Origin of the sequence: Hansschlegelia quercus (assembly GCF_004310425.1) — a bacterium.
Classification (GTDB): Bacteria; Pseudomonadota; Alphaproteobacteria; order Rhizobiales; family Methylopilaceae; genus Methylopila; species Methylopila quercus.
Genome location: NZ_SIUB01000008.1, coordinates 1 through 55,266, shown reverse-complemented (window position 1 = coordinate 55,266; position 55,266 = coordinate 1). Strand labels below are relative to the sequence as shown.

54 protein-coding genes and 1 pseudogene (1 of these 55 only partly in view) are annotated in these 55,266 nt (G+C 67.4%); 17 read left to right on the top strand and 38 right to left on the bottom strand.

The features are described 5' to 3' along the window. Positions 1 to 667, bottom strand: the 5' end (the start) of a protein-coding gene (gene argH, locus EYR15_RS14550; protein ID WP_131004296.1) for an argininosuccinate lyase. 737 nt of this gene lie to the left of the window's left edge; only the first 667 of its 1,404 coding nucleotides appear in the window; its start codon is at positions 665 to 667; its stop codon lies beyond the left edge, outside the window. Positions 668 to 722: 55 nt separating this feature from the next. Between argH and tlpA the strand changes: the two genes are divergently transcribed. Next, entirely contained in the window at positions 723 to 1,364 is a 642-nt protein-coding gene (gene tlpA / locus EYR15_RS14545) for a thiol:disulfide interchange protein TlpA (protein ID WP_131004295.1), read from the top strand. Positions 1,365 to 1,504: 140 nt separating this feature from the next. Here tlpA and EYR15_RS14540 read toward each other — a convergent pair whose 3' ends face one another. The 6 genes from EYR15_RS14540 to EYR15_RS14515 all read right to left on the bottom strand — a co-directional run bounded on the left by EYR15_RS14540 (position 1,505) and on the right by EYR15_RS14515 (position 6,991). Beyond that, on the bottom strand, positions 1,505 to 2,812 hold the full coding sequence (locus EYR15_RS14540; protein WP_131004294.1) for a L,D-transpeptidase family protein: 1,308 nt from the start codon (positions 2,810 to 2,812) through the stop codon (positions 1,505 to 1,507). Positions 2,813 to 2,922: 110 nt separating this feature from the next. After that, entirely contained in the window at positions 2,923 to 3,366 is a 444-nt protein-coding gene (locus EYR15_RS14535) for a hypothetical protein (RefSeq protein WP_131004293.1), read from the bottom strand. A gap of 46 nt (positions 3,367 to 3,412) precedes the next feature. After that, on the bottom strand, positions 3,413 to 4,630 hold the full coding sequence (gene rlmN, locus EYR15_RS14530; protein WP_131004292.1) for a dual-specificity RNA methyltransferase RlmN: 1,218 nt from the start codon (positions 4,628 to 4,630) through the stop codon (positions 3,413 to 3,415). Positions 4,631 to 4,726: 96 nt separating this feature from the next. Continuing rightward, on the bottom strand, positions 4,727 to 5,371 hold the full coding sequence (locus tag EYR15_RS14525) for a TetR/AcrR family transcriptional regulator (protein WP_131004291.1): 645 nt from the start codon (positions 5,369 to 5,371) through the stop codon (positions 4,727 to 4,729). Between the two features lie 230 nt (positions 5,372 to 5,601). Further along, positions 5,602 to 6,774, bottom strand: coding sequence for an FAD-dependent monooxygenase (locus tag EYR15_RS14520; protein ID WP_131004290.1), 1,173 nt, complete (start codon positions 6,772 to 6,774; stop codon positions 5,602 to 5,604). A gap of 34 nt (positions 6,775 to 6,808) precedes the next feature. Next, a complete protein-coding gene (locus EYR15_RS14515; protein WP_131004289.1) occupies positions 6,809 to 6,991 on the bottom strand; it encodes a hypothetical protein in 183 nt (60 codons plus the stop codon). Positions 6,992 to 7,102: 111 nt separating this feature from the next. Here EYR15_RS14515 and tesB point away from each other — a divergent pair, with 111 nt between their 5' ends. From tesB to EYR15_RS14495, 4 genes are all read left to right on the top strand, one after another. After that, positions 7,103 to 7,960: an acyl-CoA thioesterase II gene (gene tesB, locus EYR15_RS14510; RefSeq protein WP_131004288.1), complete on the top strand. Its 858-nt coding sequence runs from the start codon at positions 7,103 to 7,105 to the stop codon at positions 7,958 to 7,960. Between the two features lie 299 nt (positions 7,961 to 8,259). Further along, the gene (locus tag EYR15_RS14505; RefSeq protein ID WP_131004287.1) at positions 8,260 to 8,598 is read left to right on the top strand and encodes a P-II family nitrogen regulator; all 339 of its coding nucleotides are present in this window, start codon (positions 8,260 to 8,262) and stop codon (positions 8,596 to 8,598) included. Between the two features lie 52 nt (positions 8,599 to 8,650). Continuing rightward, a complete protein-coding gene (locus EYR15_RS14500; protein WP_165455512.1) occupies positions 8,651 to 10,120 on the top strand; it encodes an ammonium transporter in 1,470 nt (489 codons plus the stop codon). 291 nt (positions 10,121 to 10,411) lie between these two features. Then, complete coding sequence (locus EYR15_RS14495; protein ID WP_131004286.1) at positions 10,412 to 12,997, top strand: DNA translocase FtsK; 2,586 nt, start codon at positions 10,412 to 10,414, stop codon at positions 12,995 to 12,997. Between the two features lie 3 nt (positions 12,998 to 13,000). On the opposite strand, the gene EYR15_RS14490 is transcribed toward EYR15_RS14495, so the two are convergent. Further along, complete coding sequence (locus tag EYR15_RS14490) at positions 13,001 to 13,780, bottom strand: AAA family ATPase (RefSeq protein WP_131004285.1); 780 nt, start codon at positions 13,778 to 13,780, stop codon at positions 13,001 to 13,003. Between the two features lie 57 nt (positions 13,781 to 13,837). Here EYR15_RS14490 and EYR15_RS14485 point away from each other — a divergent pair. After that, positions 13,838 to 13,993 (top strand): annotated as a pseudogene (locus tag EYR15_RS14485) (DNA translocase FtsK); the annotation flags it as partial. A 135-nt stretch (positions 13,994 to 14,128) separates the two neighbouring features. Here the strand turns inward: EYR15_RS14485 and EYR15_RS14480 are convergent. Then, a complete protein-coding gene (locus tag EYR15_RS14480) occupies positions 14,129 to 15,343 on the bottom strand; it encodes a hypothetical protein (RefSeq protein ID WP_131004284.1) in 1,215 nt (404 codons plus the stop codon). A gap of 1,033 nt (positions 15,344 to 16,376) precedes the next feature. On the opposite strand from EYR15_RS14480, the gene EYR15_RS14475 reads away from it, so the two are divergent. The 3 genes from EYR15_RS14475 (at position 16,377) to EYR15_RS14465 (ending at position 19,135) form a co-directional block, all read left to right on the top strand. Beyond that, on the top strand, positions 16,377 to 17,093 hold the full coding sequence (locus EYR15_RS14475; RefSeq protein ID WP_131004283.1) for a LolA family protein: 717 nt from the start codon (positions 16,377 to 16,379) through the stop codon (positions 17,091 to 17,093). A 324-nt stretch (positions 17,094 to 17,417) separates the two neighbouring features. After that, positions 17,418 to 18,221, top strand: coding sequence for an exodeoxyribonuclease III (locus tag EYR15_RS14470; protein ID WP_131004282.1), 804 nt, complete (start codon positions 17,418 to 17,420; stop codon positions 18,219 to 18,221). Next, positions 18,218 to 19,135, top strand: a complete 918-nt coding sequence (locus EYR15_RS14465) for a polyprenyl synthetase family protein (RefSeq protein ID WP_131004281.1) — start codon at positions 18,218 to 18,220, stop codon at positions 19,133 to 19,135. Before EYR15_RS14470 ends, EYR15_RS14465 begins: the two co-directional genes overlap by 4 nt. A gap of 28 nt (positions 19,136 to 19,163) precedes the next feature. Here EYR15_RS14465 and phaR read toward each other — a convergent pair whose 3' ends face one another. Next, entirely contained in the window at positions 19,164 to 19,754 is a 591-nt protein-coding gene (phaR, locus tag EYR15_RS14460) for a polyhydroxyalkanoate synthesis repressor PhaR (protein ID WP_131004280.1), read from the bottom strand. A gap of 179 nt (positions 19,755 to 19,933) precedes the next feature. Between phaR and EYR15_RS14455 the strand changes: the two genes are divergently transcribed. The 4 genes from EYR15_RS14455 (at position 19,934) to yddG (ending at position 23,560) form a co-directional block, all read left to right on the top strand. Continuing rightward, on the top strand, positions 19,934 to 20,479 hold the full coding sequence (locus EYR15_RS14455) for a hypothetical protein (RefSeq protein WP_131004279.1): 546 nt from the start codon (positions 19,934 to 19,936) through the stop codon (positions 20,477 to 20,479). 150 nt (positions 20,480 to 20,629) lie between these two features. Next, positions 20,630 to 21,811 (top strand): acetyl-CoA C-acetyltransferase, encoded by a 1,182-nt coding sequence (locus EYR15_RS14450; protein WP_131004278.1) that lies wholly within the window; start codon positions 20,630 to 20,632, stop codon positions 21,809 to 21,811. Between the two features lie 95 nt (positions 21,812 to 21,906). After that, complete coding sequence (phbB, locus tag EYR15_RS14445) at positions 21,907 to 22,629, top strand: acetoacetyl-CoA reductase (protein WP_131004277.1); 723 nt, start codon at positions 21,907 to 21,909, stop codon at positions 22,627 to 22,629. 43 nt (positions 22,630 to 22,672) lie between these two features. After that, the gene (gene yddG / locus EYR15_RS14440) at positions 22,673 to 23,560 is read left to right on the top strand and encodes an aromatic amino acid exporter YddG (protein WP_131004276.1); all 888 of its coding nucleotides are present in this window, start codon (positions 22,673 to 22,675) and stop codon (positions 23,558 to 23,560) included. On the opposite strand, the gene EYR15_RS14435 is transcribed toward yddG, so the two are convergent. From EYR15_RS14435 to EYR15_RS14415, 5 genes are all read right to left on the bottom strand, one after another. Next, positions 23,549 to 24,007, bottom strand: a complete 459-nt coding sequence (locus EYR15_RS14435; protein WP_131004275.1) for a cupin domain-containing protein — start codon at positions 24,005 to 24,007, stop codon at positions 23,549 to 23,551. The genes yddG and EYR15_RS14435 overlap by 12 nt on opposite strands. After that, positions 24,004 to 24,771 carry a hydroxyacylglutathione hydrolase gene (gene gloB, locus EYR15_RS14430; protein WP_131004274.1) on the bottom strand — a complete coding sequence of 256 codons (768 nt, stop codon included), beginning with the start codon at positions 24,769 to 24,771 and terminating at the stop codon, positions 24,004 to 24,006. The genes EYR15_RS14435 and gloB overlap by 4 nt, the downstream gene beginning before the upstream one ends. An 82-nt stretch (positions 24,772 to 24,853) precedes the next feature. Then, entirely contained in the window at positions 24,854 to 25,186 is a 333-nt protein-coding gene (locus EYR15_RS14425) for a hypothetical protein (protein ID WP_131004273.1), read from the bottom strand. Positions 25,187 to 25,200: 14 nt separating this feature from the next. Next, on the bottom strand, positions 25,201 to 26,097 hold the full coding sequence (gene argB / locus EYR15_RS14420) for an acetylglutamate kinase (protein ID WP_131004272.1): 897 nt from the start codon (positions 26,095 to 26,097) through the stop codon (positions 25,201 to 25,203). A 39-nt stretch (positions 26,098 to 26,136) separates the two neighbouring features. Beyond that, positions 26,137 to 28,257, bottom strand: a complete 2,121-nt coding sequence (locus EYR15_RS14415; RefSeq protein WP_245498336.1) for a putative bifunctional diguanylate cyclase/phosphodiesterase — start codon at positions 28,255 to 28,257, stop codon at positions 26,137 to 26,139. A 164-nt stretch (positions 28,258 to 28,421) separates the two neighbouring features. Here EYR15_RS14415 and galE point away from each other — a divergent pair, with 164 nt between their 5' ends. Continuing rightward, positions 28,422 to 29,432 (top strand): UDP-glucose 4-epimerase GalE, encoded by a 1,011-nt coding sequence (gene galE / locus EYR15_RS14410; protein ID WP_131004271.1) that lies wholly within the window; start codon positions 28,422 to 28,424, stop codon positions 29,430 to 29,432. 21 nt (positions 29,433 to 29,453) lie between these two features. On the opposite strand, the gene EYR15_RS17015 is transcribed toward galE, so the two are convergent. Together EYR15_RS17015 and EYR15_RS14405 are read right to left on the bottom strand one after the other, a co-directional pair. Then, entirely contained in the window at positions 29,454 to 29,618 is a 165-nt protein-coding gene (locus tag EYR15_RS17015) for a Thivi_2564 family membrane protein (protein WP_165455511.1), read from the bottom strand. A 129-nt stretch (positions 29,619 to 29,747) separates the two neighbouring features. Then, complete coding sequence (locus EYR15_RS14405) at positions 29,748 to 30,296, bottom strand: DUF2244 domain-containing protein (protein ID WP_131004270.1); 549 nt, start codon at positions 30,294 to 30,296, stop codon at positions 29,748 to 29,750. A gap of 21 nt (positions 30,297 to 30,317) precedes the next feature. Between EYR15_RS14405 and nth the strand changes: the two genes are divergently transcribed. Further along, a complete protein-coding gene (gene nth / locus EYR15_RS14400) occupies positions 30,318 to 31,064 on the top strand; it encodes an endonuclease III (protein ID WP_131004269.1) in 747 nt (248 codons plus the stop codon). Here nth and EYR15_RS14395 read toward each other — a convergent pair. The 7 genes from EYR15_RS14395 to EYR15_RS14365 form a co-directional block, all read right to left on the bottom strand. Further along, positions 31,053 to 31,346, bottom strand: coding sequence for a hypothetical protein (locus EYR15_RS14395; protein WP_131004268.1), 294 nt, complete (start codon positions 31,344 to 31,346; stop codon positions 31,053 to 31,055). The genes nth and EYR15_RS14395 overlap by 12 nt on opposite strands. A gap of 106 nt (positions 31,347 to 31,452) precedes the next feature. Further along, positions 31,453 to 32,367, bottom strand: a complete 915-nt coding sequence (locus tag EYR15_RS14390) for a YsnF/AvaK domain-containing protein (RefSeq protein ID WP_131004267.1) — start codon at positions 32,365 to 32,367, stop codon at positions 31,453 to 31,455. Continuing rightward, a complete protein-coding gene (locus tag EYR15_RS14385; protein ID WP_245498335.1) occupies positions 32,364 to 32,828 on the bottom strand; it encodes a YsnF/AvaK domain-containing protein in 465 nt (154 codons plus the stop codon). The genes EYR15_RS14390 and EYR15_RS14385 overlap by 4 nt, the downstream gene beginning before the upstream one ends. A gap of 201 nt (positions 32,829 to 33,029) precedes the next feature. After that, a complete protein-coding gene (locus EYR15_RS14380; RefSeq protein ID WP_131004266.1) occupies positions 33,030 to 34,316 on the bottom strand; it encodes an MFS transporter in 1,287 nt (428 codons plus the stop codon). Positions 34,317 to 34,416: 100 nt separating this feature from the next. Beyond that, positions 34,417 to 35,376: a CorA family divalent cation transporter gene (locus EYR15_RS14375; RefSeq protein WP_131004265.1), complete on the bottom strand. Its 960-nt coding sequence runs from the start codon at positions 35,374 to 35,376 to the stop codon at positions 34,417 to 34,419. Positions 35,377 to 35,410: 34 nt separating this feature from the next. Continuing rightward, positions 35,411 to 37,015, bottom strand: a complete 1,605-nt coding sequence (locus tag EYR15_RS14370) for an inorganic phosphate transporter (protein ID WP_131004264.1) — start codon at positions 37,013 to 37,015, stop codon at positions 35,411 to 35,413. Between the two features lie 97 nt (positions 37,016 to 37,112). Further along, positions 37,113 to 37,802 (bottom strand): fumarylacetoacetate hydrolase family protein, encoded by a 690-nt coding sequence (locus tag EYR15_RS14365; protein ID WP_131004263.1) that lies wholly within the window; start codon positions 37,800 to 37,802, stop codon positions 37,113 to 37,115. A gap of 111 nt (positions 37,803 to 37,913) precedes the next feature. On the opposite strand from EYR15_RS14365, the gene EYR15_RS14360 reads away from it, so the two are divergent. Continuing rightward, a complete protein-coding gene (locus EYR15_RS14360; RefSeq protein ID WP_131004262.1) occupies positions 37,914 to 38,651 on the top strand; it encodes an SRPBCC family protein in 738 nt (245 codons plus the stop codon). Between the two features lie 33 nt (positions 38,652 to 38,684). On the opposite strand, the gene EYR15_RS14355 is transcribed toward EYR15_RS14360, so the two are convergent. The 6 genes from EYR15_RS14355 to dnaN form a co-directional block, all read right to left on the bottom strand. After that, complete coding sequence (locus tag EYR15_RS14355) at positions 38,685 to 39,386, bottom strand: glycosyltransferase (protein ID WP_131004261.1); 702 nt, start codon at positions 39,384 to 39,386, stop codon at positions 38,685 to 38,687. A 202-nt stretch (positions 39,387 to 39,588) separates the two neighbouring features. Next, on the bottom strand, positions 39,589 to 40,689 hold the full coding sequence (locus EYR15_RS14350; protein WP_131004260.1) for a BMP family ABC transporter substrate-binding protein: 1,101 nt from the start codon (positions 40,687 to 40,689) through the stop codon (positions 39,589 to 39,591). Positions 40,690 to 40,782: 93 nt separating this feature from the next. Continuing rightward, the gene (locus EYR15_RS14345; RefSeq protein WP_131004259.1) at positions 40,783 to 40,983 is read right to left on the bottom strand and encodes a hypothetical protein; all 201 of its coding nucleotides are present in this window, start codon (positions 40,981 to 40,983) and stop codon (positions 40,783 to 40,785) included. Positions 40,984 to 41,061: 78 nt separating this feature from the next. After that, positions 41,062 to 43,491 (bottom strand): DNA topoisomerase (ATP-hydrolyzing) subunit B, encoded by a 2,430-nt coding sequence (gyrB, locus tag EYR15_RS14340; RefSeq protein ID WP_131004258.1) that lies wholly within the window; start codon positions 43,489 to 43,491, stop codon positions 41,062 to 41,064. A gap of 269 nt (positions 43,492 to 43,760) precedes the next feature. Continuing rightward, positions 43,761 to 44,900 carry a DNA replication/repair protein RecF gene (gene recF, locus EYR15_RS14335; RefSeq protein WP_131004257.1) on the bottom strand — a complete coding sequence of 380 codons (1,140 nt, stop codon included), beginning with the start codon at positions 44,898 to 44,900 and terminating at the stop codon, positions 43,761 to 43,763. Positions 44,901 to 45,064: 164 nt separating this feature from the next. Then, the gene (gene dnaN, locus EYR15_RS14330; protein ID WP_131004256.1) at positions 45,065 to 46,183 is read right to left on the bottom strand and encodes a DNA polymerase III subunit beta; all 1,119 of its coding nucleotides are present in this window, start codon (positions 46,181 to 46,183) and stop codon (positions 45,065 to 45,067) included. A 240-nt stretch (positions 46,184 to 46,423) separates the two neighbouring features. Between dnaN and EYR15_RS14325 the strand changes: the two genes are divergently transcribed. Further along, positions 46,424 to 47,215: a mechanosensitive ion channel family protein gene (locus EYR15_RS14325; protein WP_131004255.1), complete on the top strand. Its 792-nt coding sequence runs from the start codon at positions 46,424 to 46,426 to the stop codon at positions 47,213 to 47,215. Between the two features lie 12 nt (positions 47,216 to 47,227). Here the strand turns inward: EYR15_RS14325 and dnaA are convergent, their stop codons facing one another. The 8 genes from dnaA to phaZ all read right to left on the bottom strand — a co-directional run bounded on the left by dnaA (position 47,228) and on the right by phaZ (position 54,821). Next, complete coding sequence (gene dnaA / locus EYR15_RS14320; RefSeq protein WP_131004254.1) at positions 47,228 to 48,694, bottom strand: chromosomal replication initiator protein DnaA; 1,467 nt, start codon at positions 48,692 to 48,694, stop codon at positions 47,228 to 47,230. A gap of 51 nt (positions 48,695 to 48,745) precedes the next feature. Then, positions 48,746 to 49,189, bottom strand: coding sequence for a rhodanese-like domain-containing protein (locus tag EYR15_RS14315; RefSeq protein ID WP_131004253.1), 444 nt, complete (start codon positions 49,187 to 49,189; stop codon positions 48,746 to 48,748). 240 nt (positions 49,190 to 49,429) lie between these two features. Next, complete coding sequence (locus EYR15_RS14310; protein ID WP_131004252.1) at positions 49,430 to 49,729, bottom strand: hypothetical protein; 300 nt, start codon at positions 49,727 to 49,729, stop codon at positions 49,430 to 49,432. A 149-nt stretch (positions 49,730 to 49,878) separates the two neighbouring features. Further along, on the bottom strand, positions 49,879 to 50,148 hold the full coding sequence (rpsT, locus tag EYR15_RS14305) for a 30S ribosomal protein S20 (protein WP_131004251.1): 270 nt from the start codon (positions 50,146 to 50,148) through the stop codon (positions 49,879 to 49,881). Between the two features lie 126 nt (positions 50,149 to 50,274). Next, positions 50,275 to 51,597 carry an ActS/PrrB/RegB family redox-sensitive histidine kinase gene (locus EYR15_RS14300; protein WP_131004359.1) on the bottom strand — a complete coding sequence of 441 codons (1,323 nt, stop codon included), beginning with the start codon at positions 51,595 to 51,597 and terminating at the stop codon, positions 50,275 to 50,277. 104 nt (positions 51,598 to 51,701) lie between these two features. Further along, positions 51,702 to 52,445 (bottom strand): metallophosphoesterase, encoded by a 744-nt coding sequence (locus tag EYR15_RS14295; RefSeq protein WP_131004250.1) that lies wholly within the window; start codon positions 52,443 to 52,445, stop codon positions 51,702 to 51,704. Positions 52,446 to 52,500: 55 nt separating this feature from the next. After that, positions 52,501 to 52,902, bottom strand: a complete 402-nt coding sequence (locus EYR15_RS14290; RefSeq protein WP_131004249.1) for an EF-hand domain-containing protein — start codon at positions 52,900 to 52,902, stop codon at positions 52,501 to 52,503. Between the two features lie 203 nt (positions 52,903 to 53,105). Continuing rightward, positions 53,106 to 54,821, bottom strand: a complete 1,716-nt coding sequence (phaZ, locus tag EYR15_RS14285; RefSeq protein ID WP_131004248.1) for a polyhydroxyalkanoate depolymerase — start codon at positions 54,819 to 54,821, stop codon at positions 53,106 to 53,108. Positions 54,822 to 55,266: the final 445 nt, after the last annotated feature.

Sequence of the window (55,266 nt, the reverse complement as noted above, 5' to 3'; positions counted from 1 at the left end):
TCGGCCGGTCGAAGCCGAGCGCCTTTGCGGTCATCTCACGGTCGATCGGGAAGGAGGTGCCGGCAAGCGCGGCGGCGCCGAGCGGGCATTCGTTGAGGCGCTTTCGCGCATCCGCCAGCCGGCCGCGGTCGCGGCCGACCATCTCGACATAGGCCATCAGATGGTGGCCGAACGTCACGGGCTGCGCGCTCTGCAGATGGGTGAAGCCGGGCATGACGGAGCCCGCATGCGCATGCGCCTTCTCGACCAGCGCCTGCTGCAGCTTGAGAAGTGAGACCCCCAGCGCGTCCACCGCGTCGCGCACGAACAGGCGGAAGTCTGTCGCGACCTGATCGTTGCGCGAGCGCGCGGTGTGCAGGCGCCCGGCCGCCGGCCCGACGATCTCCGCGAGCCGGCTTTCCACGTTCATGTGGATGTCCTCGAGCGCGCGCGAAAAGGTGAACTTGCCGCTCTCGATCTCGCGCAGAACCTGGTCGAGACCCTTGGTGATCTTGGCGGCGTCCTCCTGCGAGACGATCCCGGTGGCGGCCAGCATCGCCACATGCGCCTTGGAGCCCGCAATGTCCTGGGCGTAGAAGCGGCGATCGAAATCGATCGAGGCGTTGATCGCTTCGAGGACGGCGTCGGGCTTGTCCGTGAAGCGCCCGCCCCACATCGCGTTGCTCATTGTCGAAACGTCCGCGTTTCCGCCGGCTCGCGCCGGGCCTTACGAGGTTGAAGTCATGCCAGAACCGGTTCGCTCGCGACGATCGATCGTCCGCGCCGCCCTGATCGCGGCCGTGATCACGCTGGCCCTGAGCGCGCTCGCCCTATACGGGATCGGCGGCGGCGACAAGACCGCCGGCTGCGCCGCAGGTCCGGAGACGCTGAAGGCGATCTCGGCGGCGGCCGTCGGTGAAGTCGCCGGGATCGTCGCGCCAGCTGCGCCGCGGGCGGTTCCCGCGCTTGCGTTCAAGGATGGCGAGGGGCGGGACGTCAGCCTTGAGCAGTTCCGCGGCAAGGTCGTGCTGCTGAACCTGTGGGCCACATGGTGCGCGCCCTGCCGCAAGGAGATGCCGGCGCTCGACCGGCTGGAGGCTGCGAAGGGCGGGGCGGATTTCGCGGTGATCCCGGTCTCGCTCGACCTCGGCTCGGTCGACAAGCCGCGCGCCTTCCTCAAGGAAATCGGCGCGGAGCGCTTGCCGCTTTATGTCGACACGTCCGGCAAGTCGCTGCAGGCGCTGAAATCCGTCGGGCGCGGGACGGGCCTGCCCACGACGCTGATCCTCGACAAAGCGGGCTGCGAGATCGCCTATCTGCCGGGCCCCGCGGAATGGGCGAGCGAAGAGGCGATGAAGCTGGTGGACGCCGCGCTGGGGAAGTGATGGGTGCGCGCTTCGAGACGCGATCCTAGCGGATCGCTCCTCAGCATGAGGATTGTCTGAGTAAGCCCCAACGGTCCTCATGCTGAGGAGCCCGCTTCAGCGGGCGTCTCGAAGCACGCAGACCGTCAAAGTGGGACACCTCAGCGCTCCGCGCGGCGCTCGCTCGCGAGCGGGATGCGGTTCGGAACTTCGATCGGCGCGCGCTGCAGCGGCGGCGCAGCGACCGGCGGCGCTTCGGCCACCGGGTCCGACGGCGCAGGTGTCTCCGCGACCGGCGCATCCTCGGCCGGGGCCGACGGAGGCTCCTGGAAGTCCACAGGCACGCCGGGCTGCACCAATCCTGCGAGTTCCCGCGCGTCCCAGTTGGTCAGGCGGACGCAGCCATGGCTGTTGGTCTTGTCGATTTTCGAGGGCTCCGGCGTGCCGTGCAGGCCGTAGGTCGGCTTGTCGAGCCCGACCCAGGTCGCGCCGACAGGGCCGTTCGGGCCGGGCGGCAGGCGGAGCGCGCTCGTGTTGGTCCCCTGCACGAAGTTGACCTTCGGCCGATACCAATAGTCCGGGTTGATCGCGATCGCCTTCACGGCGTGCGTGCCGGTCGGCGAGGGCATGTCGGAGCTTCCGATCGTCGCGGGGTAAGCGACGATCAGCTTGCCGGCGTCGTCGTAGCCGCGGATCTGCTTGCGGGCCTTGTCGGCGATGATGTGCGCGACCTTGGCCTTGAGCGGCTTGCCGGGATTGGCGACGATGATCTCGGCGCCGGCCTCGGCGAATGTCACGTCGGGGTTGAGACGGCGCAGGAACGCCTCGTCCATATGGAAGCGCTCGGCCAGCATCTCCGCCGCGTCGCGATAGGCGAGGCCCGGAAGCTGCGCCTGCTCGGCGTAATCCTGCGGCATGGTCGGTACGAAGGGCCCGGCGACGTCCTCGGGCGTGATCGTATAGGGGACGAGCACCGGCTCGGCGGAGGTGCGTTCGAGCGCAGCCCAAATCTCGGGGTCGATCCTGCCGTCGACCTGATGGCCCTGCATCTCCTCGAACGCCATGACGCCCTTGACGACGTTGTCGCCGAAGATGCCGTCGATCACGCCGGTGGAGGCGTTGTTGCGGTCGAGCAGGACCTGCAGCTTGATCATCCGCGGGTCGGACCGGCGGCCCTTGGGGTAAGGGTCCGGCGTGAACACCGCGTCGTTCGCAAGCGAGATCAACAGGTCGACCGGGTAGTCCTGCGCAGGCGGCTGCGGCGAGGCGACGCGCACGGGCGCGGCGGCGTGCGCGCGGCCCGCCTCGGGCGCCGCGTCGACCGAGCCGGTGACCTCGACGTCGCGCTCGGCTGCGGTCGACCCGCCGAGGAGCGCGCCGATCGGATCATCGGACCGGGCGGACGCGACCGAGGTCGCAAGAGAGAGGGCCGCCGCAAGAGCTGCGACGGAGAAGCGGGACGCCGACACTGGCCTGCTCCGAGCGAGGATGGATCGGCGCGGCGTATGGCCCTTCGCTCCTCCTTGAGGACCCGAGTTTCGCGCGTCAGGGTAAACGAATACTTTCCAGAGGCAGCGGCTCAGGCCGGCGGCGGCCCTTCCGGCGCGAGTCCGGCCTTGCGGCCTGCGACCGCCCAATGCGTCAGGCCGCCAATGAAGCCTGCGGCCAAGACGCTGGAGAAATTGAACAGCGGGCCTTCAAAGCCCGACGGCGCGATTGACCAGGGAAGGGCGACCGCGATCGCCCCTGCGATCGCGTGGTAGGTCCAGCTGCGGATCGAAAACATCTCGGAGATCATCACCGCGACGAAAGCCGGAGCGGCCATAAGCGGGCCTAGCAGCATCGCGACCGCCACCGTCGTCAGCGACATGTCGTAGCCGAGCAGGATCACCTCGTCGGGGAAGTCGCAGAACGACGCGAAGTCGTGGCTCGACAGAAACGCCAGCGTGAGGAAGCCCGCGAACAATCCGCAGACGAGCCCGACGGGGGCGAACAGGATCCGAGACGCGAGCCTGGCGAGCATATGATCAGAACGCCTCGTGATGCGCTCCGTTCACGAAAAACCTCGTCTATTCGGCGGCTTCGAGGGCCTGGCGGTCCTTCGCGCGCACCCGCTGCGTCTCGGATTTGAGCTGTCCGCAGGCGGCGGATATGTCGCGGCCGCGCGGGGTCCGCACCGGGCTGGCATAGCCCGCGCGGAACACGATTTCCGAGAACGCCTCGATCGTCGCCCAGTCCGAACAGGCGTGCGGGCTGCCCGGCCAGGGATTGAACGGGATCAGGTTGATCTTGGCTGGCAGGCCGGCGAGCAGCTTGACCAGCGCGCGCGCATCGGCCGGGCTGTCGTTGACGCCCTTCAGCATGACGTATTCGAAGGTGATGCGCCGGGCGTTCGACGCGCCGGGATAGGTCCGGCACGCCTCCATCAGTTGGGCGATCGGATATTTCTTGTTGATCGGCACCAGCACGTCGCGGAGGTCGTCGCGCACAGCGTGCAGCGAGATCGCGAGCTGGGCGCCGGTCTCCTCGCCGAGCCGGCGCATCTCAGGCACGACGCCGGAGGTCGAGACCGTGATCTTGCGGCGGCCGATCCCGAGGCCTTCGCCGTCGGCCATCACCTCGATCGCGTCGCGCACCGCGTCGAGATTGTAGAGCGGCTCGCCCATGCCCATGAAGACGATGTTGGTGACGAAGCGCCCGCCGTCGGTCGGCACGGAAGCGCCTTCGGGCGCGGCCCCGCCCGACCAGTCGCCCAGCCTGTCGCGCGCCACGATCAGCTGCGCGACGATCTCGGCGGCGGTCAGGTTGCGCACCAGCACCTGCGTGCCGGTGTGGCAGAAGGAGCAGGTCAGCGTGCAGCCGACCTGGCTCGAAACGCACAGCGTTCCGCGGCCTTCTTCAGGGATATAGACGGTCTCGACCTCCGCCGGCCGCGTTCGCGGCCCCTGTGCGGGAAGCCGCAGCAGCCACTTGCGCGTGCCGTCGCTGGAGATCTGCTCGGTGACGATCTCGGGCCGATCCAGCGTGAAGGCCTCTGCCAGCGTCGCGCGCAGATCCTTCGAGACGTTGGTCATCTGGTCGAAAGAGGTCGCGCCGCGATTGTGCAGCCAGTGGTTCAACTGGCCCGCCCGCATGCGCAGCTGCCGCTCTGGCACGCCTACAGATGAGAGCGCCTCCGCGAGACGCGCGCGCGTCAGCCCGACCAGCGACGGCTTGGCCGCAAGGGCGGGCGCCGGCGCGGGAGCGTCGTCGGCGTCGGGGCGTCTTGTGAGGTCGAGCAGCGTCATAACGTTCGGCGGCGTCGGAGCGGTTGAGATTGGATGGTGCGGAAACGCGGCCTTCCTATCATGGAAGGACGACGAAGGCGACCGCTGGGGCGACGCTCAGCCCTGCTTCGGCGCGTAGGCCGCCATGAAGACGTCGATCGCCTTCTCCACGAGATAGGCGATGCGCTCCTGCGGCGGCGTCGGTTCCGCGCCGATCAGCACCGGCATCATCACCGGGCCGTGGCACATGGTGAGGAACTGCTTGGCCGCGACGTCGGCGTCGTCGATCACAAGCTCGCCCTGTTCCGCCTTGGTCGCGAGCCAGGCGGATAGCCGCGCCCAGCCCTGGCGCGGCCCGGCGGTTAGGAACAGCTGGCCGATCTCCGGTTTGCGGTCCGCGGCGCCGATGACCATCCGGACGGTCGAGACATGGGACGGCTCGAGCACCGCCTCGACAAAGCTCAGGCCGAGGCGCCGTAGGGCGCCGCGGATGTCGTGGCTGTCGTCCTGGAGCTCGAAGAGACGTTCGGCAGTCAGCGCGCACTGGCTCTTCACCAAAGCGGCGAAAAGCTCTTCCTTGCTGTCGAAGTAGACGTAGAGCGTGCCCTTGGAGACGCCGGCCGCGCGGGCGATCTCGCCCATGCTCGCGGCGTCGAAGCCCTGCGCGAGGAACACGCTGCGCGCGCCGTCGACGATCTGCCGGCGCTTGGCGCTGTCGATCGCTTCGTCGGCCACGACGGCCGTGGCGGTGTCGCCTCGCATTCTCTCGTCCGTCCCTGTTTCTCGTGCGATCCGCCGCGTTCGATAACTCGCTCAAAGCCCGGCGGCGCACAATCCGGACGCGGTCGCATTGTCGCCCGCGAGAGCGAGAAAGCCGCTGACCGAACCGTTCGGTCAATACATAGGCGAAGCGCTTCGTTCTGTCGAGGTTGCGCACGTTCTGGAGGCGGCCTGATCGCAACTAACAACAGGCGCGGCGCCGCGTGAGCGCGCTAGATCCCGGACGCGGCGGCGACGATCCGGCGCTTCAGGCCGGGCGCGCGGTCGACGAGGCCCATCCCGACGTCGCGGAGTGAGCGGACCGCGGGCCGCGCGAACAGGCGGTAAAGCCCGTCCGTCGCGGCGGCGAGCGCGGCGACATCGAAACGGCGGGCGCGCTCGTAAACCTCCAGCGCGGCGGGGGCGCCGAAATCCTCGCCGGCGCGGGCGGCCTCAGCGACGACGCGCACGAGCGCCATGATGTCCCTAAGTCCGGCGTTGAAGCCTTGGCCCGCGAGCGGATGCACGACGTGGCCGGCGTCTCCAACAAGCGTCAGCCGAGGCGCTACGAACCGCGCCGCGAGCATGAAGCGCAGCGGAAAATGGCCGCGCGGTCCGGCGAGCGACAGCGTCCCGAAATCCGGCCCGGCGCGGCGCGCCACCTCCGCCAGAAAAGTCTCGTCGTCGGCTGCGATCATGGCGTCCGCGAATGCGCGGCGTTCGCTCCAGACGAGCGACGAGCGGTTTTCGTCGAGCGGCAGCATGGCGAAGGGCCCGCCGGGCAGGAAATGCTGCACGGCGACGCCGCGATGCGGCTCGGAATGGCCGATGGTCGCGACCAGCGCCGTCTGGTCGTAGTCGAAGGCGTGGACGGCCACGCCTGCGCGGGCTCGCGTCGGGGAGCGCGCTCCGTCCGCCGCGACCAGCAGGCGCGCCTGTCGAACCGCGCCGGACTGCAGCGTGATCCGGACCATGCCCGGGGCCGCTCTGTGGTCGGCGATGGCCTCGGCGATGAGCGAGACGCCGGCTTCCTCGGCGCGCGCCCTGAGCGTCGCCCGCAGGTCGGCATCCGGCGCCATATGCGCGAAGGGCTCGCCGTCGGCCTGTCCAGCAAGGTCGAGAAAGGTCGGGCGGATCGCGTCGTCGAGCCGGCTGTCGGTGATCCTGAGCGCTGCGACGGGCGTCGCTCCGTCAGGCCAGACATCCAGTCGCCGGAGCAGTTTTCGGCCGTCCGCGGCGATCATCGAGGCGCGGGCGTCGTTCACCGGAAGATCGAGCGCGGGATCGAAGACCGCGACCTGGAGCGCGGCTCCGAGTTCATGCTGCAGAGCAAGCGCGAGCGTCAGGCCCGCCGGGCCGCCACCCGCGATCGCGACGTCGAGAATGTCTTCGGGCGCGGCGCTCATAGCGCGACGATTAGCACGGATCGCAGGGCGCCTGTCAGGAGGGACGGCATTTCCAGCGCTCGACCTTCCAGTCCGGATGGTCCCCGCTCCATTCCGCGACCACCGGCTGGGCCTGCACGAGGCAGGCCATCGCCGGCCCGCGGATGTCGATCCGCTCTTCGCGGCAGGTCGTCGCGTTCGCGAGCATGCAGACGGACATGATGATGGTGAACAGCATGGGGCCTGTTCGGTTTTGGCGCGCCGGCGGATCACCGGAGGACCGCAGGCTTGACGAGCGGACGTCCGGCACGATGCTTCGTCGGCCCTGTTCCGAGAGAGCCGAGATCTCATGTCCGCCGTCGCCGAGCTGCTGAAGATCCTCGATCTCGAACAATTGGACGTCAATCTCTTCCGCGGGCGAAGCCCACAAACCGGCTGGCAGCGCGTCTTCGGCGGGCAGGTCGTCGGACAGGCTCTTGTCGCGGCGACGCGCACGGTCGAAGGCCGCTCGCCGCATTCGCTCCACGGCTACTTCATGCTGCCCGGCGATCCGTCGACGCCGATCATCTATGAGGTGGAATGCATCCGAGATGGGCGGAGCTTCGTCACCCGGCGTGTGGTCGCGACCCAGCACGGCCAGGCGATCTTCTCGATGTCGGCCTCCTTCCAGACGGAGGAAGAGGGCTTTTCCCACCAGATCGACATGCCGGACATTCCGCGCCCGACCGAGCTGCCTTCGGAAGAGGCGTTCAAGAATCGCCTGCCGGCGGACATGCCGCAGGCGATCAGGAACTATCTCGAACGCGAGCGCCCGATCGAGCTCAGGCCGGTCGATCTCAGCCGCTATGTCGACAGCCGGCCGCGGCCGCCGATGCAGAGCGTGTGGATCCGCGCGACGGAACGTCTGCCAGACGATCCGGCGGCGCACCAGAGCGTGCTGGCTTACGCCTCGGACATGACGCTGCTCGACACCGCCCTCGTCGCCCACGGATCGAGCGTGTTCTCCGCCGATATCCAGGGCGCGAGCCTCGACCATGCGCTGTGGCTGCACCGCCCGTTCCGCGCCGACGACTGGCTGCTCTACACGCAGGACAGTCCGTTCGCGGGCGGAGGCCGCGGATTCTCTAGGGGACGGATCTATACGGAGGCCGGTGAACTGGTCGCTTCGGTCGCCCAGGAGGGACTCATCCGGCGCCGCCGAAAGTGACGGGCGCCGAATTATTGCTCAGGCGATTCTGCGGCAGCCACGAAAAACCCACGAAGAATGCACATTTTTTAATCGGAAGGATCGATAACTAAACAGATTCCGCTTGGGAGTCTCGGCAGGCGATGGAAAATCCAGCGCTGTGTGGTGTGAATCAACAGCTTACGAGCGGTCGGAAGACTTGGCACGGCGCTTGATTGCCACGCGCCGCAAGCCCGGCTTCGGCTGGGGATCGTCATCGTCAACTGTCGACTGTTCGCGCGTCTCACAAGCGGGCGGTGGGCTAACGGGGAACCCGACGCATGAAACTCGTGATGGCCATCATCAAGCCATTCAAGTTGGACGAGGTCCGCGACGCCCTTACGGGCATCGGCGTCCACGGCCTGACCGTCACCGAAGTGAAGGGCTACGGTCGCCAGAAGGGCCACACCGAAATCTACCGCGGCGCCGAATACGCGGTGAGCTTTCTTCCGAAGCTGAAGATCGAGGTCGCGGTCGCCGCCGCGTCCGTCGACAAGGTCATCGAAGCCATCGCCGCCGCCGCCAAGACCGGCCAGATCGGCGACGGCAAGATCTTCGTCTACGCGATCGACCAGGCGGTGCGCATCCGCACCGGCGAGACCGACACCGACGCGCTGTAAGGCGCGGCCGACGCACCCTCTTTCTCCTCTTAAGTCTTCGGGAGTTCACTCGATGAAACTGGGTTCCGTATTACGCTGGGGAGCGCCGGCCCTGGCCGCAGGCGTCCTGATGGCGGGCGCCGCCTACGCGCAGACCATGGCTCCGGGCGGCGAAGCGGCCGCCACGGCCGCCGCTCCGGCCGCCGCCGCCGCGCCCGTGCCGAACAAGGGCGACACCACCTGGATGCTGCTCTCCACCGTCCTGGTGCTTCTGATGACGGTGCCGGGCCTCGCTTTGTTCTATGGCGGCCTGGTCCGCACCAAGAACATGCTATCGGTGCTCATGCAGGTGATGGCGATCGCCTGCCTCGTCATGATCATCTGGGTCGTCTACGGCTATTCGCTCGCCTTCAGCGACGGCGGCAGCCTGAACTCCTATGTCGGCGGCTTCTCCAAGGCGTTCCTCGCCGGCGTCGACGTGACCACCACTGTCGAGAGCTTCTCGCGCGGCGTGGTGATCCCCGAGCTCGTCTTCGTCTGCTTCCAGATGACCTTCGCCGCCATCACGCCGGCGCTGATCGTCGGCGCCTTCGCCGAGCGCATCAAGTTCTCGGCGCTGCTGGTGTTCACGGTCCTCTGGGTCACCTTCATCTACTTCCCGATGGCCCACATGGTCTGGTTCTGGCCCGGTCCGGAGTTCGCCGCGACGAACCCCGCTGACGCGACCGTCGCCGGCGCAGGCCTGATCTGGGCCTTCGGCGCGATCGACTTCGCCGGCGGCACCGTCGTGCACATCAACGCGGGCATCACCGCGCTGGTCGGCGCTCTCGTCCTCGGCCCGCGCATCGGCTTCGGCCGCGAGCCGATGGCTCCGCACTCCCTGACGCTGACCCTCGTCGGCGCCGGCCTCCTGTGGGTCGGCTGGTTCGGCTTTAACGCCGGCTCCAACCTCGAGGCCAACGGCTACGCCGCTCTCGCCATGATCAACACCTTTGTCGCGACCGCTGCTGCGGCTCTCGCCTGGATGTTCATCGAATGGATGGCGAAGGGTCACCCGAGCATGCTCGGCATCGCCTCGGGCGCCGTCGCCGGCCTCGTCGCGATCACGCCCGCCGCCGGCTTTGCCGGTCCGATGGGCTCGATCGTCCTCGGCCTGGTCGTCGGCGTGGTCTGCTACGTGTTCTGCACGAGCGTGAAGAACGCCCTCGGCTACGACGACTCCCTGGACGTCTTCGGCGTCCACTGCATCGGCGGCATCGTCGGCGCGATCGCGACCGGCATCCTCGTCAACCCCGCCCTCGGCGGCGCTGGCGTGGTCGACTACACGCTCGACAACGGCGCGGGCACGGCCGGCGCCTACGACCTGATCACCCAGGTCACCGCTCAGGCCAAGGGCGTCCTCGTGACGGTCGTCTGGTCCGGCGTCGGCTCGTTCATCCTCTACAAGATCGTGGACGTCATCATCGGTCTGCGCGTCTCCGAGGATAAGGAGCGCGAGGGTCTCGACGTCACCGAGCACGGCGAGCGCGCCTACAACATCTGATCCCCGGCGGCGCATTCGCCTCCGACGGATCCCGAAGCACGAAGGCCCCGGCTTAGCCGGGGCCTTTTTCGTTCGAAGAGCCCCGAGGAGCTGCATTTTCGGCGTCTTCGCCGCGAGGGGGTAAGCCCGCCTTAACCCTCTTGCGCCTAGGATTTTCAAAGGATCGGCCGGTAAGCGGTCAAGCGTTCAACTTGGGTCGGCGTCGCGGATGCGTTCATCGGGGGATGAGGGTTTCGCGGCGGGGCAGGGCGTCCGCCATCACGGCCGGAGCGGCCCTGCCGGGAGCATTCGATGAGCATTCGCGCGTTACGTCCCCGCCCGCGCGGCTTCCACACCGCCTCCGTCCTGCCGGACTCCGTCCGCGCGACGCTCGTCAGGCGCGCGACTGAACTGGGCGGCGTGGCGCTGGTGCTGCTCGCGGGACTGGCAGGCGCGGCGCTCGCCACCTGGTCGGTGCAGGATCCGAGCTTCAGCCACGCGACCGACGGCCCCGTCCACAATCTGCTCGGCGCGCCCGGCGCGATCGTCGCCGACATGCTCACCCAGGCCTTCGGACTCGCGGCGTCCGCTTTCGTGGCGCCGATCGGCGTCTGGGGCTGGTCGCTGATGACGCGCCGCGCCGTCGAGCGTGAGCGTCTCAAGGTCGTCGCCTGGCCCGTCGCTGCGATCCTGCTCGCGGGGCTCGCCGGCGTCGCGCCCGCGCCGGCGTCCTGGCCGCTGCCCACGGGTCTCGGCGGCTGCGTCGGCGACCTGTTCTCGATGAGCCTCGACGCGCTCGGCCTTGGCGGCGCGACAGGCTCGCTGATCGCGGGCGGCGTCTTTGCAACGCTCGGCGTCACGGGCTTCGCCCTCGCGATCGGCCTCGTCGCGCCGAGCGAGCGCGCGGCGGTCAGCCCCCGCCGCGACTCCCGCCAGGAGCCGCAGGCCCCTCGTCAGGCTCCCGGACGGCCTGCGGCCGCTCAGCCGATCGACGAGTATGAGGAGGAGGACGAGGACGACCGCCGCCTCGTCTCGCTCGGCCTTCTCACCCATTGGGCGCTCTCGGCCAAGGCCGCGATCGCGAGGAAGCTGTCGCGCGATCGCGAAGACGTCCGCCCCGACGAGCACACGCTGTCGCGCATCCTCGCGCGGGCGAGCGACGATTTCGAAGACGCGCCCCGCGCCCCGCGCCGCGAGCCGGCGCTGCGTGACGGCGGCGACGTCGACCTCTCCGGCGCGCCGGTCGCGCCGAGCGCCCGCCGTCAGGCCGAGGCGCCCGCCAACCGCGTCGGCGCGGTTCCCGGCGCACTGCGCCCCGGCCGACGCGCCCAGCGCGAGGCGCAGCCCGACCTGCTGGAGCAGGACACCTACGAGCTGCCGCCGCTCGCGCTGCTGGCCGAGCCAAAGAAGGGTTCCGGCCCCGTGCTGAGCCAGGAGGCGCTGGAGCAGAACGCCCGGCTGCTCGAAGGCGTGCTCGAGGATTACGGCGTCCGCGGCCAGATCATCAATGTGCGCCCAGGCCCGGTCGTGACGCTCTACGAGCTCGAGCCCGCCCCCGGCATCAAGTCGAGCCGCGTGATCGGCCTCGCCGACGACATCGCCCGCTCGATGAGCGCGGTCGCGGCGCGCGTCGCCGTCATCCCCGGCCGCAACGCGATCGGCATCGAGCTGCCGAACGCGCGCCGCGAGACGGTTTATCTGCGCGAGCTGCTGGCCTCCGCCGATTTCGAGAAGGCCAAGATGCGGCTCCCCTTGTGCCTCGGGAAGACGATCGGCGGCGAGCCCGTCATCGCCGAGCTCGCGCGCATGCCGCATCTGCTGATCGCCGGCACCACCGGCTCCGGCAAGTCCGTCGCGATCAACACCATGATCCTGTCGCTGCTCTATCGGCTGAAGCCCGAAGAGTGCCGCCTGATCATGATCGACCCCAAAATGCTCGAGCTCTCGGTCTATGACGAGATCCCGCATCTGCTGACGCCCGTCGTCACCGACCCGAAGAAGGCGGTGGTGGCGCTCAAATGGGCGGTCCGCGAGATGGAGGACCGCTACCGCAAGATGTCGAAGCTCGGCGTCCGCAACATCGACGGCTTCAACGCCCGCGCCGAACAGGCGCTCGCCAAGGGCGAGGCGATCACCCGCACCGTGCAGACCGGCTTCGACCGCGAGACCGGCGAGGCGATCTACGAGCAGGAGGTGATGGAGATCGGCAAGCTGCCGTACATCGTCGTGATCGTCGACGAGATGGCGGATCTGATGCTCGTCGCCGGCAAGGAGATCGAGGGCGCCATCCAGCGCCTCGCCCAGATGGCGCGCGCCGCCGGCATCCACATCGTCATGGCGACGCAGCGCCCCTCAGTCGACGTCATCACCGGCACGATCAAGGCGAACTTCCCGACCCGAATCTCCTTCCAGGTGACGTCCAAGATCGACAGCCGCACCATTCTCGGCGAGATGGGCGCCGAGCAGCTGCTGGGGCAGGGCGACATGCTGCACATGCAGGGCGGCGGCCGCATCTCCCGCGTCCACGGCCCGTTCTGCTCCGACGCCGAGGTCGAGGCCGTCGTCGCGCACCTCAAGAAACAGGGCCGCCCGTCTTATCTCGACGCGGTTCTCGCCGACGACGAAGACGGCTCCACTGATGCCGAAGACGGCGCGGTGTTCGACAAGGGCTCGTTCGGCGAAGAGGGCGGCGACGTCTACGACCAGGCGGTCGCCGTCGTGTTGCGCGACCGCAAGTGCTCGACCTCCTACATCCAGCGCCGCCTCCAGATCGGTTACAACCGCGCCGCCTCGCTCGTCGAGCGGATGGAGAAGGAAGGCGTGGTGGGCCCGGCCAACCACGCCGGCAAGCGCGAGATCCTGCTGGAAGGCGGAGAGCGGGACGAAGACGCGGCCTGAAGGTCAGTCGTCGAACAGTTCGGGCTCCTCCGGCGCCGTCAGCCGCGCGACCATGCTTTCGGGGTCGCCCAGAAACCTCTTGTAGAGCCGGACGTGGTTGAGCTCGGCGTAGCTCTTCCGCGCGATCCCCTCGTCCGACAGCTCGTAGATCAAGGCGCCGGGCAGCGCCATCAGCAGCGGCGAGTGCGTCGCGAGCACGAAGCGGGCGCCCTTCCGCACGAGCTCCGCGATCCGGGCGATCACCTCGAGCTGGGTCTCTGGCGCGAGCGCAGCCTCCGGCTCGTCCATCAGGTAGATCCCGCCGCCGCGGAAACGGTTGCGCAGGAGCCGGATGACGGCCTGCCCGTGCGACATCTCGTGAAGATCCTGCCCGCCGTAAAACATCTTCACCGGCGGCGAGTTTGCGCCGAGCGGCCCGTCCTCGTCTTCGTTCTCGTCCAGCCGGCGCATCTCGGTGGCGAACACATGGTAGGCGTCGGCGCGATAGAAGAACCGGGGCGCGTTGCGGCGGATGCGCCGGGCGAGCCGAGACGCCTGGTGGAGCGACGACAGCGTCTTCGCGGTGTCGAAGTTGAAGTTCGGCGATCCGCCCTCCGGATTGCAGCCGAGATGGACGGCGATCGCTTCCATCAGCGTCGATTTTCCGGAGCCGTTGGCCCCGACGAAGATCACGATTGGCGCGTCGAGATCGAGCTCGTCGATCTGCGCGATGGCAGGCAGATTGTAGGGGTAGGCCGCGCGGTCTTCGACCCGGTCCCATTCCATGCGCAACGAGATCAGCATCTTGGCGCCCCGGGCGAACCAAGAGAGCAGCTTCGCCGGACGGCGGACGGATGGAAAGGCGCGGTGATCGACAAGGGCTCGTTCGGCGAGAAGGGCGGCGACGTCTACGATCAGGCGGTCGCCGTCGTGCTGCGTGACCGCAAATGCTCGACCTCCACCATCCAGCGCCGCCTCCAGATCGGATACAACCGCGCCGCCTCGCTGGTGGAGCGCGGAAATCTGTGCCTATTCTGCGAAGCGAGATGAGCCTCCGCCGCGCCCTCGACCTACTCCTGCCGCTCAGCCGGTCCGAGAGGAAAATTCAATCGCAGTAAAGAGCTTGCAGCGGAATTCAACCTAGGGGCAACGTTATAGCGCATCGCCCCGAAGCCATGCTTCCGGGCTAGGCATTGTGCAATATTCTCTGACATCTTCGCCTTGCTCTTGCCGCTGAGCCACCAGTTCTGAGGAGGCTCGATAAATCTCGACCGAAGACAAAGCAATTACCGATGGCGAGAGAAACTCAAGCCCGATCCGAGTTAACAGGTGCGTGCCTATAGCTCCCATCTGACCTGAATCCAGCACAAAGCGAATAGGGAAATCTCCCGCATCGGGATCGAAAACGGCTTGGTGACCCGCACTTTTCAGTGTCGTCACCATCATCAAATAATCCACTATCACCATCAGATAGACGGTCCCGCGGCTGAATGCCCAAAGGTGCTCGAAATCCTGAAGCGACAATGTGAAGGGATAGTAGGGCGACCAACTCCTCTGCGACTTAATCTCGTTAAGAAGGAATACCGTCGTTCCTGACACCTCAACCTGGCTCAAGGCGTCCTCGACGGCGGAACGCCTGGTCGCTGCGATGTAGAGCAACCCAGGTTCGGGCATCCGGACGCCGTGACCCGTTTTCATTGCTTCGGCAATGCAAGCCGCCATCTCGCTGGCGTAATCACGCTCTGAAATTTTGTACTCAACGCGCTGGACGTATGAAGAGCCACGCAGTTCCCTGCTGAAGTCGTTTTTAAAAAACGATTGCAACTTCTCGATGCTGCGCTTTTGCCGCCTTCCACGGGAGTTGAGGTCGATACTAGTCTTCACCTCTATAAGGTAAGGGTCCGGCTCGCCCATCAGGCACACATCACCATGGCGTATGGTGTTCGTGAGATCGGTCAGCATCGCCGGCACCCCTTTGGAGCTTGCAAACTCAACCAGCGCGATTTCATGCGCCATGCCGGTTTTGCCTAAAAAGCCTGCGCTCTGCTTTGGCGTTACCTTGTCGGTATGGTAGAAGGTGTGTTTGAGGGCATGCTTATCCATATAAAGGAAGGCGATCGCGTCGCCGAAGCACCGCCAGATGTATGCGGCATGGCGATATCCCTCGAGGCGACGATTGACGCTCGCATCATTCGGGTTTGTCTTCAGCATTAGGCGGAGGCCAGGAACCCTGCGCTCCGCGCGCATGATCTCACGTGTCAGCAATTGCTGTAGTGCGATCAAAGAATCGAAATCCGACAGGTTCCGACGAAGCGAGCCAAGTAAGGCATGTGCCTTGCGAAATGACGTCCGTCGATAGCCCAGCATGGATCAATCTTGTACGGGAGGTCACGACAAGACAATCGTAGCCGGAGGGCCGCTTACCGCAAGACTCTCTAAAACCGCCATTCCGCTTCCGTCGCTCGCGGGATAATAAGCCGGCAAGTCCTTGCAAACGGACAGTCTGATTGTCGTCGAAGGGTCAGGCAGAGGCGCGCGCCCGTTCGATGGCGAGAAAGCTGATGTGGGTAAATATTCCTTGACATTCCACCCCGCCTCATGCTCTCTTCCGCACATCCTTCCCCGTCGGAAGGCGTGTCCGGACCGGCCGGCCATGCGGGGGAGGAGCGGCGCCTGCGGCTGACATGACCGGAAGTGTCGGCCCCGGGGCGTCTGTTGCGGCGTCGGCGCGGCTCGCGCGTTCCTCAAGAGGGCGCGGGGGCTTCGTCGGGGAAGAGAACCGCCCGCACTAAGACGGGCGCGCCTTTCGTGGCGTAAGGGCGCATGGCGGCGGATTTCGGATCCCGGCTCCAAAGGCCGGATCGGTCCGGGACCCGCCCGAAGCGGACGCGAATGTCTGCGGGAAAAACCATTGATGTCCGAGACTTCGTCCGCAGCCAGACGGGAGACGTCGCGCGTGGAGCGCCGGGCGACCGGCAACTACACTACCCCCTGACGGTGGCCCGGCGCTCCGCGCTTTCCCCGTAAGGTGCGGCGATCGAAGTCGTTCGCCGGGGCTCTTTGACCAAAGCGGGCCTGAAGCCGATCCGGGCAGCCGGAGGATTTCGCGCGTCCGCAAGACCTCCCGCCGCCGTCATCCCGGGCTCGTCCCGGGATCCATAAACGCGACGGCGCGGGAGTGAGCGGGCGCGCGGCGGTCTGTTCTCAACGCGCGGCGGCAAATGGATCCCGGGACAAGTCGGGGATGACGGCGGAGGATGGCGGTTACGGCGGAGCGTCTTGCGAAGCTGCTAACGAGTCGGCAGGGCTCGCAATCGGCGGCGAGGCCCTTAAATCGGCCACGGGGCCGCGTTACGGTCCCTGTTCCCGTTTCGAGTTCCGGAAGGTCGAAAATCCCGTCATGACGCTTCGCCGTTCCGCCGCCGCCTTCGCGATCCTGTCAGCGCTCGCCGCCGCGCCCGCGGCCGCCCAGTCCGCCTCGGGCGCGCCGGCCGACGTGCCGCCCCCGCCGCAGGCCCAGCCGGCCGCGGGCAATCGCGGCGTGCCGGTGAACCAGCTCGACGCCGCCCAGCGGGCGACGCTGCAACGCGTGAACGCCTATTTCAACTCGATCCAGGATCTGACCGCGAGCTTCGAGCAGACCGGGCCGGACGGCTCGCGCAGCGTCGGCAAGCTCTATCTGTCGCGGCCCGGAAAGATCCGCTTCCAGTATGCGCCGCCGAGCCCGCTCGAGATCGTCTCGAACGGCAACACCGTGGTGGTGAAGAACCGCAAGCTCGCGACGCAGGAGAACTGGCCGCTCAGCCAGACGCCGTTGCGCGTGCTGCTGTCGGCGAACATCGACCTGATGAAGGACACCGACGTGATCGGCGTCTACCAGGAGCCCGACATGGTCTCGGTCGTGCTCATCCAGAAGAACGCCATCGGCGGCGCGGCGCAGATCCAGCTGCTGTTCTCCGGCCAGAACTACGAGCTGCGCCAGTGGACGGTGACCGACGCGCAGGGGATGGACACGTCCGTGGTGCTTTCCGACCTCAATCCGCAGGCGAAGATCGACCCCGGCGTGTTCCGCGTCCAGGCGCCGAGCGGAACCCGCGGGCCGGGCGGCGGCCGGTAAGGTCAAAGGCCGAGATGCTCCCGGCGCATGGCAGCGATGCTGAGCGCGTGGCTGCTCACGCAGGCGTGCGCTTGACGCTGCGCTAGCGACCTCCCATCTGCGATCTCGAGCGGGGCGAATAGCCCGGAGTTCACCTGCGCCTCCCCCGTCGCAGGTTCCGTGGTCCGCCCCGTTTCCGCCGTTCCTCCGATCGGCGGAGCGCTCAGCGCCAGACGCCCGACCTTTCCCCCGGAGGTCGGGCGTCTTCGCGTCTGGAGGATGGTTTTTGCATCCCGAAACGGGATCGCGTAAAGCCCGGCGGCCCCTCCCGAGACGCCTTCGTTCATGTCCGTCCGCATCGCCACCTGGAACATCAATTCCGTGCGCCTGCGCATCGGGCTGGTGGCCAAGCTCGTCGCGGAGCACGCGCCCGACGTCCTGTGCCTGCAGGAGACGAAGTGCGCGGACGACTGCTTCCCTCTGAAGGAGGTCCGCAAGCTCGGCTACGAGCACGTCGCGATCCACGGGCAGAAGGGCTATCACGGCGTCGCCACCTTCTCGCGCCTGCCCTTCGTCACCACGGCGCGGGAGCGCTGGGCCGACAAGGACGACGCCAGGCACCTCGCCACCACCTTCGCGGCTGGCCCGCTCGAAGGCGTGACGCTGCACAATTTCTATGTCCCCGCAGGCGGCGACGAGCCGGACCCGGCGATCAACCCGAAATTCGCGCACAAGCTCCAGTTCCTCGAAGAGCTGACGTCGTGGTCGACGCGCATCGCCGAGACGGGCGGTCGGATCATGGTCGGCGATCTCAACATCGCGCCGCATCCCGACGACGTGTGGAGCCACAAGCAGTTGCTCAAGGTCGTCAGCCACACCCCCGTCGAGACCGAGGGCATGGACGCCATGCGCGTCGCCGGCCGCTGGGTGGACGCGGTGCGGGCCCACTCGCCCTATCCGGAAAAGCTGTTCTCCTGGTGGAGCTATCGCAGCCAGGACTGGACAGTGAACGACCGCGGCCGCCGGCTCGACCACATCTGGGCGAGCGAGGACATCGTGGCGCGCTCGACCGGCGTCTCCGTGCTGCGGGAAGCGCGCGGCTGGGAGCGGCCCTCCGACCACGTCCCCGTCATCCTCGACATCGCATGAGCGGCTTCGAGGCGCTGCTCAGCGAAACCGCGGAAGCCGTCGAGGTCGCGCTTGACAGCGTTCTGTCGCCCAAGCCCCGGCCCGGCGAGATCGCCCGGCCCGAGCGGCTCGTCGCCGCGATGCGCCACGCGATGCTGGGCGGCGGCAAGCGGCTGCGGCCGGCGCTGGTCGCGGCCTCGGCGCGGCTGTTTGACGTCACCGGCGAGGAACCGCTGATGGCTGGTCTCGCGGTCGAGTGCATCCACGGCTACAGCCTGATCCACGACGATCTGCCGGCAATGGACGATGACGATCTGCGCCGCGGCCGGCCGACAACGCACCGCGCCTTCGACGAGGCGACCGCGATCCTTGCCGGCGACGCGCTGCAGGCCCTCGCCTTCGACCTGCTGGCGCAGGAGCGGACGCATCCCGATCCCGCGGTCCGCATTGCGCTGGTCGCAATCCTCGCTCGCGCCTCAGGGCTCGGCGGCATGGTCGGCGGGCAGATGCTCGATCTCGCGGCGGAAGGGCGCTTCGGCCCAGGCGGCGGCGCGGATGAGGCGGGCGTTCGGCTGATCCAGTCGATGAAGACCGGCGCGCTGATCGCGGCGTCGGTCGCAATGGGCGGCGTCCTCGGCGGCGCGTCGGCGACGGCGCAAGAAGCCCTGCTGCGGTTCGGGGAGTCTCTCGGCTTCGCCTTCCAGCTCGCCGACGATCTGCTCGACGTTGCGGGGGATGCGGCGTCGGTCGGCAAGGCGACGGGCAAAGACGCGGCGGCCGGCAAGGCGACGCTGGTCGGCCTGATGGGCATCGACGCCGCTCGGGCGCGGCTCGCATCGCTCGTCGACGAGGCCGATGCGGCGCTCGCCGCGTTCGGCTCGGAGGCTGATGCGCTGAGAGAGGCCGCCCGGTTCGTCGTGTTGCGGGATCGATAGGCTACGAGCGCTGGCGCCGTACCCCCGGTCAGCCCTTCGACGTCACCTTGTCGAGACGCGCGCGCATCTCCGCCATCTCGCGGCGGAGGTCGTCGAGGTCGTCGGTCTTGGCCGGCGTAGCGGCAGGCTGCTGCGCCGCCGGCTCTTCGGTCTTCTCGCCGTCCGCGCCAGGGAACATCGTGAACATGCGGAACGCGCGCTCCATCATGGCCACGTTGTTGCGCATCTGCTCCTCGACCGCGTTCTGGAACGGCGCCGGGGCGCCGAACGCCTTCATCGGCCCACGGACCTTGTCCTGCTCCCGGGCCAAGGCGCCCATTGAGAGCTCGAGATATTTCGGCACGAAGCTCTGGATCGAGTCACCGTAGAATCTGATGAGCTGGCGCAGGAAATTGATCGGCAGCAGGTTCTGCCCCTTGTTCTCCTGCTCGAAGATAATCTGGGTCAGGACCTGATGGGTGATGTCGTCATTGGTCTTGGCGTCGACGACATGGAAGTCGTCGCCCTTCTTGACCATGGTGGCGAGGTCCTCGAGCGTGACGTAGGTGCTCGTCCCCGTGTTGTAGAGCCTTCGGTTCGCGTATTTCTTGATCGTGATCGTATCGGACTTGGTCGGCATGACGCAGCGTTCTCCGCCCGGCGCGATCCGTGTTCGGATCTCCGCGCGCTGAACAAAGGCGGGCGCGGACCGAGGTTTGAACGATAAGTCGAAAGCAAGGCGTCGACCATATTTTTGTGCAGCGCGATCTAAGACCTTCGTCCTAATGTTGAAAACTATTCGCGAGGAATTCCGGGCTCATGGCTGTTAGTAGAGTGATGATCGCAGCGGCGCTGTTCGGCGCTGCGTCCATGATCCCGGTCGCGGCGCCTGCCGCAGCGCAGGAGCCGTTGAAGGTCAAGGAGAGCATCTACACACGCCACAACTACGATCGCTGCCCAACCCGCGGCGACAATGGCGCAGGCGTCGCGCGCCGCGCCTGCCTGGGGGTCGGAAACATCGAGATTTACTGGGTCAAGGACGATGTGTCCGAAGGGCTCTGGTTCGGCCGCAGGCCCATCACTGAGAAGATCGATCTCGGGGCGTCGTACGCGCCTGCCGACACGGTCGAGTGGCGGCTCGACAAGACGACTGGCCGGCCACGCGCCGCGATCGTGAAGTATCGGGTCGGCAAATCGGCTGCCTCGCGCCGTGAGAACCGCCTCGTCGTCTACAGGCTAGAGCCGTCCGGGACGTCCTGTCTCATGGCCGTGATCAAGGAGCCGGGCGCTGCGGCGACGGCGCGTGAGGCCGCCGACGCCGCGAGCTCCTTCCGCTGCGGATTCGACAAGCGTCAGGGCTCTTAAAGCGGGATTCGCGCGCGGGCCGAGGTGTCCGGAGCCGCTCGCCTTTCGGAGGCGCCGTCGAAGGTCGTGTTGACGCTTCGCGGGCGCGCCGCTCATTAACCGGGTGTGGTCTCGCGGTTGCGAAGACCGCTCGGCTTAAGGAGAGCTCTCATGGCAGACACCGACGTCGTCATCGTCGGCGCGGCCCGCACCGCGGTCGGCGCGTTCAGCGGCGGTCTCTCCTCGCTGCCCGCCCATGAACTCGGCAAGGTCGCGATCCAGGCGGCGCTCGCCCGCGCCGGAATCGAGCCCGGCGAGGTCTCGGAGACGATTTTGGGGCAGGTGCTGACGGCGGCGCAGGGGCAGAACCCGGCGCGCCAGGCGTCGATCGCGGCGGGCATCCCGATCGAGGCCTCGGCCTGGGGCATCAACCAGGTGTGCGGGTCGGGGCTTCGCGCCGTCGCGCTCGCGGCCCAGGCGATCCGCAACGGCGACAGCGACATCGTGGTCTCCGGCGGCCAGGAGAGCATGAGCCAGTCGGCGCACGCCGCGCATATGCGCTCCGGCACCAAGATGGGCGACGTCAAGTTCATCGACACGATGATCAAGGACGGCCTGTGGGACGCCTTCAACGGCTATCACATGGGCACGACCGCCGAGAACGTCGCCGAGAAGTGGCAGATCACCCGCGAGCAGCAGGACCAATTCGCGGTCGCCAGCCAGAACAAGGCCGAGGCCGCGCAGAAGGAAGGTCGCTTCAAGGACGAGATCGCCCCGGTGACGGTGTCCTCGAAGAAGGGCGACGTCGTCGTCGACCAGGACGAGTACATCCGCCACGGCGCCACGCTCGAATCGGTCGCAAAGCTCCGCCCCGCCTTCTCCAAGGACGGCACGGTGACGGCCGGCAACGCCTCCGGCATCAATGACGGCGCGGCGGCGCTGGTGGTGACCTCCGCGTCCCGCGCCTCGTCGAAGAACCTCAAGCCGCTTGCCCGCATCGTCAGCTGGGCGCAGGCCGGCGTCGACCCGTCGGTGATGGGTTCAGGTCCCATCCCGGCGTCGCGAAAGGCGCTCGAGAAGGCCGGTTGGTCGATCGGCGACCTCGACCTGATCGAGGCGAACGAGGCCTTCGCGGCGCAAGCCTGCGCGGTGAACAAGGACCTCGGCTGGGACACCGGCAAGGTCAACGTGAACGGCGGCGCGATCGCGATCGGCCATCCCATCGGCGCGTCCGGGGCGCGCGTCCTGACCACGCTGATCTACGAGATGATCCGCCGCGACGCCAAGAAGGGCCTCGCCACGCTGTGCATCGGCGGCGGCATGGGCATCGCGATGTGCGTCGCGCGCGACTAGCGCGCTCGCGTCTCGAAAACTGAAATTGAAAGGCGAGGCCGGGGATGAGCCCCGGCGTCGACGGGCTGTTGCGCCCAGATCAACGGGAGGATGACATGGCGCGCACCGCGCTCGTGACCGGCGGAACCCGCGGCATCGGAGAAGCGATCTCGATCGCCCTCAAAAACGCCGGCTACAACGTGGCCGCGACCTATGCCGGCAACGAAGAGAAGGCGAACGCCTTCAAGGCCGAGCACGGCATCGCGGTGTTCAAGTGGGACGTTTCCGACCCCCAGGCCTGCGCGGACGGGATCGCCAAGGTCGAGGCGGAGCTCGGGCCGGTCGACGTGCTCGTCAACAATGCCGGCATCACGCGCGACGCCATGTTCCACAAGGCGACGTTCGAGCAGTGGCGGGAGGTGATGAGCACCAATCTCGACTCGATGTTCACGATGACCCGCCCGGTGATCGACGGCATGCGCGAGCGCGGCTTCGGCCGCATCATCAACATCACCTCGATCAACGGCCAGAAGGGCCAGATGGGCCAGGCGAACTATTCCGCCGCCAAGGCCGGCGTCATCGGCTTCACCAAGGCTCTGGCGCAGGAAAACGCCAAGAAGGGCGTGACCGTCAACGCGATCGCGCCTGGCTACATCGCGACCGAGATGGTGATGGCGGTGCCGGAGAAGGTGCGCGAGAGCATCATCGCGACGATCCCGGTGGGGCGCCTCGGCGAATCCGAGGAGATCGCGGAAGCCGTGGTCTATCTCGCCGGCGAGAAGGCCGGTTTCGTCACCGGCTCGACGCTGACCATCAATGGCGGCCAGTACATCACCTGACCGTAGGGATGACGGCGGGCGCGGTGCGGTCTAATCACCGGCCGTGCCGTCATCCCGCGCCACCTCTATCGGACTTCTGGCGATCCTGCTTTGGGCGGCGCTTGCGCTGCTCACAGCCGAAACCGGCGCAACGCCGCCATTCCTGCTGACGGCCCTGACCTTCGGGATCGGCGGATCGGTCGGGCTCGTCGTCGCCGCGTTCCGTCCCAGCGGCTTGCGCGTCCTCCGCCAGCCGACGCTCGTGTGGGTCCATGGCGTCGGCGGCCTGTTTGGCTATCACCTGCTCTACTTCACAGCGCTCAAGCTCGCGCCGCCGGCGGAAGCCGGCTCGATCTGCTATCTGTGGCCTCTCCTCATCGTGCTGTTCTCAGCTGTGGCGCCGGGCGCGGGCCTATCCACGCGGCATGTCCTCGGCGCGGTCTGCGGGCTCGGCGGGACTGCGCTCCTGATTGTTGGGCGCACAGGCGGCCTTGGGTTCGAGGCGGCGCACTGGCCGGGCTATGCTGCGGCCTTCGCGAGCGCCTTCGTCTGGGCCGTCTATTCGGTGACGTCTCGGCTGTTCCGCTCGACGCCGACTGAGGCGGTCGCCGGCTTCTGCCTCGCGACGGCGGCGCTCGCCGCTCTCTGTCATCTCGCCTGCGAGCCGGCGGTCTGGCCGGAGGGCGCGCGCCAGTGGGCGGCGGTCGGTGCCTTGGGCCTCGGGCCCGTCGGCGTGGCGTTCTTCGCCTGGGACTGGGCGATGAAGCGCGGCGATGTCGCGCTGCTCGGCGTCGCCTCCTACGCGTGCCCGATGCTCTCGGTCCTGCTGCTGATCGTGGCGGGCGTCGCGCCCGCAAGCGCCGCGCTGATCGCAGGTTGCGGGCTGATCATCCTCGGCGCCGGCGTCGCCGCGGCGGGCTCGCGGCGCAAAGTGGAGAGGCTAGAGGCCTGAGGGCCGCGGCGTCGGGCGCCAGTCCGGCGGGGCGAGTTCGAAGCCTGCGAAGTCGAAGCCCGGCGCGACGGTGCATCCAACCAGCGTCCAGCGACCGAGGCTTTCCGCCGCCTGCCAGCAGCCGGCAGGCACGACGATCTGAGGGGCTTCGCCGGACATGAGGTTCGGCCCGAGCCGATGAGCTTCCGCGTCGTGGCCGTCGGCCGAGAGCGTCAGCGCGAGGGGGCCGCCGGCGTACCAGTGCCAGACCTCGACCGCGTCAACCCTGTGCCAGTGCGAGACCTCGCCGGCGGCGAGCAGGAAGTAGATCGCGGTCGAGCGAGACCGGCCGCCGGAATCCGTCGCCTCGTCGCGATAGGTCTCGCGGAAGTGGCCGCCCTCCGGATGCGGCTCGAGGTTCAGCCGGGCGATGACGTCCTGCGCGGAAAGATCATCGAGCGAGCTCAACCGCGGTTCTTCCGCTCGCGGAGTTCAGCGAAGACGGCGGCGGGATCTTCAGCCGACAGGCCGACCGCGGCGGCGACCTTCTCCTCGGCCGCGCGCAGGAAGATGTTCGTCACCTTCTCGGCGCCGATCGTGGTCGGCACGGTCGGTTGGCCCGCCGCGCGGGCCGCCTCGACCTTGCGCAGCCGCTCGGTGATCGCCGCGTCGTCTGGCAGTACCCCGGCGCAGAACTTCGCGTTCGACGCGGTGTATTCGTGCCCGCACCAGACCGTGGTTTCGTTCGGCAGGCGCGCGAGCTTCGAGAGCGAGTCCCACATGGCCGCCGGCGTATCCTCGAACAGCCGTCCGCAGCCCATGACGAACAGGGTGTCGCCGGAGAACAGCCATTTCTCGCGGGGTTCGAAGAACACGACGTGGCCCTTGGTGTGGCCGGGCGTGGCGATGGTCTCGAAGGCCCATGGCCCGATCGCCGCGACATCGCCCTCGACGAGCTCGACGTCGATGCCGGGAATGGAGGAGGCCTCGGCCTTCGGGCCGAAGATCCGAGCGCCATAACGCTGTTTCAGCGCTGGAAGGCCCGCGACGTGGTCGTTGTGTTTGTGGGTGACGAGGATGTCGGTGAGGCCCCAGCCCCGCGCATCGAGCGCTTCGACGATCGGGCCGTCCTCCGGCGCGTCGACGAGGACGATCGTGTCGCTCGCGACATCCTTCAGGATCACCGCGTAATTGTCGGACAGGCAGGGGACGAGGACGATTTCGGCGGGCATGCAGCCTCCGGCGCGTTGGGTGCGGGAGGCTAGCGGCGTCGCGATCTCGGTCAAGAGCGCAGGCCTTAAGCCGAAGCCGCGGTCATCGGAGCCCGGCGTCGAGCGCGATTGCGGCGCGCGAGATTGCGTAGGTGACTGGCGAGGGCGCGCCGGTGAGCGCGAGGCAGACCAGCGTCAGCGCAATCCAGGCGCCGGCTGCGATCCGCGGTCCCTGCGTAAAGTAGACGACGGCGACGAGCAGATGGACGACCGCCAGCATCATCTGCGGGACGCCGGCCCATAGCATCGGCATCAGGAAGCAGACGACGCCGATGACGAGCATCGCCGCGGCGAACTCGCCGAAGCTGCGCTGGGCTACGCTTGCGGCCTTGGGCCGGCGGGAATCTTCCGGACGCTTGAACGGGACGACGGCCATGGCGGTCTCCGGTTTCAGCGCGTGATCAGCGTGCCGGCGCCGCCCGGCGTGAGCAGCTCGATCAGGACCGCGTGGGGAGTCTTGCCGTCGAGGATGACGACGCCTTCAACGCCCCGCTCGACCGCGTAGATGCAGGTCTCGACCTTTGGGATCATGCCGCCGGAGACGGTGCCGTCGGCGATTAGCCGGCGGGCCTCCTCGATCGTGAGCTGGTGGATCAGTTTCTTGTCGCGGTCGAGCACGCCCGGCACGTCGGTCAGCATCAGCAGGCGTTTGGCCTCGACGGCCCCGGCGATCGCGCCGGCGAACGTGTCGGCGTTGACGTTGTAGGTCTCGCGGCCATCCGCCGAGCCCGCGACCGGAGCGACGACGGGGATGAAGTCGGACTTGATCGCCCAATCGAGCACGGTGCGGTCGACCTGGGAGGGCTCGCCGACGAAGCCGAGATCGGCGACCTCCTCGCGGCCGGTTTGGGGATCGATCAGGCTGCGCGAGACCTTGCGCGCAAACACCATGCCGCCGTCCTTGCCGGACAGGCCGATCGCCCTGCCGCCCTCGGCGTTGATCGCGGCGACGATGTTCTTGTTAATGGACCCGGCGAGGATCATCTCGACGATCTCGACCGTCGCGGCGTCGGTCACGCGAAGGCCGGCCTTGAACTCGTTCTTGATGCCGAGCCGGTCGAGCATCCTGCCGATCTGGGGGCCGCCGCCGTGCACCACCACAGGGTTGATGCCGACCTCCTTCAGGATCGCGACGTCCTGCGCGAACCAGCGGGCGGCGTCGGCGTCGCCCATGGCGTTGCCGCCGTACTTCACCACGACGGTCGCCGCGTCGTAGCGCTGCATGTAGGGCAGCGCCTCGACGAGAATGCGGGCGGTATCGTGAGGGTTCGGAGACGTTCCGGTCATCGGGTCCCGGCTTTCGGCTTGGCGTCAGGCCGGCGGGTTCTAGACGGTTCGGCGCGACGGCTCAATGATGGGTGACGTCCCGCGCTGCGTCACCAGCCGCAGCCGCGCGACCATCCGGTTCGCGTACCATGCCTCGAGCGCTTCCGCAGTCAGAGGGCGGGCGAAAAGGTAGCCCTGCGCATGGGTCGCGCCGCAGCTCTTCACGAGATCCAGCTGCTCCTCGGTCTCGACGCCTTCCGCGACGCTCTCGAAGCCGAGCTTTTCGGCCATCGCGATGACGGTTCCGACGACGACATGGGCCGCCGGGCTGTGGAGGGCGTCCCGCACGAAGGCGCGATCGATCTTCAGCACGTCGAACGGCAATTGAGTCAGCGTCGCGAGGTTCGAATATCCGGTGCCGAAGTCGTCGATCGCGACGCGAACGCCGGCCGCCTTCAGCGGCGCGAGCTCGCGTGCGGCGTGTTCCGGATCGCCCATCGCCGCGCTTTCGGTGATCTCGAGTTCGATCGAAGCGGGATCGGCGCCCGAGGCGCGGATGATATCGAGTGTCGTTTCAGCGAAGCGCGGATGACGGAACTGGATGGTCGAGACGTTGATCGCGACCCTCAGCGTGACGCCGGCCGCGGCCCAGTTCGCGCACAGCTTGCAGGCGTCGGCGAGCACGAAGCGACCGAGTGGCTCGACCAGGCCGCATTGCTCCGCCACCTCGACGAATTCGCCGGGCGGCACCAATCCGCGCGTCGGGTGACGCCAGCGCACGAGGGCCTCGACCCCGCTGACCTCGCCGTCCGCGAGCGCGATCTGCGGCTGGTAGTGCACCTCGAGTTGGCCGAGTTCGAGCGCGCGGCGGAGATCCTCCTCGATCCTGAGCCGTCCGTAGGCGATCCGATTGAGGTCGGCCGCCGCGGCCCTGACCGACATCGGGCCGGCGGCGCGCGCCGCCTCGAGCGCGGCGTCCGCGCTGCGCAGCAGGGCGCCGGCCTCGTCGCCGTCGGACGGACTGACGGCGACGCCCGCGCACATCGTCAGCGTGATGTGGTGTTCGCCGAGCGGCATTGGTGAGGCGAACGCCGCGATGGCCTTCGCCGCGAGCTGCTGCGCCGTCTCGGAAGCGACGCCCGGCGCAAGCATCGCGAACTGAGCCTCGGAGATGCGCGCGACGAACACCGGCGCGTCGGCGCCGCGCGGCGGCGGCGGGCTCGCCTGCAGCGCCCACTCCGTGGCCGCCTTCCTGAGACGGGCGGCAGCGGCGCGGACCGCTTCGTCGCCCTGACGCTGGCCGAGCCCCGCCATCACGCGGGCCAAGCCTTCGATCTCGATCTTCACGAGCGCAATGCTTTCGCCCACCTGGAGCGCGCTGGCGAGGCGGCTCATCAGGCTTTCGCGGTTGGGGAGCAGAGTGACGGGATCGTCGAACGTCAGCCTGTGAAGCTGCGCCGCGCTTTCCGCAAGATTGCGCGCGATGGAGAGATGGGCGCGGGCGAGCGCCCCGATCTCGTCGCGCCGCCCACCCGCACGATCGAGAGCCTCCTGGCTTTGGCCGGGTCTGGAGACGGCGCGCGTGAGAGCCCGCAGGGGAGCTGCGGCGCGATCGGTCAGCAGGGCCGCCGTGGGAAGCGCGAGGGCGAGGAATGCGAGCGTCGCGAGCACGCCACGCGCCGCAGCGGCGAGCGCCGCGTCCTGGGCGGTGGCGAGCGACCGGCCCATCCGCAGCGTGGCCGGCTGTCCGCGAACGACAATCGGCTTGGCTGCGTGAGCGAAGCCGTCCGCACGGGCGACCAAGGCGGCGCTTTCGCTCGCGGAGCCCGGAAGAGACTGCTTGGAGAAGCGCCACGCATTCGCGGGCGTGGCGCCCACCAGCACGGCGCCGTCGGCCCCGACGATATAAGCGTAGCCGCCGAGGCGCGGGGCGAGCGTGTCGAAATGCGCGGACGAGAAATCGTGCTGTTGCAGATCCGCGGCGATCATCTCGACGTCGGCGACGAGATCGGCTTCAATCGTGTCGATCGTCGCCGATCTCACGGACAGGGCGACCGTGACGATCATGATGATCGATAGCCCGGCCAGAAGAGCCCCGACGGCCGCCGTCGACCGCGCTGCGAGGCCCCGCCACCAGCGGCCATTGGACGCCTGCGCATCCGACCTGATGGCTTGCCGCATGAACGGGTCGACTCCTCACATGCTGAACCCGGCGCAGACAATCACCCGGCGGCGTTAACGAACCGTTAGCGCTTGCTGCGCGCAATGACCTGTCCGCACGCAACCAAACCGTAAGGCCTCCCGCCTTAAGGTCGTCTTCCTGTGTCAGGTTAGGAGCGGACCCAATGACCGTGCTGGTTACCGGCGGCGCCGGCTACATCGGCTCCCATATGGTTCTCGCTCTGCGGGATGCGGGCGAGCCGGTCGTCGTGCTCGACAATCTGTCGACCGGCTTCCGTGAGGCCGTGCCGGCCGACGTGCCGCTCGTCATCGGCGACGTCGGCGACAACGCGCTCCTGATGCGGACGCTCGGCCAACATGGGATCGACGCCGTCGCGCATTTTGCGGCCCGCATCGTCGCGCCTGAATCCGTGCGTGATCCGCTCGGATATTACGCCGCGAACACCCTGCGGACCCATGGCCTCCTGGAGACCCTCGTCGCGGCCAACGTAAAGCGCTTCATCTTCTCGTCGACGGCCGCCGTCTACGGCATGGCGCCGCCAACGCCGACGCCGGAGAGCGCTCCGTGTGATCCGGCCTCGCCCTACGGCGCGTCCAAGGCGATGTCGGAGCGCATTCTACGCGACGTCGGCGCGGCCTACGGCATGTCTTACGTCGTGTTGCGCTATTTCAATGTCGCCGGCGCCGATGCCGCGATGCGCGCCGGGCAGAGGTCCCCGGCCGCGTCGAACCTGATCACGCTGGCTGTGAGAGCGGCGCTCGGGATCGGGCCGAAGCTCCAGATCATGGGCACGGACCTGCCGACGCCGGACGGAACCGGGGTGCGGGACTACATCCACGTCTCCGATCTCGCCGATGCGCACGTGGCGGCGCTGAGGCATCTGCGCGAGGATCGCGGCAGCCTGACGCTGAATTGCGGCTACGGGCACGGCTATTCCGTGCGCGAAGTCGTCGACGCAGTGAATCGTGTGACGGGGAAGCCGCTTCCCGTCGTCGAAGGGCCACGACGCGAGGGCGACCCCTACGTCTCTATCGCGGACGCGACGCTTATTCGTGCGAAGCTCGGCTGGAAGCCGAGCCGCGACAATATCGACCTGGTTGTCGATCACGCGCTCCGCTGGGAGCGCATGCTGCGTGGCGAGCGGATGCCGATGATCGAAAAACGGCGGGCCTGAGCCCGCCGTTCACGTCTGGCATCAAAATACTGCGAGATATTTCAGCAGCGAGATGATTCCGATGATGATCACGATGATCCGGATGATCTGCTTCGCGCGCCCGTCGATCGGCAGCATGCCGATGAGGTAGAGCACGAGGAAGATCACGAGGACCGTGATCAGAATACCAATGAGCGGGCCTTCCATAGCTCGTCGTCCTTTCAGGCGAGAGGAGGCGAATGTGTCGCGGGACGACGCTCCCCCCTTATACGCGCCGTCGTGATGTGAAAACGCCGGACCCGCAAATCGGTTCCGGAATCCTTTCCTCACAAAAGTTTAGGTGGGCGGCGTCGCTGGGCATTGATCGTGGCCAGGCGTCGGAGCGCCTCGCGGGCCGGCCTTCGCGGTGGCGAGCGCGCGTCCGAAATGCGTCGCGAAGTCCGCGCGTTCGCGAGGCGACAGCGCCTCCGCGAGATGGATCGACCGGCGTTTCTCCGCGATCGACAGCTGCGTCATGCCGAACTCTTCGTCGCTCTCGCTTTCCATGCGCACCCAGGCTGGGTTGAACCGCCATTCGCTCGCAGCGCCGGCTGGCGTGACCTTGCGCACGAGGAGCTCGAAGTACGTCAGCACGATCTGCTCGCAGGCGCGCGCCTGCGCGAAGCTGAGCCGGAACGCGATCCAGAGCGCGAGCACGTCGAGCCCAAGAAAACCGAGCACCGGCCATGCGCCGAGCAGGTAGAACGGCACGCTGACGATCGTCGAAAGCACGCCGAATCCGACCATGACCGCGAGATACCCCCGCCTACCGAGCGACCGGTGGGGCGTGATCTCTGCGGCGAACACCGTGGCGTCGGCGGCCGGCCGTCTGGCGTCCATGGTCATCGGCGAAGTATAGGTCCCGACATGGCCGATCGTCAGTCCCGCCCCGAGAAAAAGCCTGTGGCCGTAGCCCGGCGCAGCCGGATCAAGCGACTTCCTCCGGCGACCGTCGAGGAGATGTTCCGCCGCTTTCAGGCGCGTGAGCCCGAGCCGCGGGGCGAGCTCGAATATGTCGACCCCTATACGCTGCTCGTCGCCGTCGTGCTCTCCGCTCAGGCGACCGACGTCGGCGTCAACAAGGCGACGCGCAGACTGTATGCGGAGGCCGCGACGCCGGAAGCTATGGTCCGGCTCGGCGAAGAGCGCGTGCAGGAACTGATCCGCACCATCGGCCTCTACCGCGCCAAGGCGAAGAACGTCGTGGCGTTGTCGCAGCGCTTGATCGACGAGCATGGCGGCGCTGTGCCGCCGTCGCGCCCGGCGCTGGAGCTGCTGCCGGGCGTCGGTCGGAAAACTGCGAACGTCGTGCTGAACAACGCCTTCGGCGAACCGACGATCGCGGTCGACACCCATCTGTTCCGGCTCGGCAACCGCCTTCAGCTCGCGCCCGGATCGACGCCGCTCGCTGTCGAGATCGGCCTGGAAAAGGTCGTGCCGGAGCGCTACCGCCGGCACGCGCATCATTGGCTGATCCTGCACGGCCGCTACGTCTGCAAGGCGCGGCGGCCGGAATGTTGGCGCTGCCTGATCCGCGACCTTTGCCCTTATGAGCCGAAGACGCCGCCGCCCGCGGGGTGGCTCGCCGACGGACCAAAAATCTCAGAGCGCTGACGCTCTCTCGTAGACGAGCTTGAGCTGCGGACGCCTGCTGAAACGGGACACCGAGAGCAGAAGTCTTTCGTCGTCCGCTCGAAGCACCGACAGACGATAACCGAGACGCGTCGCGACGGCGGAAGCCTGCTCGAGCGTGGATGCGGCGACCGTCTGCTCGAATGCGATGACGCCATCCGCCATCCTCGCGATCAGAAGGCCGATCTCCACGCCTTCATCGAAGTCCGCGGACTGACCTGGAAAGCGGAACCGTAGATCCTGCTCGACGTGGATGGTGCGCATGCGGCGTGACCTCCGGCGTCCCTAGTGTGGCCGGAGAGATGGTAAACAAACTGAAAACGCTCCGCCGATGAGGCGGAGCGTCGCAGTAATCCGAAGTGAGTTGAGCTTAGCGTTTCGTTGCGTTCGAAACGCCAGACGTGCCGGTCCGCTCAAATTCGCCGCGGTCGTCTTCGACTTCGACCTCGGTGCGCCGGACCTTGTCGGAGATCGTCTCGGTCCGCTCGCTCTGCTCCGTGCGAATGCCGACTTCGCCGGTGACGCGGACGTCCTTGCTGACCACGGCGTGCTCGCCGCGTTCGACGGCCTCGATGGTCTTCTCCGCAAACAGCGCCTCATCGGCCGCTGTAACGGGACGGTCCACCGTCCGCCGATCGACGTGCACATTCTCGTCCCGGAGCGTGATCTGCTCTTCGACAGGCGTCTCGACGACGTAGGAGCGCAGACGGACCCGGCCATGCTCGGCCACACGCTTGCCGACCTGAAGACGCTCTTCGACCTCGGAGAGCGTCTGCTCGTCTGCGCCCGCGGTGCGGCCCTCGAACCGCGTCGAACCCGCGTCGATCGCGCCGGATTCGAACGCCGAGGACGAGCCGCCAGAGCCCACGACCCCGCCGGCGGGCGTGCCAGATGCGCCAAGTCCCGGCTTCTGATAACCGCTCCAGCCTTCCTTGCGCCAGGCGCTTTCGCGCTCGTTCAGGTCCACCGATCCGTGCTCCTCGACGATGTCCATCGCGCCCTCGGCGTCTTCGTCCGGAACCTGGGCGGTCAACAGCGTGCCGCCGCGATTGAGGCCCTCGCTGTAGGCGTAACGGTCCTCGTCCGGCATGAACATATCCTTGAGCGAGGCCCAGAAGCCCCGGTCATCGGTAGCGTGATCGTACGAGCCGGCCTGATTGGCGGCTTTATCGCTACCGGCTACGAGGCGGATAGCGGAGCGGGAGACGCCGGCGCTGACAAGCTTTTCGACGGCGGCTTGGGCTTCGGCTGGCGAATCGTACATCGCAGTGATGGTCTGGGTCATGACGTGGCGTCCTTGCTCTCTATTGGGTCGGGTATACTGGTTTCTACACGCTCAACCAATGCATGCTGCCTACGCAACGTGACCGGAATTTCAACTTCGTCTTCCGTCGTCACGCGGCGGAGATGAAGTTCTTCTTTGAGCACAAGCCGTTTTTCGACGAACAGGATCTCTTCGATGACGGGGATAATCGTAAGATCGCCTTCAACTCTAACTTGAGGCAAATCTTCCCCGTCGCTGATGGGCCTATCGAACGCAACACGCGTCAACTCGACATCCTCACTCCTGAGGATATCGCTCACCAGTTTTTCGGTCGTTTCAGTATATGTGCTTACACGAACTCTACCGGTCTCGACCTTACGCTTAGTAAGCCGGACTTTCTCCTCGGCGAGAGATATCGTGGAGAGCTCTGGTTCGGCAGCGGCCTTTTCTATCCACGCCTCTTTCTCCGGTTCCGGAATCACGTCTCGCTTCGATCATAAAGGACGAAGACGTCCAACTTTGACTTGGCGTTCACATGAATATCCAGTCGATGAATCCGAGTTCGTGTGATGAACGCGGCCCAACTCGAAAAGTTCTCTATTACCTCTCGTAAGCCGGATTATATTTTGGAAAGACTTTGGCGCGGGTCGCGCAGGGCGCATTCGCACGGAGCGCCGGGGTGGCTACGCTTGGCTTGGCGCGAACTGCGCCGAACGCCGCGCGATGCCATAGAGCGCGAGTCCGGTCACGGCGGAGACCGCCGACAGATACCAGCCGACCGCCGCCAGACCGTAGGCGTGAGCCAGCCACGTTGCGACATAGGGCGCGGGTGAGGCACCCAAGATGCCGGCGAGGTTGAAGGCGAGCGAGGCGCCGGTGTAGCGCACCGCCGTGGGGAACAGTTCGGCGAGCGCCGAGCTCAGCGGTCCGTAAGTCGCGCCCATCAGGCCAAGGCCGATCACCAGAAACAGGATCACGCCGGCCACGCCGCCCGAGCCGAACAGCGGCTCGAAAAGAAAGCCGAACAGGAAGATCGCGACCGTCGCCCAGATCAGCGTGACCTCACGCCCGATGCGGTCGGCAAGGCGCGCGGCGGCGGGGATAAGCAGCCCGAAGAACACCATGCCGATCATCTGCAACGGCAGGAAGTCGTGGCGGGCGTAACCGAGCACGCTGGTGCCCCAGCTCAGGGCGAACACCGTCATCAGGTAGAAAATGGTAAAGGTCGCGGTCGCGCCCAGCGTGCTGAGCGCGAGGATTCCGGTGTGCTCCTTCAGGACCGTGAGCATCGGCACGCGCACGCGCTCGTGGCGGTCAAGCGCCTCCTTGAAAGCCGGCGTCTCCGTGATCTTGAGGCGGACATAGAGCCCGACGATCACGAGCAGGGCGCTCGCGATGAAAGGAACGCGCCAGCCGAAGGCGAAGAACTGTTCGTCGGTGAGCGCCCAGTCGAGCAGGAGGAAGCTTGACGCCGAGCAGATGAAGCCGATCGGCGCGCCGAGCTGCGGGAACATCCCGTACCAGGCCTCCTTGCCGGGAGGCGCGTTCTCGGTCGCAAGCAGCACGGCGCCGCCCCATTCGCCCCCGAGCCCAAGACCCTGGCCGAGGCGGAACAGCGCGAGCAGCAGGGGCGCCGCAACGCCGATCTGCGCATAGGCCGGCAGGAGGCCGATGGCGACCGTCGACACGCCCATCGTCATCAGCGCGGCGACCAACGTCGCTTTGCGGCCGATCCGGTCGCCGAAATGCCCAAAGATCGCAGCCCCGAACGGCCGTGCGAAGAAGGCGATCGCGAAGGTCGCGAAGGATTGCAGGACGCCCGAGGCCGGATCGCTGCTGGGGAAGAACAGCTTCGGGAACACCAGCACCGCCGCGGTGGCGTAGATGTAGAAATCGAAGAACTCGATCGTCGTGCCGATCAGGCTCGCGAACAGGACGCGGGCGGGCGAGTTGCGGGCGGGGGAGGGCAAGGGCTGGCTTTCAGGCGACGACGTCTTCGGAAGCGAGGCCCATAGACCCTGCGGCGCGACGAGACAATCATCCCTAGAGCGAACCCCTGCTTCAGGCTGATCAGAATATCCGCGAGATTTTCAGCACGACCAGAGTGGCGCCGCCGGTCGCGGCCATCAGGACCATCGTCCAGAAGAATCCGCTGGGGTCGTTCAGTCCCGGCAAGCCGCCGACATTCATCCCGAACACCCCCGTGACCAGCGTCATCGGCAGGAAGACGGCGGTGAAGATCGAGAGGACGTAGAGGTTCCGGTTGGTGATCTCGGCGAGCGCCGCGGCGCGCTCGTCTTGCAGTTGGCGTGCGCGCTCCTGTGCGAGATCGAGATCGTGGCCGACGCCATCGATGCGCGAGACCGCGTCCCGAAGCGTCGCGGAATCCTCCGAAGACGCCCAGGCCGGCGGGCGCGCTCCAAGCGCGCCGAGCGCGAGACGCTGCGGTCCGAGATGACGCCGAAGACGCGCAAGCTGTCGCCGCACCCGGCCGAGATCGGCTGCGCCCTCGCCCGCATCGTCGAGGATCGCGGCTTCGATGGCGTCGAGGTCCACGGTGGCCTCATGCACCAGGGTGATGAAGGCGTCGGCGAGATGATGGAGGAGCGCAGCGATCATCGGGATCGGGCGAAGCTCGCAGCGACCGCGCTCGACGGTGCGGCGCAGCCGGTCCACGGCCTGGAGCGGATGCCTTCGAGCCGTGATCAGGCGACGCTCGTCGAAGAAGACGCGGAGCGCGCCGACCGCGGATGGATCGTCGTCGAAATCATGATGCAGATCGCTGACGACGCCCATGGCGGCGTCGCCGACCACGCGCAGCGGAACGTGGTTCTCCGTGCCGAGCAGGAGCGCCTTGGTCTCGCGGCTGAGCGATGGCTGATCGCTCAGCCATCGCTGGACGCGGACGTCGGAGACGTCGAGGTGGAGCCAAACAAAAGCGTCGGGCGCGGCGGCGACTGCGCTGTCGACTTGATCCCAGTCGATGCGGACCGTCGCGCCGGATGCGTCGTTCCTGAACCCGCAGATCATCCGCGGGCTGTCGTTATGTGGCGCGGCGCGCTGATCAGAAAGCGTGGCGGAAGATCCAAAACAGCGCGCCAGACAGGGCGATCGAGGCGGGAAGTGTGAGGATCCAGGCCATTGCGAGGTTGCGGAGGGTTGAGATCTGCAGCCCGGAATGGTTCGCCGCCATCGTGCCGGCGACCCCTGAGGACAGCACATGCGTCGTGCTGACGGGTAAGCCGTACATGTCCGCCGCGCCGATCGTCACCATCGCCACCAGCTCGGCGGAGGCGCCTTGCGCGTAGGTCAGGTGCGTCTTGCCGATCTTCTCTCCGACCGTCACCACGATCCGTTTCCAGCCGACCATCGTGCCGAGGCCGAGCGCGATCGCCACCGCCACCTTTACCCAGATCGGGATGAACTTGGTGGACTGGTCGAGCGAGCCCTTAAAGGCCGAGAGCGCCTTCACCTCGTCCGGCGCGAAGGCGGGCTGACCGCTTTTCTGAATGATGCGGAGGCCCTCGGAGGCCAGATACATGTCGTTGCGGACGTTGCCGATCTTCTCCGGCGGAACGTCCGCCATCTTGTCGTAGGCGGCGACGTCCTTGGCGGTGATCGCGATCAGGCTCTGCAGCGCGGGGAGGGTGTCGGGCTGGAGCGCCCGGGTCCCGACGAACTTCGTCACGGCCGGCCGGGGATCCCCGGTGACCGCAGGCGCTCCCTGCGCGTGCGCCCCGAGCGCATCGGCGGCCTTTCCGGCGTTCACGACATAGGCGTCCATCTGAGCGGGCTCGACCGCGCGGTTGAGCGCGTAAGCCGTCGGCACGGTGCCGATCAGGATCAGCATGATGAGCCCCATGCCCTTCTGACCATCGTTAGAGCCGTGGGCGAAGCTCACGCCCGTGCAGGTCAGGATGAGCAGACCCCGGATCCAGAGCGGCGGCGGGTTGGCGCCCTTCGGCTCGGCGTAGAGCTCCGGGCGCTTGACCACGACCTTCATGGCGAGCAGCAGCAGCGCCGCCGCGCAGAAGCCGACGAGGGGCGACAGCAGCAGCGACTTGCCGATGCCGAGCGCCTGGCTCCAGTCGATGCCGGACGTCCCGCTCGGATCGGTCGCCATCAGCTGGTTCATCAGGCCGACGCCGATGATCGAGCCGATCAGCGTGTGGGACGAAGACGACGGCAGGCCGAAATACCAGGTGCCGAGGTTCCAGATGATCGCTGCGATCAGCAGCGCGAACACCATCGCGAAGCCGGCGTCGCTGCCGACCTGGAGGATCAGCTCCACCGGCAGCAGCGAGACGATGCCGAACGCGACGGCGCCCGACGAGGTCAGCACGCCGAGGAAGTTCCACATGCCCGACCACATCACGGCCTGGTTCGGCTTCAGCGAGTGCGTATAGATCACCGTCGCGACCGCGTTGGCGGTGTCGTGGAAGCCGTTCACGAACTCGAAGCCGAGCGCGATCAGCAGCGCGAGGAACAGCAGGACGTAAGCGAGCATGCCGGCCGGCGGGGCGGATTCCAGATCCTCGAGCAGGCTCATGCCAGCGTAGCCGACGCCGATCAGCAGGATGGCGGCGAAGATGCCGGCCGCAAACACGCCGGCGCTGCCGCGTGGTCCTGCCGGTTGGCTGAGCGCGGGGTGGGATGCGATATGCGCCATCGGCGGCTCCTGCGAGGGCCGACGGCAAAGGCCGCCGCCGGATCGCCAGCGACGCTATTCCCGCTGTGCGACGCTCACGTGAAGGTGAGCCGCCGCGTCATCCGACCGTCACGGATAGGGCGCCGACGCCCTCCACGAAACCATTTAGCCGGTCGCCGCGCGCGACCGGGCCGACGCCGGACGGGGTGCCGGTGAAGATCAGGTCGCCGGCTCCCAGCTCGAACAGGCGCGACAGCAGCGAGATCATCTCCGGGACGGTCCAGATCAGCTGGTCGAGATCGCCGGTCTGCTTTCGAACGCCATTCACGTCGAGCGTCACGGCGCCCTGCGTCGGGTGGCCGATCTCGGAAGCGCGGGCGAGAGGCCCGCAGGGCGCCGCATGGTCGAACGCCTTGCCGACGTCCCACGGCCTGGAGAGCTTCTTCGCCTCCGCCTGCAGATCGCGCCGGGTGAAGTCGATGCCGACGCCATAGCCGAACACGAGCCCTTGCGCGTCCTGCTCGGCGATGTCGCGCCCGCCGCTGGACAGCGCCACGACCATCTCGACCTCGTAATGCACGTCCGAGGTCGCCGGCGGATAAGGGAACACACCGCCGTCGCCGAGCAGCGCGTCCGGCGTCTTCATGAAGAAGAAGGGCGGCTCGCGGTCTGGATCGTGACCCATCTCGACGGCGTGGGCCGCATAGTTCCGTCCGACGCAATAGACCCGTCGTGCGGGAAACAGGGCGGACGAGCCGCGCACGGCGATCGCGGGGACGGGCGGCGGGGCGAAGACGTAATCGGTCATCGGGCGTCCTTGGGAGACGGGCGACGCGAGATCGACGCCGGCGCACTGGACCGGCGGCGTCGACGCGCCATAGAAGATGCCTCCTTAACCCATAAGCGACGCTGGCGACCGATGGAATTTTCTGGCTCCCACCGCATCAACGCGCCGCGCGAAACCGTCTGGGCGGCGCTCGCCGACCCCGCGCTCATTCGGGAGTGCGCGCCCGGCTGCACCAGACTGGAGACGAATGGCGACGGTTTCGACGCGGCGGCCGAGGGCAAGGTGGGGCCGGTGAGGGCGACGTTCTCAGGCAGGCTCTCGCGAGTCGACGAGGCGGCGCCGGAGCGATTTTCGCTGATCGGCGACGGGGACGCTGGAGCCGCTGGCTCCGCCAAGGGCCGCGCCGACGTGACGCTGACGGAGGAGGGCGGCGCGACGCTGGTCTCCTATAAGGCGTCCGGCGAGGTCGGCGGCAAGATCGGGCAACTCGGCTCCCGCCTCGTCACCGGCTTCGGCAAGGTCAGCGCAGAGGCGACGCTCGCGGCCGTCGCGGCGCGTCTCGATGCGGGCTATGCGGCGTCGCCCAAGGCTCCGCCGCTCGCCGAGGCCCCGCCGCTGGTCTACGAGGAGCCTGCGGAAGGACCGGCGGTCCTGATCGCAGAGACGCCGCCTATCACCGGCGGCCCGACGCCGATCGCGCCCACGGCCGTGCCAATGCTCACGGAGCCGGAAGCGATCGGGGCGTCCGAGGTGGTCGAGCCGGGCTCGACGGGGGCGAGCGTCGCCGCGCGTGTCACGCTCGTCGCGGCGATCGTCCTCATCGTGGGCGCGGTCGCCTATTACCTGATGTTCCAGGCCCCGCCCGTCTGAGGCGAGGCCTCCGGCGGAAAGGCCCCTCGCGGATTACTCCGCGGCCATCCGGCGCTCGACCATGTCGCGTTCGGCGAGCCACAGATCGGCGTAGTCCACGCCCTGGCAGTTATCGAACCACGGGCCGCCATTGGTGTAGTGGATCGCGGCCGGCGTCTTCTCGGCCTTGGGGTATTCTCCCTCGAGAAAGTTCCACTCGAGCGGCAGAGCGCCGATGAGGCTGTCGTCCGGCAGCCAGGAGAAGCGGTGCAGATGCGCCGGCGCCGCCGCGTTCACGACGTCCGGCGTCAACGCTTTCACGTGCTCGTTCGCGCCGTTGAAGATGATGAAGGACGACCAGTTCTTGCGCGGGTAGACCGCCTGCGCCTTGCCGTCCATCTTCACCGCGTTCGCGGGCGTGTAATCGTGCTGGACAACGTAGACAGCCTTGGACTTGTCGAGGCCCTCGAAGACCTTGTTCACGTCAGCGGTGAACAGGAAGTCGCAGTCGACGAAGATCGACCAGCCCTCGGTCGCCGCGAGATAGGGCGTCAGGAAGCGGGTGAGCGAAAACTCGGTCGAAGCCCCCTTGTCGGCGTCGCGGGTGTAGAGCCCGAGTTCACGCAGCGTCGTCTGTTTCAGCGGGTGAGTCGCGATCGGCTTCGAGGCGTGGCGCGCGATCGAGTGGCGGCACACCTGCCAGGCGATGTCTTCGCGGCTGTCGTAGCCGACATAGATCTTGTTCGCAGAATCCATGGGAGTTCGCTCGCTTAAGGTCCCGCGGCGCCATCGGCCTCGCCGCCCTTCCAAGGCCGCGCCGGCCATGCGTCGCTCGCGCCCGCCGCGTGTCTTCCGCGGCCTGGGCATCGGCGCGGACGTTAGAGGATCGACCGCTGCTTGAGCAAGCGCTGCGCCTCAATCTTGAGGCGTTCCAAGCTGGCGCGAGGCGACCGCCGGTTCAGCCGGGCGAGCCGGACATGCCCTTCACGAACCAGTTGATGCTGCGGATCCCCTTGGCGTCCAGCGTGACCCCGGCGGCGACCTTCACCTCGCCGTTTTGGGCTCGGATCTCGCCGGAGAAGGGGTGGAGCGCGCCGGACTTGATGGCCGCCTCCTTCTCCGCGAGCAACGCCTTCACGTCGTCCGGGATCGCCGCGTTGTAGGGCGACATCTTCACGACGCCTTCCTTCAGGCCGTCCCAGCGCTCTTCGGATGTCCACGTGCCGTCGAGCACCTTCTGGGTCGCGCCGACATATTCGCTTGTCCAGTCGAGCGTGAAGGCGGTGAGGTGCTTGGTCGGCGCGAACTTCGACATGTCGCTCGCGTAGCCGATGCCCCAGACGCCGGCGTTCTCCGCGGCCTGAACGCTGGTCGGCGTGTCGGTCATCCCGCAGATGACGTCGCAGCCCTGGGCGATCAGCGCCGCTGCGGCGTCCTTTTCCTTGCCGGGATCGAACCAGGAGTTGAGGAAGATCGTGCTGCAGGTCGCGTCCGGCCGCACGCTCTGCGCTCCGAGCAGCAGCGCATTCGCTGGGCCAACGATGTCGGGGATCGGGAAGCCGCCGATGAAGCCGATCTTGCCGGTCTTCGACATCTTCCCCGCGGCGATTCCGGCGAGGTAGGTGCCCTCGTAATACTTCGCCTCGAAGGTGCCGAGGTTCTTGAGGTGCACGATGCCCGAGCAGTGCTCGAACTTGACGTCGGGAAACCGCTTCGCGGCCTTCTGCAGCGGCGTGCCGTGCGAGAAGCTGGTGCCGAAGATCAGCTTGTGGCCGCTCGCCGCCATGTCGCCGAAGGTGCGCTCGGCGTCCTGCGGGTTGGTGACGCTCTCGATGACGGTGACCGCGACCTTGTCGCCAAACTTCGCCTTGATCGCGTCGACGCCGAGGCTGTGCTGCTTGGTCCAGCCGATGTCGGCGATAGGCGAGACATAGGCGACGCCGATCTTAAGCGGCTGGGCGGCGCGCAGGGATCCTGAGCCTAGGGGCGAGAGCGCCAAGCCCGCGGCGGCCGCGCCGCCGACCTTCAGAACATCCCGCCGCGTGTGCCTGCCAGCCATCGTCATGATCCCCCGGTTCAACCGGAGGGATAATGAAAGGCCTGAAGCCAAAGCACAATCGGCTTTGTTGCAGCGCACTGTGACAGCCGCCCGTCAAGGACGGGTGGTGGGCGCCGTCGTATGCGGATCGTTTTCCCGGGAGGGATCCGACCGGTTCGACACGAACAAAGCGACGCCCGCGACCAGGGCCGCAAGGATGACGATGATCGTGAACGACTTGCCGAAACTCGGCTTCCGACCCCCGCTCGCGCGATCGCGATCGATGTCCGGGCTGTTTGGATCGTCCAGGCTCATCGCGTCCCCCTCCGCTAAGGGGTCAACGATCTCGACTCGGGCCGGTTCCTAAGGACGCCTGATGGGGTTTTCGCGATCTCACACGTCGAGATTGGCGACAGTCAGCGCGTTGTCCTGGATGAACTCGCGGCGGGGCTCCACCACGTCGCCCATCAGCTTGGTGAAGATGTCGTCAGCTTCATCCGTTTCCTTGATGTGCACGCGCAGCAGCGTGCGGGCGTTGACGTCCAGGGTCGTCTCCCAGAGCTGGTCCGGGTTCATCTCGCCGAGGCCCTTGTAGCGCTGCAACGAGGACACGCCCTTGCGGCCGGCGGCGAGCACGCCGTCCACCAGCGCGCTCGGACCGTGGACCGGCGAGGAATCTTCCTTTCGGAGCAGATGCGGGGTTCTGCCGAAGATTTCCCGCATGCCGGCGGCTCGCTCTTCGATCTTGCGGGCGTCTGCGCTTGCGATGAAGGCGGCATCGATGCTCGCCGCTTCGCGCACGCCGCGCACGGTCCGGGTGAAGGTCAGGCCTTCTTCGGAGGCGCCGCCCTCCCAGCCGCGTTCGGTCTCTTCCGAGATCAGGTCGAGCCGCTTCGCGATCGTATTCGCGAGCGTTTGCGCCTTTTCCTGGTCGTGGAGCACGTCCGGGGTCAGCGCGCCGGCGATCGCCGCCTGCTCGATGACGGAGCGGCGGTAGCGCGAATGCAGCTGGCCGAGCAGCGAACGGATCTGCCGGGCGGTCTCGACGACGGTGCGCAAATCAAGGCCCGACCGCTCCTCGCCGCCGCCGAGCCGCAGCGTCACGCCTTCGAGGCCTTGATCGATCAGGTAGTCCTCCAGCGCCCTCTCGTCCTTGAGGTACTGCTCGGACTTGCCGCGCACGACCTTGTAGAGCGGCGGCTGGGCGATGAAGATGTGCCCGCGCTCGAGCAGCGCCGGCATCTGGCGGTAGAAGAACGTCAGCAGAAGCGTGCGGATATGACTGCCGTCGACGTCGGCGTCCGTCATGATGATGATCTTGTGGTAGCGCAGCTTGTCCGGGTTGAACTCGTCCCGGCCGATGCCGGTGCCGAGCGCCGTGATCAGCGTGCCGATCTCCTGGCTGCCGAGCATCTTATCAAAGCGCGCGCGCTCGACGTTGAGGATCTTGCCGCGCAAGGGCAGCACGGCCTGGAACTCGCGGGCGCGGCCCTGCTTGGCGGAGCCGCCGGCCGAGTCGCCCTCGACGATGAACAGTTCGGCCTTGGCGGGATCACGCTCCTGACAGTCGGCGAGCTTGCCGGGCAGCGAGGCGATGTCGAGCGCGCCTTTGCGGCGGGTGAGCTCGCGCGCCTTGCGGGCGGCCTCGCGGGCGGCCGCGGCCTCGACGACCTTCGCGACGACGGTCTTGGCGTCCGCGGGATGTTCCTCGAACCAGCGATTCAGCGCCTCGTTGACGAGGTTCTCGACGGCGGGGCGCACTTCGGACGAGACCAGCTTGTCCTTGGTCTGCGACGAGAATTTCGGGTCCGGCACCTTGACCGATAGCACGCAGGTCAGCCCCTCGCGCGCGTCGTCGCCGGTGAGCGAAACTTTTTCGCGCTTCGAGACTCCGGAGGCGTCGGCGTAGCCGTTCACCTGCCGCGTCAACGCCGCGCGGAAGCCCGCGAGATGCGTGCCGCCGTCGCGCTGGGGGATGTTGTTGGTGAAGCACAGCACGTTCTCGTGGTAGCTGTCGTTCCACCACATCGCGATCTCGACGCCGATGCCGTCCTTCTCCGCGCGCAGCACGATCGGCGTCGTGATGAGGGGGGACTTGGCGCGGTCGAGATAGCGCACGAAGGCCTCGACGCCGCCCTCGTAATAGAGCTCCTCGCGTTTCGGCTCGACGCCACGGGCGTCGGTCAGCACGATCTTCACGCCTGAGTTCAAGAAGGCGAGCTCGCGCAGCCGATGCTCCAGCGTGCCGTAGTCGAACTCCCGCACGCCGGTGAAGGTCTCGAAGCTCGGCGTGAAGGTCACCTCGGTGCCGCGGCGGCCGTTCGAGGGGCCGTTCACCTTCAGCGGCGCGTCGGCGACGCCGTGGGTGAACGACATCTCGTGCTCCTTGTCGTTCTGCCAGATCCGCAGCACGAGCTTGGTCGAGAGCGCGTTAACGACTGAGACGCCGACGCCGTGCAGGCCGCCGGAGACCTTGTAGGAGTTTTGGTCGAACTTACCGCCGGCGTGCAGCTGGGTCATGATCACCTCGGCGGCCGAGATGCCCTCTTCGGTGTGGATGCCGGTCGGGATGCCGCGACCGTTATCCGTGACGGTGCAGGAGCCGTCCGGGTTCAGCGTGACGGTGACCTCGTTCGCCCAGCCGGCGAGCGCCTCGTCGATGCCGTTGTCGATGACCTCGTAGACCATGTGGTGCAGGCCGGAACCGTCATCGGTGTCGCCGATATACATGCCGGGGCGTTTGCGGACGGCGTCGAGACCCTTGAGCACGCGGATCGAATCCGCGCCGTAATCGTCGGCGCCGTTCGGGGTCTGGTCGGTCATCGGATTTTCTGTCTCTCGGTCGTCGAAGGCGGCCGCGTTGCGGACGATGGCTCGGAGCGCGTGCTCGAGCTCGCGTGGACGTTGCGGAATCAGGCGTTCGCCTTGGTTTCTTGTAACGCCTCGGGCCGCAAAAAGCGACCTCTGAAGCCCTGAAATCAGCTTGGCGGAGTCGTCGGGGCGGCTGGCTCTAACCAATTGTCATATAATGCGTTTTAAGCGTTTTTCCACAGCCGTCTGCAAGACGTGCGCGCGAGGCCTGAAAACCCGCCTCACAATGGCCTGATGGCGCCGTCGGAAATCGCGAAAATCCGGGCCCCCGGCCCGAGTTCCGCGAATGCCAGCGGGTCGGCGCCGGTCAGCCACGCCTGCGCTCCAAGCGCATCGATGGCGGCGAACAATGCGGCGCGTCGGACAGGGTCGAGATGGGCTGCGACCTCGTCCAGCAACACGACCGGCGCCGCGCCCTCGATGCGCGCCACAAGGCTCGCATGGGCGAGCACGAGGCCGATCAGCAACGCCTTCTGCTCGCCGGTCGAGCAGCGCGCGGCCGCCATGTCCTTTTCCTCGTGGCGGACGACGAGGTCGCTGAGATGGGGGCCTTCGAGCGTGCGGCCCGCGGCGCGGTCGCGACGGCGGCTGTCAGCTAGGCGGCTGCGATAGCTGTCCTCGACCTCGGTCGCCGACCGGCCGGCGAGTTCTTGCTCCAGCGAGCCTTCGAGCGCGATCGCCGCGGCTGGAAAGGGCGAGGCCGGATCGCGACGCTCCCCGATCAGCGCCGCGAGCCGACCGACCGTTTCGACGCGGGCGGCGGCGACCGATACTGCGAGTTCGGCGAGCTCACGCTCCAAGGCGTCGAGCCAGCGGCCGTCCGCTTGTGTCTCCTCCAGCAGCTTGTTGCGCGCCCTCAACGTCCGTTCGAGGCCCGACGCGCGGGCGGCATGGGAGGGGTCGGCGGCGTTGACCAGCCGGTCGAGGAAGCGGCGCCGGTCGCTCGCGGGGCCGCGGAACAGGCCGTCGAGATCGGGCGTCAGCCAGACGAGCCTGACGTGTTCGGCGAAGGCGCCCGCGCCCGACGCCGTCTGTCCGTCGATCCGGCAGCGGCGCGAGCCGTCGCTCGCGCCGGGCTCCACGCCGGTGCCGAGCCGAACCGGCCCGTCCTCGCCGTCGAGCTCGACCGCAACCGCCCACGAACCGTCACCGGCGGCGCGCGGAAAATCACTGTGCGGCGCGCGGCGCAGGCCTCGGCCGGGGCTCAGCAGCGAGATCGCCTCCAGGATGTTGGTCTTGCCGGCGCCGTTCGGACCGACCAGCGCGACCGTGCTCGGCCCGCAGCCAAGGTCGAGCGCGGCGTAGGATCGAAAGTTGGTGAGACGCAGCCGGGTCACGGCGGTGCGGCGGGGGAGGGTCATCGGTCAGCCGTGACGGCCGGGCCTCCTTCCCCCGCTTGCGGGAGAAGGTAAGGATGAGGGGACGTCGACCACGCCTTCTGGAAAAACCCTCACCCGATGCCCTCTCCCGCAAGCGGGCGAGGGGGCCGGAGAGCGTTCCGCCCGATCGATAGAACGTTCGCCCCTCACACCCGCATCGGCATCAGCACGTAGAGCGCAGGCGCGCCTTCGCGGTCCTGGACCAGCGTCGGCGAGCCGGGGTCGGCGAGCCGGATCAGGGCGGTGTCGCCTTCGAGCTGGCTGGCGATGTCCAGCAGATAGCGGGAGTTGAAGCCGATATCGAGCGGATCGCTGTCGTAGTCGACCTCGATCTCCTCGGTCGCGTTGCCGCTGTCGGGATTGGTGACGGTGAGCACCAGCTTGCGATCCGCGAGCGACAGTTTGACCGCCCGGCCGCGCTCCGAGGAGATGGTCGAGACGCGGTCGACGGCGCTCGCGAATTCCGCGCGATCGACCGTCAGGCGCTTGTCGTTGCCCGTCGGGATGACGCGGTTGTAGTCCGGGAAGGCGCCGTCGATCAGCTTCGAGGTCAGCACGATGGAGCCGATCGAGATGCGGATCTTGGACGGCGACAGCTCCACCGCGACCTCGCCTTCGGGGTCTTCGACCAGACGCTGGATCTCCGCGACCGTCTTACGGGGCACGATGACGCCCGGCATGCCCTTGGCGCCCTCCGGCGCGGGAATCTCGATGCGGGCGAGGCGGTGGCCGTCAGTCGCGACGGCCCGAAGCGTGGAGACGCCGGCGGTTTCGGCGACGTGAAGATAGATGCCGTTGAGGTAGTAGCGCGTCTCCTCGTTCGAGATCGCGAACTGCGTTTTCTCGATCAGGCGGCGGAGATCCGTCGCCCCAACTGTGAAGCGCACCGGAAGCTCTCCCGCCGCGAGATCGGGGAAGTCGCTGTCGGGCAGCGTCTGCAACGTGAAGCGCGAGCGCCCGGCGCGGATGACGAGGGTGCCGCGCTCGCCGCCCATTTCGAGCGAGACCTGCGAGCCGTCGGGAAGCTTCCTGACGATGTCGTAGAAGGTGTGGGCGGGCACCGTCGTCGCGCCGGCCTGCGCAACCTCGGCGGTCGCGGTCTCGACGATCTCGAGATCGAGATCGGTCGCCTGCAGGCGTAAGCCCCCGTCGCCGGCGCGCAACAGGACGTTGGCCAGGATCGGGATCGTGTTGCGCCGTTCGACGACGCGGTGAACGTGGGCGAGGGCCTTCAGCAGGGCCGCTCGCTCGAGGGTCGCTCGCATTTTCGTCCCGCTCCAGGGGCTGAAGGTCGCGCGTCGCGGGGTGCTGCCCGCGTGCGTCCCGCGGCGGGGTCCGCCTCGGGGCTGGCGACATTGCCTCAGGCGGGGCGGCGGGACAAGCCGTCGCGCCCAACGCTCCACCCCCGTGACATCTCCGGACTTACGACCTACCTCCGGACGTCCAAACGCCGAGCCCGCTGACCGCGATGCGGAAGGGCTGCGCTCAAGCGAGAGGAGGCGAGCTTGCCCCAAATCCCGATTGATTTCACCGTTCTGACAGGACTGGCCGTCACCTACGGCACGAGCGCCCTCGGCGCGATCCTGATCGCGATTATAGGCTTCTGGTTGGCGAATCTGGCCGGCGCCGCCGCGCACCGGTTGCTGCTCGCATCGAAGCACATGGACGTCACCGTGGCGGGCTTCATTGCGAGCCTGGTGCGTTACGCGCTGCTCGCGATGGTGCTGATCGCCATGTTGCAGGTGGTGGGCATCCAGGCGACCAGCCTCGTCGCGGTGCTCGGCGCCGCCTCCCTTGCGGTCGGTCTCGCCCTGCAAGGCACGCTCTCGAACATGGCCGCCGGCGTCATGCTGCTGCTGTTCCGGCCTTTCCACGCCAATGACCGCATCGAGATCGCGGGGAAAAAGGGGATCGTGAAGGACCTGTCGCTCTTCTTCACCGAACTGGCGACGGACGACAACGTCCAGGTGCTGATCCCGAACGCTCAGGTCTGGGGAGCGGCGGTCGTCAATTATTCGGCCTATCCGACCCGCAGGCTGGAGATCACCACGACCGCGCCCGACGGCGACGTCAACCAGATCGTGAGCGACATCGGCGCCTTCCTGCGCGACGATCCCCACGTGCTGAATTCGCCCGAGCCGACGATCAAGCCGAGCGCCTTCAGCGCGAGCGGCGTCGAGATCACCATTCACGCCTGGGCCAAGGCGGACGAGGTCGCTCTGCTCAAATATGACCTCGACCGGCACATGGACCAGCTTACGCGCGAGCGTCAGAGGCTCCAGCAGGCCGCCGAATAAACGCTTAGAGAATCACTCCAGAAGCATGCGCTTCAGCAGATCCACCTCGTCCGCGAGCGTGGGGCTGCCCTTCACGAGCTCGTCGATCTTGCGGACCGCGTGAAGCACCGTGGTGTGGTCGCGCCCGCCGAAGCGGCGGCCGATCTCGGGAAGCGAGCGCAGGGTGAGCTGCTTCGCCAGATACATCGCGATCTGGCGCGGCCGCACCACCGTCTGGGTCCGGCGCGAGGACAGGATGTCGGCGCGGCTGACCTGATAGTGCCGCGCGACGATGCGCTGGATCTCCTCGATCTTCACGCGCTTCGGCTCGACCTGCCGCACGAGGTCGCGCAAAGCGGCCTCCGCCATCTCGACCGTGATGGGGGCGTTGCTCAGCGTGTTGTGGGCGATCAGCCGGTTCACGGCGCCGTCGAGGTCGCGGCCGTTGGCGGTGACGGTGCGGGCGACATAGGCGACGACCTCGGCCGGCGCGTCGAAGCGGGGATGGGCGAGCTTCGCCGCGGCGATCCGCATCTCCAGGATCTTGGCCCGGAGCTCCTCGTCGAGGCCGCCCATCTCAAGCGTCAGTCCGCCGGCGAGGCGCGAGCGTAGGCGCTCGTCGATCGCCTCGAGTTCGGCCGGCGCGCGGTCGGCCGCCACGATCACCTGCTGGCGGCCGTCGAGCAGCGCGTTCAGCGTGTGGCCGAACTCCTGCTGCACGGTCTTGCCCTGCAGGAACTGCAGATCGTCGATGATCAGCACGTCGATGGCGCGGAGCCGCTCCTTGAAGGCGAGCGCGGTCTGGGCGCGCAGCGACGCCACGAAGTCGAACATGAACTTCTCGGCGGTCAGATAGGTCACGCGCCGGCCGGTCGCCTCGGCGGCGTGCGCGGTCGCCTGCAGCAGATGGGTCTTGCCGAGGCCGACGGCCGCGTGGATCACCAGAGGATTGAACGCGACCGGGTCGCCGGGCCGGGCTTCGGCGATCTGGCGAGCGGCCGCGAAAGCGAGCGCATTCGAGCGGCCGGAATGGAAGGTGTCGAAGGTCAGTCGCCGGTCGAGCGGCGAACCCGCCAGCCGATTGGCGTCGACCCGCGGGAACGGCGCCACGACGGCGCTGCCCGTGCGGGCGCCGAGCGCCTCGGGGACCGGGACTGCGATGACGGAATCGCGCGGCGGGGTCGAGAGCTTGGGCGCCGCGACCCTGACGCCGATCGATACGCGGGCCACCCGCGGATCGCTCTCGGCGAAGACGGCGGCGATGCGCTCGGCGTAATGGGCCTGGATCCACGACTTCAGGAAGCGCGTGGGCACGGTCAGGAACGCCGCCCCATCCTCGATCCGGTCGAGGACGATCCGCGTGAACCAGCTCGTATAGACGTCCTCGCCATATTCGGCGCGCAACCGCTGGCTGACCGTCTCCCAGGCTGGGTCGCGACCGTCGCGATCCTCAGTCCCGAGATAACCGCCAGAGCGCGCTGCCGACTGCGAAACGGACATGAAAATTCTCCGGAAGGCTCGACGGTCAGAAGGAGTGAAGCGAAGGAGGCGTCAGGACTGCGACCAGGGAAGGCCGTCGGCCTTCCAGCCGGCGGTCGATCCCCGATGACGCTCGGCGTTCGGCGGCCCTTCGAAGCCTCCGACGACGTTGAAGCAGCGGCTCCAGCCTGCGGCCGCCATCGCCGCCGCGGCGGCCTGACTGCGGGCGCCGCTGCGGCAGAGGAAGAAGACCGGCGCGTCCTTCGAGAGGCCCGCGGCCGAAAGCTCCGAACCGACCTTGTCGACGAAGGCGGCGTCGACCTGCCCCGACGGGTAGCTCTGCCATTCCTTCAGCAGGGCGCGCTTGCCCACGTCGCCGAGCTCCGGCACGCCGACGAAGGTCCATTCCGCAACGGTGCGGACGTCGACCAGCGCCGAAGCCTCGTCGCCTTCAAGCGTCGCCCAGGCGTCCTGAGGCGTCACGTCCCCCGCATAGGCCGACATAGAAGAAGACATCAAGATCCAATCGCAGCCCGCGAAGGGCGGCGCCCCGTTCAGTTCGCTAAAGGGAACCCCGAAGATGTACTCGCTACGCGACCCGAGCAGAGCGAAGAACGTGATCGTCAGGGGCGCAGCAGAGACCCCGCCGGCGAGCTTTCGCCCGCCTGATCGCATTCGTCACAACTTGGGATTACATCAGGAGGTCGGCGCATAAACTCTTCAGACGGAAGAAATTAGTGCCGCGCTCTCCATGGGTCAGACGATAGCCAGCGGCTCCGGACGGCGCAATGGCCCGTTTTCGCGGAATCGATTCGGGGCGCTCCGAGCGGCTTCGAACATCCCCCGCGGCGCCATTTCGGGCATCGCAGCAAAACCCTGCATAGCCAGCAAATTTGTGCCCGCTCGAAGATCGGCTGTGGCCGAAAAATGCGTGGAAAGATTCTTTTTCGAGGCTCCGTCGAGTCGGGCACGTTGCTCGGCGGATTCCAACCCCGTGTCCGCGTCTAAGGAGCAAGCTATTGATAATAAATGGTTTTCCATGATCGGAAACGTCATGTAGACTCGCAGAGGTTGCGGGCGGCCGCTTTTTGCGAGTCAAGCCGGATTCAGCATCCGTAAAAACGCTCACATGCCAGTCGCGCCGGCGCCACAAACGAAAAAACCCGGCGCGAGGCCGGGTCTTCAACCGTCATGAAAGAGATATATCAGGCGGCGGAAAGCGCGCGCACCCGGGCCGCGAGGCGGGACACCTTGCGAGAGGCGGTGTTCTTGTGCAGCACGCCCTTCTGGGCGGCGCGCATGATCTCCGGCTCCGCGGCGGCGAGCGCCGAACGGGCGTCGTCCGCCTTGCCGGAGGCCAACGCCTCTTCGACCTTGCGAAGGAAGGTGCGGACGCGCGAGCGGCGCGCGCCGTTCACGATGGTTCGGCGGGCGATCTTTCGGGCGGCCTTCTTGGCCGACGGCGTGTTGGCCATGGGTGCGATCCTCAAAGAGTATTCGGCCGCGGCTGTGGGCGCTGCCGTCAAAAGCACGAGCGGCGGAATTCTCAAGCCGGCCGCGAGAGCCGGTCACCTATCAAGCCGGGCCTCATCCGTCAACGATCAAGTGGCCGCGGACGGGGCCGCGCGATCAAGGCCGACCAGGCTGGTCTCCGGCCCGGACGCCAGGCGGGCGCGCGGCCACACGATGCGGATCCGCGCGCCGTGATCGGGCAGGGCGGCGTTCGACAGCGAGACCTGCGCGCCGGATCGCTCCAGCAGCGTCTTGGCGATGAAGAAGCCCAGGCCGAGCCCTCCGGCCTCCGATGGCGCGTCGCGTCCCGCGGCGCGGGTCGAAACATAGGGCTCTCCAAGCCGTCCTATGATGTCGGCGGCGAAGCCCGGCCCATCATCGCCGATGTCGACGTCGATGCGGTCGTCCGTCCAGCGCGCGACGAGCGTGACCTTCGAGCCCGCGAAGTCGACGGCGTTCTCGACGAGATTGCCGAGCCCGTAGAGCACGCTCGGATTGCGCGGCCAGACCGGCTCGTTGCGAGCATCGCCCTCCGACCGGATGTCGAGCGCGACGCCGAAATTGCGGTGCGGCGCCGCGATCTCCTCAAGCAGTTCGCGCATCGCGAGCGTCTCGAACGGAGCGCCACCTTCGTCAAGCGAGGTCAGCGTTCTCAGGATCTCACGGCATCGGGCGACCTGCTCGCGCAGCAGCTTGAGGTCCTCCTCATGCGGGCCCGGCGTCAGCGCGCGTTCGAGCTCCTTGGCGACAAGCGCGATGGTCGCGAGCGGCGTGCCGAGCTCGTGGGCGGCGGCCGCGGCGAGCCCGTCGAGCGCGGAAAGATGCTGCTCGCGGGCGAGCACCAGCTCAGTCGCGGCGAGCGCCTGGCTCAGCTCGCGCGCCTCCTCGGCCACGCGCCAGGCGTAGACGCCGATGAAGCCGAGCGCGAGCATCAGGGCGACCCAGACGCCGGTGACGTAGAGGAAGGGCAGGTCAATCGACTGCGAGCCCGGCCATGGCAGCGGCAGGTGGCGGAGGGCGAGCAGCGTCGCGAAGCTCCCGACCGCGGCGCCGAGCATGGCGGTCGTCAGCGGCGGCAGCGCCGTCGCCGAGATCATCACAGGGGCGAGGAACAGGATCGAGAACGGATTTTCCAGCCCGCCCGTGAGATAAAGCAGCGCCGCGAGCTGGAGGATGTCGTAGCCGAGCAGCAGGCCGGCGGCATTGGCGTTCAGGCGATAGGTGATCGGATAAAGCAGTCGGGCGGCGACGTTCAGCGCCGCCGAGCAGGCGATCACCGCGAGGCAGAACGCGATCGGCAATGGCGCGTCGAGGGCCGCATGGACCACGACCACCGCGCAGCTCTGCCCCGCCACGGCGAGCCAGCGCAGCCGAACCAGCGTGTCGAGCCTCAGATGCCGCTGCGCGAGCATCCGGTCGGGAGGGCGGTCGAAGTCCAAGAGAGGCCTTAAGCGTCGGCGATATGACGGAGCCGGACCCTATGTCGCCGCGCCGACGCGAGACAAGTGCGGCCGGTTCAGCGGACGGCCTGCGCGAGGCGCATGCGGTCGCCGGCGATCATCAGCGCCGACAGGACGCCCGAACGGAACGCTCCGGTATCGAGATTGACGCGGTGGGGGTGGCGAAGTTCGACCTTCTTCTGCGGCGTGTGTCCGTGGATCACCGCAACGCCTTCCGGGTAGGGCCCGTCGCTGTCGAGGAACGGGCCGCGGACCCACATCATCGTCGTGGCGTCCTGCGCGACAAGCGGCGTTTCAGGGTCGATGCCGGCGTGGACGAACAGCAGGTCGCCGATCCGGTGAGCAGTGGGCAGGCGCGCGACCCAGTCGAGCGTTTCGTCGCCGACGCCGGACCGTAAGCGCTCGCGCCAATCTGTGTCATCCGGGCTGAGCCCTAGCTGGGCTAGCGTCGTCGCGCCGCCGCAGTTGAACCAGCGGAGCGCGTCGTCCTCGTCATCCCCGAGGGCGCGGAGCAGGCAGTCCTCGTGATTGCCCATGAGCGTCACGAACGAGATGCCGGGCAGGCCACGCTGCGCCCGCCGAAGCGCGTCGATAGAGCCTGTCCCGCGGTCGACGAGGTCGCCGAGCTGGACGATCACGGGCGCGGCGCTGCGCGAAGCGAGATCGTCGGCCAGCGCGTTGAGCAGCGCGCCGAACAGATCGTCCTGCCCGTGGACGTCGCCGACGGCGGCCGCCGCTTGACCCGGCGCCAGCGGCCGGATTGCGGGGCGCCAATCGGAGAATGCGATCCGAATGGTCAATGAGAAGCCCGCGCCGTGGAGACGACGCGGGCCGTTTTCGGGGTCGCGTCCGAGGTCACTTCATAATCATCACGAGGACGCCCTGGCCGGCCTTGGAGTCGAGCTCCGCGGCGGTCAGCTTGCCGTCCTTATTGGCGTCTGCGCGCTTGAAGCGGGTGCGGAGGATCTTGAGCCACTCGTCCATTTCGAGCGTCTGATCGCCGTCCTTGTTGGCGCGCGCCCAGTCCTTCTCCGTCAGACGCCCCTTCGTCTCGCCGCTCTCGAGCGTCGTGTCGCCGTCCGGGTTGATCGCGGTGAAGGTCGTGGCGCCGGCGTGGATAACCTCGGCGATCTCGAGAGAATCGTCATTGTCCTTGTTGAGCGCCTTGAGGGCGTCGGCGCCGGATGCGGCGAGGACGGGGGAAGCGGCGAAGACGAAAGCGGTGATCGCGGCGCCGGCCTTGAGGGAGAGCTTCATCTTGGAGTCTTTCTCTAATAATAAGGACTAGAAACGACCTAAGCTTGCTCGCATCCGCTCTTGACGGTCCGAAGCCCGCTTATCTGCGTCCTCATATTGTATAAAAGGCTCATAAGAAAACCGCTCACTCCCAATTTTTTGTCCTGGGAGCCTTCAGGGCAAGCGACGCCGCCAAAACACCTTCGCGCTGTGTCGGGAAGCCCTTAGTCGGCGTGTGTCAACCTTTCCGCTTGCTCCACCCATTTGTCGCGCGTGATGCGTCCGGGCGGGCTGAACCGCTCCTCGAGCGCGCGGATCTCGGCGGCGGAGAGCTTGGCGATCTGCCAGAAATGGAAGATGCCGGCCTCGTTCAACTGGCTCTGGATCTTCGGCCCGACGCCGGTGATGCGGGTCAGGTCGTCGGCCGGCGCGGAAGCCTTGCCGCCGCGCGCGGCCGGCTTCCGCGATGGCTTCGAGGCCGCCGCCTTTGGAGCTGAAGGCTTGGCGCGGACCTGCGTCTTGGTCGCCGAGCCGGTCACGAGCGGGCCGGCCGCCGTCTCCTCGGCCGAGGAGACGCCGCCGGACTCGGCCGGGCGCTTTGCGGGCGCCGGCGCCTTCTGCGCTGCGGGCTCGTTCCAGCGGATGAAGTCGCGGATGCGCGGCGCGATCTCCGCGCGGAAACGCGAGCCGTTGAACACGCCGTAATGGCCCACGCGCTCCTGCAGGTAGTGAACGCGCTTGTCGTCGCTGAGGCCCGTGCAGAGCGTGTGCGCGGCGCTGGTCTGGCCGACGCCGGAGATGTCGTCGCGCTCGCCTTCGACGGTCATGAGCGCGCAGCTCTTTATCTTCGAGCAATCGACCGGCTTGCCGCGATGGGTCATCTCTCCCTTGGGCAGCGCCTGGCGCACGAACACGGTGTCGACCGTCTGCAGGTAGAACTCGGCGGTGAGGTCCATCACGGCGAGGTACTCGTCATAGAACTCGCGGTGCTTTTCGGCGCCGTCGCCGTCGCCGTCGACGAGGTGCTGGAAGAACTCCTTATGCGCGCTGACGTGCCGGTCGAAATTCATGCTCACGAAGCCGGTGAGCTGCAGGAAGCCCGGATAGACCTGCCGCATCGCGCCGGGGTGGGGCCACGGCACCATGGTGACGACGTTGCGCTGGAACCACTCGGTGCCGCGATCGATCGCGACCTGGTTCACCGCGGTCGGGTTTTCGCGGGTGTCGATCGGACCGCCCATCAGCGTCATGGAGCGCGGCGAATAGGGATCGCCCTCGGCCTCCATCCGCGCCACGGCAGCGAGCACCGGAACGGCCGGCTGACACACCGCCATCACGTGGCATTCGCCGCGCATGAAATGGAAGATCGAGATCAGATAGTCGATGTAGTCGTCGAGATCGAAGGAGCCTTCCGAGAGCGGCACCAGCCGGGCGTCGGTCCAGTCGGTGATGTAGACCTCGTGATCGGGCAGCATGGCCTCGACCGTGCCGCGCAGCAGCGTGGCGTAATGGCCGGACATGGGAGCGACGATCAGCAGCTTCGGCTGCTTCGCGACGCCCGGCCGGAGCGCGCGGTTGAAGCGGATCAGGTCGCAGAATGGGCGCCGCCAGACGACCTCCTGACTGACGGCGACGCGCTCGCCCCGCCACAGCACGGATTCGATGCCGAATTCGGGCTTGCCGTAGCGGCGGGTGGCGCGCTCGAACACCTCGCACATCGCCCCGACCTTGCGGCCCCATTCGGTGTGGGACGCCGGATTGACCGGGTTCTTGAAGTAGAGCTTGCCGGCGTCGGCGAGCGCGCGGGCGGGCCCGAGCGAGGCCTGCGTCGCCTCGAACATCCAGTAAAGCGGCATCGAGGTCAGCGAGCCGCCCCAATCCGCGACCTCGGGCGCGCCGCCGAATTCGCCGATCCCAGCAGCCTTCTTTTTACGCGGCATCGCTTCATCCCTGTCGATGTTGCGTCGCAACAGGGCCGAACGATTCCGCCTAAAGCGCCGCGCGTCAATGCCGCCTTAGGACCGGAAGGCGGCGAGGGGCGGAGCGCTTCTCGCGCCTGCTCCTCCGTCGTCGTCCGGGGACAAGCCGGGATGACGGTGGAGTTATACGCCAAGGCCCCTCATCCAGCCGCTGCCGGCGTCTAGAGATCATATAGCGCGACGTTGACGCCCCTCTCCCGCTTGCGGGAGAGGGTAAGGGTGAGGGGGCGTCCCAATATCAAGCGCAGGAACCCGGACGCGCGACATCCTCCGGCGGCCCGGAAAGCCCTTGTCCAGCTTTGGTCAAACAGCGAGGGTCTCGTTCAGGCGGGAAGCGCGGGAGCGCCGGGCCACCGTCAGGGGGTAGAGTAGTTGCCGGTCGCCCGGCGCTCCACGCACGGCATTT

What these genes read in the sequence shown, in the direction of transcription:
- tlpA (WP_131004295.1), top strand. Translation starts at nt 723, where the DNA reads ATGCCAGAACCGGTTCGCTCGCGACGATCGATCGTCCGCGCCGCCCTG.
- EYR15_RS14535 (WP_131004293.1), bottom strand. Translation starts at nt 3,366, where the DNA reads ATGCTCGCCAGGCTCGCGTCTCGGATCCTGTTCGCCCCCGTCGGGCTC.
- rlmN (WP_131004292.1), bottom strand. Translation starts at nt 4,630, where the DNA reads ATGACGCTGCTCGACCTCACAAGACGCCCCGACGCCGACGACGCTCCC.
- EYR15_RS14525 (WP_131004291.1), bottom strand. Translation starts at nt 5,371, where the DNA reads ATGCGAGGCGACACCGCCACGGCCGTCGTGGCCGACGAAGCGATCGAC.
- EYR15_RS14520 (WP_131004290.1), bottom strand. Translation starts at nt 6,774, where the DNA reads ATGAGCGCCGCGCCCGAAGACATTCTCGACGTCGCGATCGCGGGTGGC.
- EYR15_RS14515 (WP_131004289.1), bottom strand. Translation starts at nt 6,991, where the DNA reads ATGCTGTTCACCATCATCATGTCCGTCTGCATGCTCGCGAACGCGACG.
- tesB (WP_131004288.1), top strand. Translation starts at nt 7,103, where the DNA reads ATGTCCGCCGTCGCCGAGCTGCTGAAGATCCTCGATCTCGAACAATTG.
- EYR15_RS14505 (WP_131004287.1), top strand. Translation starts at nt 8,260, where the DNA reads ATGAAACTCGTGATGGCCATCATCAAGCCATTCAAGTTGGACGAGGTC.
- EYR15_RS14500 (WP_165455512.1), top strand. Translation starts at nt 8,651, where the DNA reads ATGAAACTGGGTTCCGTATTACGCTGGGGAGCGCCGGCCCTGGCCGCA.
- EYR15_RS14495 (WP_131004286.1), top strand. Translation starts at nt 10,412, where the DNA reads ATGAGCATTCGCGCGTTACGTCCCCGCCCGCGCGGCTTCCACACCGCC.
- EYR15_RS14490 (WP_131004285.1), bottom strand. Translation starts at nt 13,780, where the DNA reads ATGCTGATCTCGTTGCGCATGGAATGGGACCGGGTCGAAGACCGCGCG.
- EYR15_RS14480 (WP_131004284.1), bottom strand. Translation starts at nt 15,343, where the DNA reads ATGCTGGGCTATCGACGGACGTCATTTCGCAAGGCACATGCCTTACTT.
- EYR15_RS14475 (WP_131004283.1), top strand. Translation starts at nt 16,377, where the DNA reads ATGACGCTTCGCCGTTCCGCCGCCGCCTTCGCGATCCTGTCAGCGCTC.
- EYR15_RS14470 (WP_131004282.1), top strand. Translation starts at nt 17,418, where the DNA reads ATGTCCGTCCGCATCGCCACCTGGAACATCAATTCCGTGCGCCTGCGC.
- EYR15_RS14465 (WP_131004281.1), top strand. Translation starts at nt 18,218, where the DNA reads ATGAGCGGCTTCGAGGCGCTGCTCAGCGAAACCGCGGAAGCCGTCGAG.
- phaR (WP_131004280.1), bottom strand. Translation starts at nt 19,754, where the DNA reads ATGCCGACCAAGTCCGATACGATCACGATCAAGAAATACGCGAACCGA.
- EYR15_RS14455 (WP_131004279.1), top strand. Translation starts at nt 19,934, where the DNA reads ATGGCTGTTAGTAGAGTGATGATCGCAGCGGCGCTGTTCGGCGCTGCG.
- EYR15_RS14450 (WP_131004278.1), top strand. Translation starts at nt 20,630, where the DNA reads ATGGCAGACACCGACGTCGTCATCGTCGGCGCGGCCCGCACCGCGGTC.
- phbB (WP_131004277.1), top strand. Translation starts at nt 21,907, where the DNA reads ATGGCGCGCACCGCGCTCGTGACCGGCGGAACCCGCGGCATCGGAGAA.
- gloB (WP_131004274.1), bottom strand. Translation starts at nt 24,771, where the DNA reads ATGCCCGCCGAAATCGTCCTCGTCCCCTGCCTGTCCGACAATTACGCG.
- EYR15_RS14425 (WP_131004273.1), bottom strand. Translation starts at nt 25,186, where the DNA reads ATGGCCGTCGTCCCGTTCAAGCGTCCGGAAGATTCCCGCCGGCCCAAG.
- argB (WP_131004272.1), bottom strand. Translation starts at nt 26,097, where the DNA reads ATGACCGGAACGTCTCCGAACCCTCACGATACCGCCCGCATTCTCGTC.
- EYR15_RS14415 (WP_245498336.1), bottom strand. Translation starts at nt 28,257, where the DNA reads ATGCGGCAAGCCATCAGGTCGGATGCGCAGGCGTCCAATGGCCGCTGG.
- galE (WP_131004271.1), top strand. Translation starts at nt 28,422, where the DNA reads ATGACCGTGCTGGTTACCGGCGGCGCCGGCTACATCGGCTCCCATATG.
- EYR15_RS17015 (WP_165455511.1), bottom strand. Translation starts at nt 29,618, where the DNA reads ATGGAAGGCCCGCTCATTGGTATTCTGATCACGGTCCTCGTGATCTTC.
- EYR15_RS14405 (WP_131004270.1), bottom strand. Translation starts at nt 30,296, where the DNA reads ATGACCATGGACGCCAGACGGCCGGCCGCCGACGCCACGGTGTTCGCC.
- nth (WP_131004269.1), top strand. Translation starts at nt 30,318, where the DNA reads ATGGCCGATCGTCAGTCCCGCCCCGAGAAAAAGCCTGTGGCCGTAGCC.
- EYR15_RS14395 (WP_131004268.1), bottom strand. Translation starts at nt 31,346, where the DNA reads ATGCGCACCATCCACGTCGAGCAGGATCTACGGTTCCGCTTTCCAGGT.
- EYR15_RS14390 (WP_131004267.1), bottom strand. Translation starts at nt 32,367, where the DNA reads ATGACCCAGACCATCACTGCGATGTACGATTCGCCAGCCGAAGCCCAA.
- EYR15_RS14375 (WP_131004265.1), bottom strand. Translation starts at nt 35,376, where the DNA reads ATGATCTGCGGGTTCAGGAACGACGCATCCGGCGCGACGGTCCGCATC.
- EYR15_RS14370 (WP_131004264.1), bottom strand. Translation starts at nt 37,015, where the DNA reads ATGGCGCATATCGCATCCCACCCCGCGCTCAGCCAACCGGCAGGACCA.
- EYR15_RS14365 (WP_131004263.1), bottom strand. Translation starts at nt 37,802, where the DNA reads ATGACCGATTACGTCTTCGCCCCGCCGCCCGTCCCCGCGATCGCCGTG.
- EYR15_RS14360 (WP_131004262.1), top strand. Translation starts at nt 37,914, where the DNA reads ATGGAATTTTCTGGCTCCCACCGCATCAACGCGCCGCGCGAAACCGTC.
- EYR15_RS14355 (WP_131004261.1), bottom strand. Translation starts at nt 39,386, where the DNA reads ATGGATTCTGCGAACAAGATCTATGTCGGCTACGACAGCCGCGAAGAC.
- EYR15_RS14350 (WP_131004260.1), bottom strand. Translation starts at nt 40,689, where the DNA reads ATGGCTGGCAGGCACACGCGGCGGGATGTTCTGAAGGTCGGCGGCGCG.
- EYR15_RS14345 (WP_131004259.1), bottom strand. Translation starts at nt 40,983, where the DNA reads ATGAGCCTGGACGATCCAAACAGCCCGGACATCGATCGCGATCGCGCG.
- gyrB (WP_131004258.1), bottom strand. Translation starts at nt 43,491, where the DNA reads ATGACCGACCAGACCCCGAACGGCGCCGACGATTACGGCGCGGATTCG.
- recF (WP_131004257.1), bottom strand. Translation starts at nt 44,900, where the DNA reads ATGACCCTCCCCCGCCGCACCGCCGTGACCCGGCTGCGTCTCACCAAC.
- dnaN (WP_131004256.1), bottom strand. Translation starts at nt 46,183, where the DNA reads ATGCGAGCGACCCTCGAGCGAGCGGCCCTGCTGAAGGCCCTCGCCCAC.
- dnaA (WP_131004254.1), bottom strand. Translation starts at nt 48,694, where the DNA reads ATGTCCGTTTCGCAGTCGGCAGCGCGCTCTGGCGGTTATCTCGGGACT.
- EYR15_RS14315 (WP_131004253.1), bottom strand. Translation starts at nt 49,189, where the DNA reads ATGTCTTCTTCTATGTCGGCCTATGCGGGGGACGTGACGCCTCAGGAC.
- EYR15_RS14310 (WP_131004252.1), bottom strand. Translation starts at nt 49,729, where the DNA reads ATGACGTTTCCGATCATGGAAAACCATTTATTATCAATAGCTTGCTCC.
- rpsT (WP_131004251.1), bottom strand. Translation starts at nt 50,148, where the DNA reads ATGGCCAACACGCCGTCGGCCAAGAAGGCCGCCCGAAAGATCGCCCGC.
- EYR15_RS14300 (WP_131004359.1), bottom strand. Translation starts at nt 51,597, where the DNA reads ATGCTCGCGCAGCGGCATCTGAGGCTCGACACGCTGGTTCGGCTGCGC.
- EYR15_RS14290 (WP_131004249.1), bottom strand. Translation starts at nt 52,902, where the DNA reads ATGAAGCTCTCCCTCAAGGCCGGCGCCGCGATCACCGCTTTCGTCTTC.
- phaZ (WP_131004248.1), bottom strand. Translation starts at nt 54,821, where the DNA reads ATGCCGCGTAAAAAGAAGGCTGCTGGGATCGGCGAATTCGGCGGCGCG.